Genomic DNA, 55,115 nt, shown 5'->3' with positions numbered 1-55,115 from the left:
GACGCCCGGCGAGTCGGGCTGCACCGCGAGGCCGTTCGACAGCGGATCGGCCTTGGAGGCCGCCAGCGGATCGACCCGCAGCGTCTTCACCGGGTGCGAGGTGCTGGCCACCGCACTGCCCAGCCCGGTCAGCGCCGGGATGGCGTCCGGCGGCTGCAGCTCGGCGGAGGGCTTGGCCAGCGGCGCACCGCTCTCCGCGGCCCAGCAGGGCGCCTGCGAGGAGAGCGTGCCCAGGACGAGCAGGGCACCGGCGGCGCAACCCGTGGTCAGCGCACGGAACATGGATGACTCCTTGGAGTGGCGACGGGGTGCGGTGCTGCCCCTCGGAAGCGTCCCGAGGGGCAGCACCGCGGCTGGACCGCCCGGATCAGCAGTCCGGGTTGTTGACGCAGTGGTTGCCGAACGCCGGGTTCAGCGCGCCGATCACGTCGATGCTGTTGCCGCAGAGGTTCACCGGGACGTGCACCGGGACCTGGACCAGGTTGCCGGACAGCACGCCGGGGGAGTTGTTGGCCGCGCCGGTCGCGGTGGCGTCGGCGGCGGCGGTGCCCGCACCGGCCAGCGCGACGCCGAGGACGGCTGCGGACACGGCAGCGGTCTTCAGGAGCGTCTGCATGGGTGGATCTCCTTCATCAGGGTGAAAAGCGGTGGGGGAGGGGTCAGCTGTTGCTGCAGTGGTTGCCGAAGGCCGGGTTGAGCAGCGAGACCACGCCGATGCTGTTGCCGCAGAGGTTCACCGGGATGTGGACCGGAACCTGGATCACATTGCCGGAGAGGAAGCCGGGCGAGTTGTTGGCTGCGCCGGTCGCGGTGGCGTCGGCGACGGCGCTGCCGGCGCCGGTCAGCGCCAGGCCGACCGCGATCGCGGTGAGGGCGATGCCGGTCTTCACGGACTTCACGGTGCGCATGGTTGGAATCTCCGTCTTCTGTCGATCCCCAGTGGACCGGACACCTGGCGAACGAGGGACGGTCGGCGACGGACACGCACGCGGTCCGAGGACCACTCGTGCAGCGGACAGCCGGGCCGCCCCGGGCCGGGGGACAGGTGAGGGCCGCGCCCCGCCGGACTGGTGAGTACGGGGGCGCGGCCCTTCGGTCAGCCGACAGGTCAGCCGTTGTTCTCGCAGTGGTTGCCGAAGGCCGGGTTGAGCAGGCCGATGACGTTCACGGTGTTGCCGCAGGCGTTGACCGGGACGTGCACCGGGACCTGGATCAGGTTGCCGGACAGCACGCCGGGGGAGTTGTTGGCCGCACCGGTGGCGGTGCTGGAGGCCATGGCCGCACCGGCGCCGCCCACGACGATTCCGGCGGTCACGGTGACCAGCAGGGCGCTGCGCTTGATGTTCTGCATGTCGATTCCTTATGAGGCTGGTGATGTACTGGGGCCTTCACCGCTGAAAACGAGTGCCGCCTTTGGAGGAAACGGCCGACGGTGAAAGAAGCTCGAATTTTCGGACTGCGAGCGGGTGGGTGACGCGTCCGGGTGAAGTCGGAGCGGGGCCGTATCCGCCGCGCTCCTGGAGCGTTGTGCTCAACGTCCATTCCTGCGGCACTTTGCCACGCAGACAAACCACGGAGTAGTCATCATGAACAACACCCTCAAGGGCGCCGTCGTCACGATCGCCGCGGCCGGTGCGCTCGCTGCCGGGGCGGGTGCGGCGTTCGCCAGCTCCACCGCGACCGGTGAGGCCAGCAACTCCCCCGGTGTCCTCTCCGGCAACAACATCGCCGTTCCGGTGCACGTCCCGGTCAACCTGTGCGGCAACAGCATCGACGTCGTCGGCCTGCTCAACCCGGCCTTCGGCAACCACTGCGCCAACAACGGCTGACCGTCGGCAACCGCTGACCAGCACCACGCCCTCCCCGGGCCGCGCCTGTTCGCAGGCCGCCCGGGGAGGGCGTCGCGCTGTCACGGCGACGGCCGGCCCCGCCCGGACGGGTGGGACCGGCCGGTTTCCGCAGGACCTGGAGGGGACCAGGTCAGCAGCAGTCCTCGCCGCGGGCGTTCAGGTGCAGGCTGTGGCGGTAGCCCTCGTGGTTCAGGCCGGCCGCCTCCGGGGTCATGGCGATGTGGTGCGCGGCCATCAGGTGGCCGGCGGCCGCCTGCGTCCCGTTGCCGTTGGAGCAGGAGTTGCCGAACGCTGGGTTCAGCACGCTGATCACGCCGATGCTGTTGCCGCAGACGTTGACCGGGATGTCGATCGGGATCTGGACGACGTTGCCGGACAGGACCCCGGGGAGTTGCTGGCCTCGCCGTAGGCGTTGGAGTCGGCGGAGGCAGCCCCGGCCCCGGCGAACACGAGCCCGCCGACCATGGCGGTCATCGCTACGGCCTTGCGCATTCTGCTCACTTTGTTCCTCTTTCGCTTGCGTCGGAACGGCTTCGGCCGGGGGCGCGGGGGACGAGCCCACGCAACCCCCGGCACTACAGCCACTCTTCGTCACGAAAGCGGTGGAGGGTGGGTGACACTTCGTCATATCACCCGCTTGGAGGAAATTCCGCCGATGGCGCCGGGTGGGGCGGCCGGAGTGCGTGGGATACGATCCGAAGGGGTTCTCCGACGGTATTTCCCGGTGCTCTCCGGCGGGCACCGGAATTGCGCCGGGAGGGGTGTTCCGCGGCGGCCGGATCGGGCGGACGGCGCTCGAGGGCAGCTGCGCGGCGACGGTCCGGGTCATCCGTTCGGGTGGTTCGGCGGGGCGTCCGGGTGACCTCGGCCGACGTCCCCGGCGGGGGCGCCACGGGGGGCACGGCGCGGGCCGGACGCGGGCCGGACGCGGGCTCGGCGGTGGCGGGCGGGGGCGCTGTCCGGGCTCTCACGTCGGCTCCGCATAATGCAGATATGCGATCCCCCGCCGGTCCCCGTCGAACCACCGTCCAGCGCGCCCTGCTCGCGGCCGCGCTCACAGCCTCCGTGGCGGGGCTGGCCAGCGGGTGCGGCAGCGGGACCGTCCAGCGGGTCGCCCCCGGGGTGGCCCAGTCGTCGGTGAGCACCGGCGCCGACGGCACCGACTGGAGCATGCGGGCCCGCAACGTGGACCTGGCCATCAAGGACGCGGTGGTCGAGCTGGGCCCGAGCGGGCAGGCTCGGCTGGACTTCACCGTGGACAACGAAGGGCCGGTGACCGAGCACCTCTCGGTGGTCTCGGTCCCCGGCCTCGGGCAGGCGACCCTGACGGGCAGCGCCGGTCCCATCAACGCGCTGTCCACCGCCGGGATCATGATCGACTCGGGGAGCAGCGCGACCTTCGGCGCGGGCGCGCCGTCGGTCGTGCTGCCCTCCGCGAGCGGACTGAAGGCGGGTGGCACCAGCCCGGTGCTGCTGGAGTTCGGCGTCGCCGGGCTGGTCCACCTCACCGTGCCGGTCAAGGCTGGCTGAACGCGGCGGCCGGAGCCGCTGTCACTGCCGCTGCCGTCAGCTCACGCTGAGGTCGTCGGCGTAGACGTTGCCCTGGCCGTACCAGCCGTGGACGTAGACGGTGACGGTGCCGCTGGAGCCGGTGGTGAAGGCCACCTTGAGCTGGTTCCAGGAGCTGTTGCTGGACCAGGTGCTGGCGGTGGCGCCGCCGCTGACGCCGAGGTAGGCGTAGCTGCCCTGGACCCAGCCGCTGAGTGTGTAGCTGTGGTTGGGCTGCAGGGTGAGGGTCTGGTCGCACTCCCCGGTGGTGGAGGAGCCGGCTGCCACCTGGAGGGCGTGGCTGCCGGAGTGGACCGGGGTGCTGACCACGGCGCTGCCGGTCTGGCAGGTCCACGGGCTGAGGCTGCCGGTCTCGAAACCGCCGTTCACCAGGCTGCTGGAGCCGCCACCGCCGCCGCTGGTGGAGGTGACCGTCAGCGAGAAGGTCGCGGTGTGGCTGCCCGAGGCGGCGGTGCCGGTGATGGTGATCGGGTAGGTCCCGGCCGCGGCGCTGCTGGAGGCGCTCAGGGTGAGCGTGGAGCTGCCGCCGGAGGTCACCGAGGCGGGGCTGAAGGCGGCCGTGACGCCGCTGGGCAGGCCGCTCGCCGCCAGGGAGACGCTCTCGGCGCTGCCGCTGGTGACGGCGGTGCTGACGGTCGAGGTGGTCGAGGCCCCGGCCGCGACCGACGCCGAGGCGGGCGCGTCGGACAGCGAGAAGTCGTTGCCGGGCGGCGGGGGCGGGGTCACCGTGCCGCCGCTGGTGAAGGGCTCCAGCGCGTGGCTGAAGTCCCAGGTGCCCTGGGCGATGCCGGAGCAGGTGTCCGAGCCGGCGGTGCCGACGCAGCCGCCGTTGTCGCGCTCCAGCGCCCAGAACGACAGCTCGGCCAGGCCCTTGCTGGTGGCCCAGGATTCCACGGTGGACGCGTCGGCCACGGTGGTGGTCTCGGCCGCGCCGTAGTCGTCGATACCGGGCATCAGGGTGATCCCGATCATGCCCCACAGCTGCGCGGGGGTCTTCGAGGGGTAGAGCGAGGCGAGCTGGCTGTACAGCCCGGTCGCCGCGTTCTCCGCGTCGGTGCCCATCTCGTGGGTGGCGCCGTCGTAGTAGTCGAAGGTCATGATGTTGACCACGGAGACCACGGCGTTGTTGGCGACCGCGTTCTTCAGCACCGCCAGCCCGCTGCTGGCGAGGCCGCTGGTGGTGGTCGGCAGGGTGTACTGGAACTGCACGGTGCGGCCGGTGCTGGCCGCCCACGCCTCGACCTGGGCGATGGCCTGGTTGCGGCGGGTGATGCCGGCGGTGTCGGTGAGCGAGTTGTCCTCGGTGTCGAGGTCGATCCGGGTCACGTTGTACGTGGTGATCACCGACTCGTACACCGCGGCGATCGAGGCGACGCTGGTGCAGCTGTCGGCGATCTCGGTGCCGGTGTCGTCGGCGGTGTAGCCGCCGAAGGAGGGGATGACGTCGCCGCCCTTGGCCTGGATGGCGCTGATGTCGCTGCCGAAGGTGGCCGAGGTCAGCGGCTGGCTGCTGTCCCCGTTCCAGTAGGCGGTGCACGAGCCCTTGCTGGCGGTCTGGATGAACGCCATGGTCTCGTAGTTGGCGCCGGACTGGGTGGAGATGGTGGCCGGGCTGTCACCGCTGTACGCCTCGAAGTACGGGGCGAACACGTGGGCGGGCAGTGGGGTGGCCGCCTGTGCGGTTCCGGCGCCGCTCACGACCAGGCCGGCCGAGGCCGCGGCGGTGGCGAGCAGGCCGGTGAACAACGTGCGTAGGGGTCGTGCGGTGGTGCGCCGTCTCATGCGGACTCCCGTGGGGGTGGGGTGCAATTGGTAGAGACCACTGGCTGAACACCGCCCATAGTTGGACTAGACCATTAAACTGTCAAGAGTCCTAACAGTTTCGGGTGCGCGATCCGGCTGCACCCGGCGGAACCGGGCTCGGCTATGCCAACTCCGTTGCCGCGCACGGCCTATCGGCACGCGGACCGATCCCCTGCCGACTTCGCCCGCATCGGGTGTCGGCGCCGCTGACCAGACAACGCCCTTACCTCGCCGTACATATGGCCGAAAGTCGCCCCGGGAATGCGGCGGGGCCCGCACGGCCGCAATGCTCCTGCCGCCACCGTGCGGGCCCCCGTGCGCTTACTGACGAAGCATCAGCCGATCGTGTAGGCGCGGTAGACCGTCTCCGTGCTGGTGTCGCCCTTGGTGTCGACGACCTCGGAGCGCAGGGAGACCGCGCCGGAGGCCGGGTCCGGGACGGCCACGGTGTAGGCGGAGCCGCTGCGCTTGACCGCCAGCGCGTGCCAGCTCTTGCCGCCGTCGGTGGAGTACCAGCTCAGGACCGACTTGACCGGGTCGTTGGGCAGCGGGGCGTCGGGGTTGCCCGTCGGCCCCCGGTCCAGGTCCAGGGTGATCGGCATGCTGCCCTTGGGCGTCGCGGCGTTGTACGCGTTGAGCCCGCCGGGCAGGAAGTGGGTCAGGTAGACCGGCGCGGCCTGGGTGACGGACGGGCTCGCGTAGAAGTGCAGGCCCAGCGTGACCTCGTTGGACAGCGTCCCCGAGGGCAGCGCGAAACCGGCCCCGTAGCGGTGCGCGTCCACCGAGAGGTTGTACCAACCGGCGTACCTGATCGGCTCGTTGAAGTCGGTCTGGTTGCCGTAGGAGTTCAGGTTCTGCTTCTTCAGGACCTTGCTGCCCTGGGTCAGCTCGAAGGTGGACCACACCGAGGAGCCGAACGTCATCGTCCCCGGCGTCGGGTCCTCGATCAGGCCGTCGGGCGACATGTCGATGGCCCGCTCCCAGACGGTCGGCACCGTGGAGACCGGCCCCCACGTCGCCTGGCCGAAGGTCTCCCAGTAGGTGTGCCCGCCGGCGAACGACGCCTGCGCGGCGAACTCGCCGCCGAGGTCACCGGGCCCGCCGAAGACGTCCGAGCGGGGCTCCCAGCGTCCCGGCGAGACGTAGACCGTCTGGTTGAACGGCCCGTCCTGCTCGTCGCCCGGACCGGCCAGATCGGTCTGGCAGTTGTCCGTCGGCCCCTCCGGCTGGAACTCGACGTCCGTCTGCGCGGCCTCCTCGTCCCCGCTGCGCGCCTGCACGTGCACCAGGGCCAGGGCGGCCTTGCGGAAGGCGCCGCCCGGGTTGCTCGGGATGCCCGTGGTCATCCCGCTCAGCATGTAGCCGGTGCTGCCCTGCAGATCGGCCAGATAGGCGAACTGCAGGTCCTTGGAGGCGTTGGGGACCACGTACAGCGACCCCTGGTTGTTGGAGACCTCCACGTCGCCGACGGGCATGCCGTCCGCGCACACCCGCGAGTCGATCGTCCACTGGTCGGCCGGGGCCGGGTTGGAGTCCAGCGAGACGTGCACCGCGCGGCCCTGCCGGGCGTCCAGCGTCACCGACTTGGCGCCGGACACGGTGACGATCTGCGAGCCGATGGTGTCCGAGACCGCGCCGCCGGCGCCGGTGGTCTGGATGTCGGCCAGGACGGCGTACGTCCCCTTGGGCAGCGCGTGCGCCTTGCCCGTGGCGAAGGAGTACATGCTCTCGTCGGCCAGATTCATCACCTCCGCCGTGGCGGCGACCCTGGCGCCGGTCCGGCTGATCGCGGTGACGGTGAGGGTGTTCCCGGTCGCGGCAGCGGCGGGCACGGCGGAGACGCCGGCCAGCGCCGGCATGAGCGCGGCGGTCATGGTCAAGATGCTGGGTATTCGCCTCACGGCGCACTCCTGGGTTCATCGGGTGGAGCGTCGAGAAACCTCCGGCCCGTCGGCCGTCCGCCCGGTCCCCGCGTCAGGTCCCGCTGCCGGTCCAGCCCCGGACCCGTACAGCCGGACCCGCACGCCCGGGCCTGCGCCGACCCGCCCGCGAGGCCCCCGGCGCGTCCGGGCGCGCGGTACCACCCGCGCTCGGTTCAGGACGACACTCCGTCGTGACGCAGAGCCTACGGACCCCGCACCCCCGGCCCCCGCCGGGTGCGTGGCCACCTGGGCTGAAGAGTCCCGTTTGGGCGATCATTCTGTTCCCATCCTGTGATCCGGGGGCGGGCGACGTGACCCCGGGCCGGGTCGGATAGTCCGGATGGAGACGTGGCGTCCGGGGGACCGCCGCCGCCGACCGGCTGATGCGGCGGGCGGGTCGGGGGACCGGCGGGCGTGGGCGTGGAACGCTTCGGGCATGACAGACGCGGCAGACGCCAGTCGGCGGGCGGCGCCCGCGAGAGCCGTCCCGGCGCCGGGGCCGACGCCCGGCCTCCCGGACCGCTGCGTCGCCTGCGCGGGCACGGAGGGACGGACCGCCGCATGAACGAACCGGTCCTGGGCGACACATTGCTGCGGCGGCGGCCCCCGGGCTGGGGCCGCGCCCTGGCCCGTACCGTCGTCGAATGCCTGGTCATCATGGGGCTGCTGCTGGCGGCGTACACGGTGCTGTCCATCGACCCCAGGCAGGCCGAGTCCTTCGGCCTGCGGCTGGCGCTGGTGATGGCGCTGGTCGGCGCCGTCCTGGTGTACGAGGTGCGCGCGGTCTCCCGCGCCGACCATCCGCTGCTGCGGGCGCTGCGGGCACTGACCACCACCGTCAGCCTGTTCCTGCTCTCCTTCGCCGTGGCCTACCTCTCGCTCGCGCGCTCGGACCCGGGGGCCTTCAATGCGCCGCTGGACCGGATCGACGCCGTCTACTTCACCGTGACCGTCTTCGCCACCGTGGGCTTCGGCGACATCGCCCCGGTCAGCCACCCGGCCAGGCTGGTGGTCACCGTCCAGATGCTGCTGAACCTGGTCCTCATCGGAGTCGGCATCCGCGTCCTGGTCGGCACCGCCCGGCTGCGCCTCTCCCGCCCGCCGGAGCCCCGGCCGCAGCCTGAGCCGCAACCCGAGGCACAACCTGAGGCACAACCCGAGGCGCAGCCCCGGCCCGAACACGGCCAGGCCGAGGACCCCGGACAGCCCTGAACCGCCCGCACGGCACCACGCTCGGCCCCGACCGAGGCGCTCGTCGTGGTAGGTCGTCCAGGCACACGTGGGCCGGTTCGCGTACCGCTGAAACCGGGTCAGGCGGACGCGGAGGGCTGGGGGGCGAGCTGGACCGCGCGCGCCTGCAGATCGCTCAAGGCCGCCGCGGCGTGGGCCGGGAACGGGTCGTCGTGGTCCGACCTCATCCAGCGCTCAAGGGCGACGGAGAAGGCGAGCATCCCCACCTCCGCGCCCAGCCGGGCCGTCAGCTCGTCTGCGCCCCGCTCGCGCAGGGCGGCACTGATCGACCGGGCGATGCGGGCGTGCTTGAGCAGCCCCCGCTCCTGTACCTCGCTGTTCGCCGCGACCACCAGCACGCGCTTTGCGGCCTTGGCCCGTTGCTGCGGGGTCATGGCGACCTCGGCGGCTGCGAACGCCGCGTGCAGGCACTCGGTGAGCGTGGCGTCCGGTGCGGCGGCGCGGATGCCGTCGGCGAACAACTCGGCCAGAGTGTCCTCGCCGCCGAACAGGACCTCCCGCTTGTCGGCGAAGTGACGGAAGAACGTGGCGCGGTTCAGACCGGCGCGGTCCGCGATCTGCGCGACCGTCGTCTCCTCGTACCCGTTCTCCACGAACAGGTCCAGCGCGGCGGTCTCCAGGCGCTCGCGTGCGTCCGGCGCCCATCTGCTCATCCTCACAGCATAGGCGAGGCGACCGGATCGCATCAGGGGCGTACAGCCATGCGACTGCGTCGCATAACGGTGCTAGAGTTGATGCGACCGGATCGCATCAGCACTCCGGCCGCGACATCCGAAGCACACCCGAGGAGATCTCCATGCGCATCTTCGTCACCGGCGCTTCCGGCTGGATCGGCTCGGCCGTCGTCCCCGAACTCATCAGCGCCGGCCACCAGGTCCTCGGACTGGCCCGCTCGGACGCCTCCGCCAAGACGGTCGCCGACATGGGCGCCGAGGTGCTGCGCGGCGACCTGGACGACACCGACGCGCTGCGCGCCGGCGCCCTCGACAGCGACGGCGTCATCCACCTGGCCTTCGTCGTGCCCAGCGTGACCGAGGCCGCGACGCGGACCGACGCCGCCGCGATCGGGACGTTCACCACCGCCCTCACCGACTCCGGCAAGCCCCTGGTCATCTCCGGCGCAACGCTCGTCACACCCGGCCGCCCCGCGACCGAACGCGACGAACTCGTCGCCGCCGGGCCCATCGCGGCCCGTATCGCCACCATGCAGGCCGGACTCGCGGCCAAGGACCGGGGCGTGCGCACCTGCCTGGTGATGCTGCCCCGCTCGGTCCACGGCCAGGGGGAGCGCCACGGGTTCATCCCCCAACTCATCACCGCCGCCCGGACCAAGGGCGTCAGCGGCTACATCGGCGACGGAGCCACCCGCTGGCCCGCCGTCCACGTGAAGGACGCCGCGCGTCTCTACCGGCTGGCCGTCGAGCAGGCTCCCGCCGGCGCGGTACTCAACGCCGTCGGCGACGAGGGCGTCGCCATCCGCGCGATCGCCGAGGCCATCGGCCGACAGCTGGACCTGCCCGCCCGCTCCCTGCCCGCCGAGGACTTCGGAGGAATGCTGGTGCGCCTCCTCAGCACCGACATGCCCGCCTCCAGCACCCTCACCCAGGACCTCCTGAGCTGGAAGCCCACCCACCCCGGCCTCATCGAAGACATCGAACAGGGCCACTACTTCACCTGACCGCCCGATCGCCCGAGCCGGACGCCGACGCCCCCTGGCCCTCGGAGATCCGGCTCCACGCCACCAGCGTGCGTCTGCTCCCATGTGCACGCGATGTGCACGCGCTGATTCGCCGCGATGAGGCGCTCCGCAGTAGACCGGCCCCAGATCGCACGAGAGCGATACCGTCGGCGAGGCGAGACTGCGAGGGGACAGAGGAGGTGACCGTATGAGTCTCACGGCTGATCATCGCCCCCAGATGAGCGTCGAGGAGTTCGAGCAGATGGCCGCCCACGCGCCCGAGACCGTCACCCTGGAGTTCATCGACGGGAAAATCGGCGTGAAGGCTCTGCCTGACGGTGACCACGGGGCGATCATCATGTGGCTGCTGCGGCGGTGCATGCAGAGTCGCCCGGAGCTGGACCTGCACAGCGAGCAGGGCCTGCGCGTGGACGCCTACCGCTCCGGTCATGCCCGCCCGGACGGTGTCCTGGCTCCCATCGCCCACTTCGCCGGGCAGGGTGAATGGGCTGATCCGCAGGGTGCTCTGATGGTGGTCGAGGTCACGTCCTACGATCCCGACACGGACCGGCGTGACCGCGTCGAGAAGCCGGCGGCCTATGCCGAGGCGGGCGTTCCGGTGTACCTGCTGAATGACCGGGACACCTGCGAGACGGTGGTGCACACCGAGCCCGAGGGTGGGAAGTAGCGCAGCATCCGGTCCGATGCGTTCGGGGCGAACGTTGTGATCCCCGGCTTGGGGATCGCTCTGGAGACCGAGACCCTCAAGCAGTACGTCCGCTGACCTGCACCCGGCTCAGAGCCGCATCAGGAGCCAAAGCCGGTAGTGGGCGTCGCGCAGGCGGGCGACGAAGTCCTGGCCTCGTGGAGCTATTCGCGCGGGTACCTTGCTGACCTGCGGCGATCTTCTCGCTCACGTGCCCTGAAAGCGCCTGGTGATCAGGTACCTCGTCGACGCTGCCGTGTGGGCTGCGGCCACTCCAGGTGGCGTATTACGGCGTGATACGATTGTGCCATGGCAAAGACGAGGATCTCCATCAGTCTGGATCCCGAGCAGGCCGAACGCATCAGGCTGGCCGCGGAGAAAAGAGGCCAGGACGTTTCCGCCTTCGTGGTCGCTGCCGCACTCACGGAGGCCGTCCGCCGGGAGCGGATCGCTGCGTCCTTCGCCGATATCGACGCGGCCATTGCCGCTGCCGAGGCCGAGGCGGAGTCCTTGGACTGGCCGCCCGCGAGCGATGCCCCGGCAGACTCCACGGAGGAGTCCGCTCAGGTCAAGGAGCAGGTTGCGGCGGCCCGCGCCCGGGCGGCAGCGATCCGTGCCCGTCGGAACGCGGCATGAACTGGGGCTGCCCAACATGCCCTGACGCCGATTCACTCGGCGACGTGGTGTACGACGCAGGGATGCTCATCGCGCTCGCCGCCCCAGGTGATCGACGAGCCCAAGCGCTTCACGCGGAGTACTGCCTGAATGGGCGTCCGGTCGTCCCTGCCCCGGTGGTCGCCCAGGCGTGGCGAGGAGGTGCCCGCGCTGCCTACCTGGCGCGGGCCCTCAAGGACTGCGCGGTGGTGTGCTGCTACACCGAGGTGGAGTGGCGCAGGGTGGGTGAACTGATCGGCAGGGCGAATCTCAACCCGAAGAAGAAGCCAGATCCTGTGGACGGCCTGGTCGCGCTCACAGCTGTGGAAATCGACGCGGCGATCGTCGCAACCTCGGATGGGGACGACATCCAGGCGTACCTGGATCAGATCCGCGGCAGTCAGGCAATCACGGTTCTCGGCGTCTGACCCAGCCCCGTCCTCAAGGGCGACCGGAAGGTAGTTGGAGGTCCGGCAGCGTGCCCTCACCGCGCCCTGGGGAAACCGGGCAGCCCCCTGGCCGACGCCGGCTCCAGCCCACCCATGACGGCTGACCCCCAGGTCAGGGCCACATCAGACAGTAGAGCTGGTGGCCGGCGTCGTGGAGGCGGGAGGCGAAGTCCTGCCACTCGTGGAGCAAATGATCACCCCAGGCCGCTGAGCTGGGGTGATCCGCTCAAACGGCCTCTGACCTGGGATTTTGGCGTTCAGCACCTTGCACTGCTCATGGTCGTTTTCCGTCCCCATGTGCACGCGATGTGCACGCAGTGCTCTCTCGCCAGTGGTGCTTCACGCAGGCTCGACTTCGGTGTCGTCTGGCGCTCATGTGCCTGAAAGCGCCCTGAACGCCCCGCGTGGAGTACGCGCGGGTGGCGCCACGGCAGTGTGCGCCAGGGGCGTTCAGGTGCGCTTCCGTGGGGCACCGGGAATCCCTGCCCGGTGTGCCTACATGTAGTACCCGAAGATGTCGGCTATCACGTGCGTCGTGCCGGTGACGTACAGATCGACCTTCCCGTCGGGGGCGACCGGGACCACGACCTGGTTGGCGATCGTCTGGCCCGGAGCCCAGTTGAGGTTCGAGGTGCTGGGTCGGGGGGTGCCGTCCGCCCATGCTTGGAGGACGCCGCCGCTGGTGTTGCCGGTGGCGGTGACATTGAGGACCACCGAGGTGATGCCTGCCGGAACACCGGCGCGGCCGGTGATCTGGAGGACTAGGTCGTGTCCTGCCGCGATCGGCGTCCTGGTGGGGATGCCGATGGCGGCACGGGTGTCCAGCAGTCGGTTCGGTGCCACCGCGGTGAATTGGCTGCCACCGGAACCTGCGGTGAAGTAGCCGAAGACGTCGGCGACCACCTGGCTGGTGCCCGCGACCTTGATGCTGACATGGCCGTCGGCTCCCAGCGGGACGACTGCCAGGCCGGCCACGGTTGTCTTGGCAGCGGTCCAGTTGACGTTGGAGACGCCAGGCGCCCGGGCACCTTCCGGGTACGCCTCCAGGAATCCGCCTCCGGTGGTTCCTGTGGCCGTCAGGTTGAGCACGACCGCGGTGGCGTCGGCCGGGACCCCGTCCTGTCCGGCCACGTTCAGACTGACCGTGCCGTTGGTGATCGCTCCGGCCGTGGAGATGCCGGTCGCCTGGCGGGTGTCCAGGAGGCGGGCGGGTGCCGTACTCGTGAAGGTGGACGCTGCTGATCCGGAGGCATCGGTCGTGTAGTAGCCCTGGACGTCTCCGATGATCGAGGCCGGACCGCTGGTGTACAGGTCCACCCTGCCGTCTCCGCCGACCGGGACGGTTACCAGGTTGGAGACCGCCTGGCCCTTGCCGCCCCAGTTCAGGTTGGACGTCGTGGGGCGCGCGGTACCGTCGGCCCAGGCAGTCAGGTAACCGCTGCCGGAGGTGTTGGTCACGGTGACGTTCATGACGACTGCCGTTACTCCGGTCTTCGGGATGCTCCCGTTGCCTTCGACTGCGACCGAGGCGCTACCGCCGGCGGGCACTACCGGGGAGCTGCCGGACCACCCGATGCCTGAGCGGGTGTCGAGGATGCGTGTCGGTCCGAACGGCACGTAGGGATCCGGTGTTGCGACCGCCACCCGGGCGGGTTGCGTGGAGCTCAGCGAGGTCCCGTTCGGCAGGGTGGCCGTCACCGTCACGGGGTAGCCGCCTCCGTTGCCGGCGTACGGTTGGGAGTACGTGTGCTGAGCAGTCGGCACATCGGTCACCACGGGGGCCGATCCGTCCCCGAAGTCGAAGGAGTAACTGACCGTCAGCGACTCCGGATTGGTGACGGGGGCTGAAGCCGTCACCGTCATCGGCGCGAAGCCTGACTGCCTGTCGACCGCCACTGAGCTGCCCAGTTGGTACACCTTGGTGTATTCGAACGCACCACGATCGAACGTGTCAGCGACAGGGTGTGCCGCCATCGGATCCGACACCCGGGCTGCCCCGAAAAAATCGGTACTCAACTCACCCGGCGCTGTGGGATCGGCCGAGTCGATCGCTGGAGAGCCTTCGAGAACAGTGGAGTAGAAGGGATCGGAGGAGTCGAACTGCGGGTTCGTCAGCAGGTCGTCCGTGCCCTGACCGGTAGCCGTCTGGAAGGCGGTCGGCGTGGCGTACTCGGTGCCGGCCCAGGTGTAGGGCTCGGAGTAGCTCGTGGGGGCGAAGATGTTGTGGCTCACCGTGGTGTCCGGCGCCGATCCGGCCGATACCATCAGGTCGGGATAGGTTGCCTCGGCGCTGCACGTCATGCCCGTGGTCCATCTGTCGGTATCGACGCTGATGTTGTTCTCAACGAACGATCCGCTGGAGGTACCGGTGAGGGAGATCGCCGATGCGCAGGGCCATGTGATGGTGTTGCTGGTCACCGCCGTGTCAGGGGCACTGATGACGGAGATCGCCGGTCCGGCGACTTCTTCCAGGTAGTTGGTCGTGATCACCGTGCCGGTCACGCCCGCGTCGACCTCGATGCCGCCTGCCTTGGCGAACTCGATCGCGGTACGACTGACGGTCACCGCGCTGCTCTTACCGGTGATCTTGATCGCAACCTGTGGCGGGTGACCGGCGAAAACCACGCCGCCAGTGAAACCGTCACGGTCGACCGTGATCCGGGACGAGTTGTCGATGATCATCCCGGTCTGCAGTGACGTATCGAAGCTCGACCCAGTCACGACGACGTCGTGGACCCCGCTTAGAGTCAACGAGTTCAGCCAGATACCGCTCAGGGTGATGGGCGATGCGGAGCTTCCCGAACGGGTCAGGGTGTCGTTCTCGGGATACTCGCTCGAGACTTCGCTCTGGATGGTCTGGCCCGGCTGGACCGCGTTGAGTGCAGCCTGCACCGTACAGTACGGAGTTGCCTGGCTCCCGTGCCCAGCGGCTGTGTCGGAACAGTTCGAACCTGTCGCATCATTGACGTACAGAGTGCTGCCAGTGGCGTAGGCCGGAGCGGTCATGACAGCGACGGGCGCGGCCAAGGCGACGACGAGCACAAGCGAGATTTTCGGTATGCGCAAGCGCACGGATTTCCCCTCGGATCAGGTTGCCAGTTCAAGGCGATGTTTGATGCGAGAGTGTCATGCGCTACCGACAACGGGCACCATGCGACGCAGGCAGGATCCTGTCAGAGCGCAGGCAAGCCCCTGTAGTCGCAGTGGGTTCCGGCGGACCAGGGAGGGCATCTCGCAGGGCTGTTCTCAGACCGCCACGAGGCGGACGTCCTGGGCGTTGAGCGCCGACAGATAGGCGCTGACGTCGTCCGGGTCGCTCGTGAAGACGACTGCGCTGCCGTGGCGGACTGCTGTGATGGCGACCAGGGCGTCCACCACATTCGGATGCTTCTTGGGCGGGAGATCGGCGATGCTCAGGGCTCCGCCGATGCGATGCCACTCGGCCAGGTCCAGGGGCGTGTTGCAGAGCAGGCATACGGGTTGTCCGGCGGCTGTCGGGCGCAGTGCGCCGGGTGAGCTGCGCGCGTGCGGGACGGTGCAGTCCCGCAGGGCAGTAGCCAAGGCGTGGACGGTACTTGGAGCGGGACGCCATACCTGTCCCAGGACTGGTCCCGGCACGATGGCGCGGTGCGGGGTCGCCTTCATGCCTTCGTGCAGGCGGACTGCTTTGGCCCTGCGGTCGGCGAGCGCGATCAGCATGCCGGTGTCGTAGACAGGGACACGGGCGTTCACGCCGTGTGGCCCGGGCGCTGCTGTCGCCCTCGCGACTGAGCTGGCCGGTCGGGGCCGTAAACGAGCTCCATAGCCTCCTCGACCTCACGTCGTTCCTGCTCGGTGAGGTCGTCTTCTGCAACCTGGGGCAGCTCCGGCAACTCCGATGCCTCGGCTTCCGCTGCGGCGATCACCGCATCGATGGAGGCGAACTGATCCTCCAGCGCATCGGTCTCCGCCATCTGCCGGGTCGCGGCATTGACGAGGTAGGCGGAGACATCCATCCCAGCGCGGTCGGCGTGCGCTCTGATCTGTTCGGCGTGCGCTGCGTCGAGGCTGATGCTGATCCTGGTCTTCGCCATGACGCCAGTGTATGACGCGTATTACAGGCAGCCAAGCTCTTTTGTCTGGGTCCTGAACAGGGCGGAAGCGGGAGGGGCGAAATCCCTTGCGGTGTGCACTCAAAGTGCCCTGGGGTACATGTGACGGGCCTCTGGCTGGCCCCGTACATCACTCCGAGGAGGCGACTAACCCGCAGGTCAGGGCCACATCAGGCAGTACAGCTGGTGCCCCGCGTCGTGGAGGCGGGAGGCGAAGTCCTGCCACTCGTGGAGCATCTGGTAGATGACGAAGGCGTCGCGGGGGCCGCGGCGGTCGGGGACGGTGGACCAGATGAAGGCGGCGGTGCCGAGTTCGGCTTCGTCGGCCTTGCGGAGGGGTTCCACGACGGAGTGGGGGAGCTGGAAGACGGCGTAGTCGGGGTGGAGGACGACGAGTTCCAGCGGGGGCACGGCGGACAGGGGGATGCCCTCGATGCCGGTGAGGACCATGGCGCTCATGGTCTCCGGCTTGATCTTGGTGGAGAGGCTGCCGCTGATCGACTCCTCCGAGCCGTCCTGGCCGAACAGTTCTCCGAGCCGGCCGAGGGTGCCGAGCTCGCCGGCGTCCAGGCCCAGGCCGTCGCGGCCGAGCGCCGTGGGGACGCGGGCGGCCGTCGCGCGATCGGGTGCACCGAAGTACTTGTAGGTCACCCCCATGCCACCACCCCTTGCTCCGGTACTGCCGTCACCGCTGCGGCTGCCATGGCGCCCGACTCTGCGCGCAGCCCTCGACGGACCGTCGGACCCATCGCGCGCGTCTGACACCGCTGACCATCCTTACTGGCAGTCACCCATTTGCCAACAGTGAGCGGGCGGGCGGCTGGGCACTGCGGCCCGATCATCGTCCCAGATGATCGGCCGGGACATGCCGAGTGACAGGCAGCGAATTTTGAAAGAAGCAGATTTGAGACTATGGGTGGCGTGACCTACCCGTACGAAGCACCCGAGTCCCAGAAGCTCTTCGCGCGCGCCTCCGTGGTGACCCCCGGTGGCGTGAACTCGCCTGTCCGCGCCTTCCGGGCGGTGGGCGGCACCCCCCGGTTCATGGTCTCCGGCCAGGGCCCCTACCTCACTGACGTGGACGGCCGCGACTACGTTGACCTGGTGTGTTCCTGGGGTCCGATGATCCTCGGCCACGCCCACCCGGCCGTCGTCGAGGCCGTCCAGGCGGCGGTCGTGCGCGGCACCTCCTTCGGTACGCCCGGTGCCGGGGAGGTGGAACTGGCCGAAGAAATTGTGACGAGAGTCACTCCCGTCGAGCAGGTGCGCCTGGTGTCCTCGGGCACCGAGGCGACCATGTCGGCGATCCGGCTGGCGCGCGGATTCACCGGCCGGGCCAAGGTCGTGAAGTTCGCGGGCTGTTACCACGGACATGTGGACGCCCTGCTGGCCGCCGCCGGTTCCGGGCTGGCCACCTTCGCGCTGCCGGACACGCCCGGCGTCACCGGCGCCACGGCCGCCGACACCATCGTCCTGCCCTACAACGACCTGGACGCCGTGCGCGCCGCCTTCGCGGCCCACCCCGGCGAGATCGCCTGCGTGATCACCGAGGCGTCGCCCGGCAACATGGGCGTCGTCCCGCCGCTGCCCGGCTTCAACGGCGGGCTGGCGCAGCTCTGCCGGGAGAACGGCGCGCTGTTCGTCTCCGACGAGGTGATGACCGGCTTCCGGGTCTCCCGGGCCGGCTGGTACGGCCTGGAGGCCGCGAACGAGGGCTGGGCGCCGGACCTGCTGACCTTCGGCAAGGTCATGGGCGGCGGCTTCCCGGCGGCGGCCTTCGGCGGCCGGGCGGACGTCATGGCCCACCTCGCCCCGGCCGGCCCGGTCTACCAGGCGGGCACGCTCTCCGGTAACCCGATCGCCACCGCGGCCGGCCTGGCCCAGCTGCGCGGCTGCACCGACGAGGTGTACGCGACCGTGGACCGGGTCTCGGCCGAGATCTCCGGCCTGGTCGGCGCGGCCCTGAGCAAGGAGGGGGTGGCGCACCGGGTGCAGCGGGCCGGGAACATGTTCTCGGTCTTCTTCACCGACGAGGCGGTGACCAACTACGACGAGGCGCGTCGGCAGGAGTCGTTCCGCTTCACCGGCTTCTTCCACTCGATGCTGGCGCAGGGCGTGTACCTGCCGCCGTCGGCGTTCGAGTCGTGGTTCGTGTCGGCCGCGCACGACGAGCGGGCGATCGAGCGGATCGCGGCGGCGCTGCCGGCCGCCGCCCGCGCCGCCGCCGAGGCGACGGCCGCCTGACGGCAGCGCGACGGCGGGGAGCCGTAGCGCCCGCAATGGGTGTCGTCCGGTTCCGGTATCCGGGGCCGGGCGGCGCCTGCGCGATACTGACGTCACCGTCGGCCGAGCAGCGTCCGTACGAACACCCTCCGCACGAGCAGCTTCCGCACGAGCAGCCTCCGCACCAGCAGCGTCCCCGAAGGAGCAGTCCAGGTGAGCAGCCGAACCGACTCAGCGAGCGACGTCACCGTCGTCCACCTCATGCGGCACGGCGAGGTGCACAACCCGGAGGGCGTCCTGTACGGGCGGCTGCCCGACTACCACCTCTCCGAGCTGGGCAAGGAGATGGCCGAGCGGGTCGCCGACCACCTCGCCGGGCGCGACATCACGCATGTGGTCGCCTCCCCGCTGGACCGGGCCCAGGAGACGGCCGCGCCGATCGCCGCCGCGCACGGGCTGACGACCGCCTCGGACGAGCGGCTGATCGAGGCCGACAACATCTTCCAGGGCAAGACCTTCGGCGTCGGCGACGGCTCGCTGCGCAATCCGCAGTACTGGAAGTACCTGGTCAACCCGCTCCGGCCGTCCTGGGGCGAGCCGTACATCGAGCAGGTCGTGCGGATGATGGGGGCGCTGGGCGCGGCTCGGGACGCCGCCCGCGGGCACGAGGCGGTCTGCGTCAGCCACCAGCTGCCGATCTGGGTCACCCGCAGCTTCGCCGAGCACCGGCGGCTGTGGCACGACCCGCGCAAGCGGCAGTGCTCGCTGGCGAGCCTGACCAGCTTCACCTACCACGGGGACAAGATCGTATCGATCGGCTACAGCGAGCCCGCCCGGGATCTGCTGCCCGCGCACCTGACCGGCAAGGGCCGCAAGGGCGATGCGCCGGTCGCCAAGAGCTTCGGCGCCTGACCGTCTGTTCGACCTGTTCGATGCAGTGTCGTGGCAGGTCAGGGCGGGTTCGCCGGTGTGACGGCGGGGGCAGTGAACGTGCTCGAAATACCCATGCGAAACTCTTCACATGCGCCCCCGCCTGACCTCCCGCCTGACCACCAGCATGATTGTCGCCGTCGCCGCAGCGTCGGCCATGGCTCTGTCCGGGTGCTCCTCGTCGAGCACGACGTCCAGCGACAGCGGCAACACCTCGTTCGTCAAGGGGACCGGCGAGATCACCACGGTGGCGGCGGCCCACCGGGGCGCGCCCATCGCGCTCTCCGGCAAGGCGCTGGACGGGAAGACCACCATCGACCTCGCCGCGTACCGGGGCAAAGTCGTGGTGATCAACGTCTGGGGCTCCTGGTGCGGCCCGTGCCGCGCGGAGGCGGGCGACTTCGAGAAGGTGTACCAGGCGGACCAGGCCAAGGGGGTGCAGTTCGTCGGCATCGACACCCGCGACCTGCAGACCGACGAGGCCCAGGCGTTCGTCAGCGACCACCAGCTGACCTACCCGAACCTGTACGACCCGGACGGCTCGCTGCTGCTCAAGTTCCCCGAGGGCAGCCTGGACCCGCAGGCCATCCCGTCCACGCTGGTCCTCGACCGTGAGGGACGCATCGCCGCCCGGGCGCTGGAGCCGCTGCTGGCGAGCCAGCTCCAGCAGATCCTCGCCCCGGTGATCGCGGAGAAGCCGTGACCGCCGCAGCACCCGTCCTACTGGCGTTCGGCGACAACCAGACGGTGGTCTCCGGGGCGCTGATACTGGCGATCCCGATCGCCATGCTGGCCGGCCTGGTCTCCTTCTTCTCGCCGTGCGTGCTGCCGCTGGTCCCCGGCTACCTCTCGTACGTCACCGGCTTCTCGGCCGTGGACCTGGCCGACGCCGAGGGCAGGCGGCGCGGCCGGATGCTGTTCGGGGCGCTGCTGTTCATCACCGGCTTCACCGCCGTCTTCGTCTCCGAGGGCGCGCTCTTCGGCTACTTCGGCCGCCAGCTGATCCACTACCAGCACACCATCGACATCGTCACCGGGGCGCTTACGATCCTCATGGGCCTGGCGTTCATGGGCTTCCTGCCCGGCTTCACCCAGCGCGAGCTGCGCAGCCACCGCAAGCCCGTGGTCGGCCTGATCGGGGCGCCGCTCCTCGGCATCGTCTTCGGCATCGGCTGGACGCCCTGCATCGGCCCGACCCTGTCCGCGGCGCTCAGCCTCTCCGCCGACCAGGCCAGCGCGGGGCGCGGCGCCCTGCTCACCTCGGTCTACTGCCTGGGGCTCGGGGTGCCGTTCATCCTCGCGGCCGTGGCCTTCCGGCGGGCGCTCGGCGCGTTCGGCTGGGTCAAGCAGCACTACCAGCTGGTCATGCGAATCGGGGGCGGCATGCTCGTCCTGGTCGGCCTGATGCTCGTCACGGGGTGGTGGAGCCAACTGGTCTACCAGCTGCAGCTCTGGTTCCCCATCTCCACGTTGGGAATCTGAATCATGAGTGACCGTCCGGGCACCGACGCGCGCGACGACCTGCGGGACGACGGCGTTGACACCGACGCCGCCGCAGCCGACAGCGCAGTCGCCGACACCGCCGCCGAGCAGAGCGAGCTGGCCGCCGCCGAGCGGCTCAGCAGCGCGCCCCGCGAGGACCCGGCCGACCTGCTGGAGGCGGAGGGCGGCGAGGTCGCCGCGCCCGGCGGGACGGTCGGCATCGGCGTCCTCGGCTGGCTGCGCTGGGGCTGGCGGCAGCTGACGTCCATGCGGATCGCGCTGATCCTGCTGTTCCTGCTGTCGCTGGCCGCCGTGCCCGGCTCGTTGGTGCCGCAGACCTCGGCGAGCCAGATCAACGTCGACAACTTCCACACCAACCACAAGATCCTCTCGCCGATCTTCGACAAGCTGCAGATGTTCGACGTCTACGGCTCGTTCTGGTTCTCGGCGATCTACATCCTGCTGTTCGTCTCGCTGCTGGGCTGCATCGTCCCGCGCACCTGGCAGTTCGTCGGCGTGCTGCGGGCCAAGCCGCCGGTCGCGCCGCGCCACCTGGTCCGGCTGCCGGTGTACGCGACCTGGCGCACCAGCGCCGACGCGGACGCCGTCCTGGCCGCCTCGGCCTCGCTGCTGCGTCGTCGGCGCTTCCGCACCGCGCGCGCGGCGGAGGGCTCGGTCAGCTCGGAGAAGGGCTACCTGCGCGAGGTCGGCAACCTGCTGTTCCACGTCTCGCTGATCGCGCTGCTGGTGGCCTTCGCCGCGACCAAGCTGTTCGGCGGCATGGGCACGGTGGTGGTGGTCGAGGGCCAGGGCTTCAGCAACAACGTCACGCAGTACGACGACTTCTTCCCGAGCGAGTTCTACACGGCGAACAGCCTCGACCCGTTCTCGTTCACCCTGAACAACTTCCAAGCGACCTACCAGACCAGTGGTGACCAGTTCGGCACGCCGAGGACGTACGCCGCGCACATCACCTACCGGATCGGCAGCGGCGGCGGTAAGCCGGTCAGCGGCACCATCAAGGTCAACGACCCGCTGAAGATCGGCAGCAGCAACGTCTACCTCACCGCGCACGGCTACGCGCCGGTGGTCAAGGTGACCAACGCCCGCGGCCAGGTCATCTTCGACGGCCCGACGCCCTGCCTGCCGCAGGACGCCAACGTCACCTCGCTGTGCGCGATCAAGATCGCCGACGACTACATCACCACCAGCGGCAAGTCCACGCAGCTGGGTTTCTCCGGCTTCTTCGCGCCGACGCAGTCGCCCAGCTCCACCTCCGGCCCGCAGTCGGTGTTCCCGGCGCTGGACAATCCCAAGCTGTTCCTGGCCATATACCACGGTGACCTCGGGGTGGACTCGGGCATTCCGCAGAGCGTCTACACACTCGACCTCAGCCACATGACCCAGTACAAGATCGCCGGAGATCCGCTCTCGGTGGCGCTGGTCCCCGGCGGCGGCCTGAAGCTGCCGGACGGCGGCACGCTCACCTTCGAGGGCACCAAGCAGTGGGTGAACTTCACCATCGCCCACAACCCGGGTACGACCGCCGCGCTGGTCAGCGCCGTGCTGGCGATCCTCGGCCTGATCGGCTCGCTGTTCATCCAGCGCCGCCGGATCTGGATCCGCGCGGTCGCCGGCGCGGACGGCGGCACCGTGGTGGAGGTGGCGGGCCTGGCCCGCAGCGAGTCGGCCCGGATCGCGGAGGAGATCGCCGACCTCGCCCTCGCCCTGCAGGACACCGCCCCGGCCGACCTCGCCCCCGACCCGGACGGCGCCTCCGACCCGGACGACGACGTCCGGGCCGCCGACGCACCTCTCGCCGACCTCACCTCCAGCAAGGACTGAACGAGCGTGAAACTCCTCGCAGACGCGGCGATCGACAACAACTTCGCCCACATCTCCAACGTCCTCATCTACTCCTCGATGGCGGTCTACCTGATCGCCTTCCTGGCGTACACCGCCGAGTGGACCTTCGGCGGCCGCAGCCGCATTGCCCGGCAGTCCGCCGAGCTGACGGCGGAGCCCGGGGTGACCATGGCCGCAGCCGTGGCCTCCGCGCAGGCCGCCGCCGAGAAGGTGACCGCCACCACGGCGCCCAAGGTCGCGGTCACCGTGACCGGCGCCGGCGGCCGGACCGCCACGCTGACCCGCACCGTCGCGGCCAAGGCCGGCTCGGTCGACGTTGTCACCCGCGGCGACTCGGAGCCGCCGGTGGAGGGCGTGGGCGCGGCCGGGGGCGACGACAAGGCCGACCGGGTCGGCCGCATCGCCGTCGCCATGACCACCCTCGGCGGGCTGCTGCAGCTCGGCGGCGTGGTCGCGCGCGGCATCTCCGCGCACCGCGCGCCGTGGGGCAACCTCTACGAGTTCACCTGCGCGCTGACGCTGGTCGCGGTGCTGGTCTTCCTGGGGCTGCTGTTCTCCGGCAAGGACGTCCGCTGGCTCGGCCTGCTGCTCACCACCGGCGTGCTGCTGGGGCTGGGCCTGGCCACCACCGTCCTGTACACCGCCTCCGAGCAGCTCGTCCCGGCCCTGCACTCGTACTGGCTGTGGATCCACGTGTCGGGCGCGATGATCTGCGGCGGCGCGCTGTACGCGGGGGCGATCGTCACGGTGATGTTCCTCTGCAAGGACTACCACGAGGCCGCGGTCGCCGAGGGCCGCGCCAAGAACGGACGCTGGGCCGACATCTGCGAGCGGATGCCCTCCTCGGCGACGCTGGACAAGCTGTCCTACCGGATCAACGCCTTCACCTTCCCGCTGTGGACGTTCACCATCATTGCGGGCGCGATCTGGGCCGAGTCGGCCTGGGGCCACTACTGGCAGTGGGACCCGACCGAGACCTGGGCGTTCATCACCTGGGTCGGCTACGCCTGCTATCTGCACGCCCGCGCCACCGCCGGCTGGAAGGGCCGCAAGGCCGCCTGGCTGGTGCTGATCGCCTTCGGCTGCTTCCTCTTCAACTCGTACGGCGTGAGCATCTTCATCAACGGCGTCCACTCGTACGCCGGGCTGTAGGGCTGGAGGGCTGTAGGGCCGCAGCCGCGACGCCGGGTGGCGCGGGTTGTCGGTGCGTACGTGGAGAATGTGACCGCGTACAACTCCGCCGGTTCGGCGGGGGCACTGACAGCGGGGAGACAACGGCCATGGATGCTCGGATCGTGGGGGACACGTCGGGTGGCTCGGGCGCGGCGGCTGCGGACCCGTTCGGCACGGCCGGGCTGCGGCGGCGGGTGCTGGACGCCTGGGCCGCCTCGCCCGCCCGGTTCCGCGAGGACGCCAACGCCGAGGAGGAGCTGGCTCTCGGCGGCTACCGGGACCGGCTGGTGGTCGAGTTGGCGCAGAACGCCGCCGACGCCGCCGCCCGCGCGGGCGTGCCCGGGCGGCTGCGGCTGACGCTGCGCGGGGGAGTGCTGGCCGCCGCCAACACCGGCGCCCCGCTGGACGCCGCGGGCGTCGAATCGCTCTCCACGCTGCGGGCCTCGTCCAAGCGGGAGGAGGCCGCCGACGGCGCGGTCGGCCGCTTCGGCGTCGGTTTCGCGGCGGTGCTGGCCGTCTCGGACGAGCCCGCCGTGCTCAGCCTGCCCGGCGGGGTGCGCTGGTCGCTGGCCGAGGCGCAGGCCCTGGCCGCCGAACAGGCCCCCCTGGCCGAGGAGTTGCGCCGCCGGGACGGCCATGTGCCGCTGCTGCGGCTGCCGCTGCCCGCCGAGGGCGCGCCGCCGTCCGGCTACGACACCGTCATCGTGCTGCCGCTGCGCGACGCCGCCGCCCAGGACCTCACCCGCCGGCTGCTCGGCGAGATCGACGACGTACTGCTGCTCACCCTCGGCGGGCTGACCGAGGTCGTCGTGGAGATCGACGACGCGCCGGCCCGCAGGCTCACCCGCCGCGCCGAGCCGCCCGCGCACGACCTGGACGGCCCGGCGGTGGTGGTCGTCGCCGACGCCTCCGGCGAGCGCCGCTGGCAGCTCGTCTCCGTCGGCGGCACGCTCGCCCCGGAGCTGCTGCAGGACCGCACGGTCGAGGAGCGCCACCGCCCGCGCTGGTCCGTGACCTGGGCCGTGCTGGAGAACGGCGCCGAGCCCGGCCCCGAGGAACTGCTCGGCGGCCCCTCGGCGCCGGACGGGCCGCGCGGCGCCACCCGGGGCGTCGCCCCGGTCGTCCACGCGCCCACGCCGACCGACGAGCCGCTGGGCGTGCCCGCGCTGCTCATCGCCTCCTTCCCGCTGGACTCGACCCGCCGCCACATCGCCCCCGGGCCGCTCACCGACTTCCTGGTCGAGCAGGCCGCCGAGGCGTACGCCGCGCTGCTGCGGCTGCGCGGCGCGGGCACCGGGAACCTGCGGCTGGTGCCCGGTCCGCTGGGCCAGGGCGAGTTGGACGGCCGGCTGCGCCGGGAGATCCTGCGGCTCCTGCCCGACGTGCCGTTCCTGCCCGCCGCCGAGGGCGAAGCCGCGCTGCGCCCGCGCGACGCGGTGCTGCTGGAGGGCGCGGACGCGGAGATCGTCCGGGCCATCAGCGAGGTCCTGCCCGGGCTGCTGCCCAGCGGGCTGGAGCGCCGCCAGGAGCTGCGCACCCTCGGCGTGCGGCGGCTCGCGCTGGCCGAGACCGTCGACCAGCTGGCCAACCTGGAGCGGGAGCCGGCCTGGTGGCGCAACCTCTACCAGGCGCTGCTCGGTGCGGACCGGGACGCCCTGGGCGCGCTGCCGGTCCCGCTGGCGGACGGCCGCAAGGTCACCGGCCCCCGCCGGGTGCTGGTCCCCAGCGGGGACGAGGTGTCGGCGGAGGATCTGGCCCTGCTCGGGCTGCGGCTGGTCCACCCGGAGGCCGCGCACCCGCTGCTGGAGAAGCTCGGCGCGGGGGTGGCGACGGCCGTCGGCGTGCTGGAGACGGCCGAGCTGCGCGCGGCCGTGGAGCGCTCGGTCGACGTCGACGACCAGGACGAGGCCGAGGAGATCGCCGAGGCGGTGCTGCGGATCGTCCGCGCGGCCGGGGTGGGCGGCGCGCCCGCCGCGTCCTCTGGCTCCGGCGCGTCCTCGGGTTCCGGTGCGGACGCCGGGGCCGGCTCGTACCCGTGGCTGGCCTGGCTCGCGCTGCCCGACGAGGACGGCGAACTGGTCGCCGCCGGCGAGCTGGTGCTGCCCGGCAGCCCGCTGGCGACCGTGGCCGACGAGGACGACGCCGTCTTCCTGGACGAGGAGTGGGCCGAGCGCTGGGGCACCGACGTGCTCCGCGCGGTCGGCGTGGGCTACAGCCTGGGGCTGGTCCGCGCCGAGGAGGTCGTCCTGGACCCGGACGACCTCGAACGGCTCGACCCCACCAGCGCCCCCGACCGGGCCGCGGGCGGCGAGCCCAGGGGCCTGCTGGACGAGGCCCCGGAGGGCTTCGCCGACTGGGCCGAGGAGGTCGCCGACCAGCTCAAGCCCGACGCCGACGGCCACGGCGGCCACGGTGGCGGCCACGGCGTGCCGGAGGTGCCGCCGGTCGCCGCCGAACTGCTGGCCGTCCGCGACCTGGACCTGGTCCACGACGACGCCTGGCCGCAGGCCCTGGCACTGCTCGCGGCCCCGCCGCTGCGCGACGCCGTGGTGCACCCGGTACGGCTGCTGCTCGCCGACGGCAGCACGGCCGAGGTCCCCTCGTACACGGCCTGGTGGCTGCGCGACCACCCGGTCCTGGACGGCCGCCGCCCGGCCGGGCTGCGCGCGGCCGGGGCCGATCCGCTGCTGCGCGGCCTGTACCCGGAGGCCCGCACCAGCCTGGACCCGGTCTTCCTGCACGCCCTGGGCGTGCGGACGACGCTGGCCGACCTGCTGGCCGAGGCCGAGGGCCCGGACGAGCTGCTGTACCGCATGGGCGATCCGGACTGCGAGTTGACCCATCGTCAACTGCACGGCCTGTACACCGCGCTGGCCGCGATCCCGCTGGAGCGGATCGCCCTGCCGGAGGAGGTGCGGGCGCTGCCGCCGATGGAGCCGGACAGCCACCGCCGCCCCGCGCACACGGTGGTGGTGGACGTCGCCGACGCGGTCGTCGCCGACGCGCCGGACCTGGTGCAACTGCTGGACGACTACCCGCTGATCACCGTAGCCCCGGCGCTGGCCGCCGCGCTCGCCGAGCGGCTGCACGTCTCGCTGGCCAGCGAGGTCGCGGGCGGCCGGGTGCTCAGCGAGGGCAGCGTGCACCGCGTCCCCGAGGCCGTGCGCGAACTGCTGCCCGGCTGCCCGGAGGTGTACGAGGAGCACGAGGAACTGCTGGTCGTCGGCCCGGACGGCGCGCAGGCCGCCGTCGACTGGCGCTGGGACACCGACAGCCCCGCGCCCGAGCCGGAGCCGGACGCCGAGGCCGAGGCGGACGCCGGGCCCGAGGAGTTCGCGCCCGTCGTCCCCTACGGCGCGCTGCACGCCGCCACGCCGGAGGGGCTGGCCGCCGGGCTGGCCTGGGCGGCCGGGCAGTGGCACCGGCGCTTCGAGGTGCTGGCGGTGCTCTCCGACCCGGACCGCGCCTACGAGCTCAGCGCGGCGCGGGACTTCGAGGGCTGACCGGCAAGCCCGCGTTGGGCAGCGGCGGCGCCGACGGCAGTGCCGACGGCAGGGGCGCGGCCGCTGCCTGGTGCGCGGCCGCGCGGTAGGTGGCGGGCTTGAACAGGTCCGTCACCGGCAGGTGCAGCGAGACGCACAGGGTCAGCGCCACCGCCGTGACCACCGGCACCGCCGACTGCGTCGCATAGCGGCGCAGCCAGCCGACCCGCCCGTACTCCTCGCACCGGTGCACCGCGTCCACCAGCGCCAGGAACAGCACCGGCATCAGCACCGCGCTGTAGTGCCCGGCGGTTCCCCAGTACGCCGGATCGGTGGCGAGGAACCGCCAGGCCAGGGTCGGGACGGCGACCAGCGCCAGCGGCGAGCGCAGCGCCAGGAACCCGGTGACGGCGAGCAGGTAGCCCAGCGTCGCCAGCTTGGTGCCGCCGCCGACGTCGGCCAGGTGGTGCAGCAGCTTCAGCGGCGAGAGCAGATCCAGGTAGCCGCCGGGCAGCTGCGACCAGTACGTGTAGCTGCCGCCGGCGCTGAAGTGCGGGATCACCCAGTCCACGGTGATCAGCAGGGCGGCGACGCCGAAGCCGATCAGCACGGCCCCGGCCGCCCAGCGCCGCCGCAGCACGACCACCACGCCGATCAGGGCCACGGTCAGCGCCAGGTCCTCCTGGACGAACACCAGCGGCAGCGCCCACAGGCCCGCCCGCTGCCACCGCTCCAGCAGCACGTTCCGCAGGGAGAGGGCGACCAGCGGCACCGCGAAGCAGGTCAGCCGCAGATCCGTGCCGACCGCGTTCTGCAGACCCCAGGACAGGCCGTAGGCCGCACCCAGGCACAGCGCCCGCCCGCGCGCCTGCGTCCGCCCGTGCCCGCCCCAGAGCCGCCCGGCGGTGGCGGCCACGATCGTCACCGACCCGGCAAACAGCAGGTCCTGCACCAGCAGCAGCGTCAGCGCGTTCGGAAACACCCAGTACAGCGGCACCAGCAGGGCCAGCACCGGGGAGAAGTGCAGGCCGAGGGCGTTCACCGGGACGCCGTGGACGCTGAAGTCGGGCGCGCTGAGCGAGGCGTAGCCGTGGATCTCCTGCATGATCAGCGCGGTGCCCGGCGGCAGCGACGCCTCCTGCCGGTAGCGGCTGACCGTCAGGACCGCGTAACCCGCCAGGAACAGCAGGCCGAGCAGCAGGTACGGCAGGGTGCTCCGGCGCACCGGGCGCCGCCGGTGCCGGGACTGTGCGGGGACACCGATGGGCGCCGAACCCTGCTCGGCGTCATAGCCGTCGACGGCGGTGGCGATGGTGGCCATGGTCTCCCCAGCTGAAGCAAGTGGCAGGGACGCGCGTGGATCTGCCGTGCAACGTAGCGGGGAGCAGCGGAGGAGTGGTGAGCAAGTGTTGAATGTTCGTGGAGAAGGCGTGAAGGAGCGTGCATGACCGACCGGCCGTGTCCGCTCAGCGGGGCAGCGGTCAGCCGGTCGGCCGGGGCGTCACCAGAATGCCGCTGATCAGCACGGTGAACCCCCAGAGCAGCCGGTCCTCGCCGGTGCCGCTCAGCAGGTCCAGGCCGAGCGCGGCGATGTTCGGGTAGGTCTCGGCGGTGGCCCCGGTGATCGCCTCGCCGAGGTCGTCCTCCTCCGCCTCGGCGTCGGCGGCCCGGCTGCGGGCCCCCTGCTCGGCGGCGGTCGAGGTGGCGAAGTGCAGCAGCAGGTCCACCGCCCACGCCGCCCGGTCGGCGGGCACCTGGCCGTCCAGCAGCGCCAGGACGCCGTCGAGCAGCCGCAGGTAGCCGGGGCCGGAGGGCCGGGTGACCAGGGCGGACTGGGCCAGGCCCGGGTGCTCCATCAGCACGGTGGTGTAGGAGAGCAGCACGGTGACCAGCCGGTCGCGCCAGTCGCCCGCCGCCGTGACCGGGGCCAGGTCCAGCCCGGCGAGCAGGTCGTCCAGCAGGTAAGCGTGCAGCTCGGCGGTGTTGCGCACGTAGACGTACAGCGAGGCCGGGCCGGTGTCGAGCACCTGGGCCAGGCGCCGCATGGTGACCCGTTCGAGCTGCTCGCCGCGCAGGATCTCCATCGCGGCCGTGACGATGGCCTCGCGGGACAGCGCGGGCTTGGCGGGCCGCTCGCGGCGGCTGACCGGCGTCGGCTTCGGGGGAGTCATGGGCCCACGGTAACGAACGCGTTCGCCCCCGCAAAAGTCGGGGCGAACATGTTCGTTACAAGGTTGATCGTAACGAACATGTTCGTTACGCTGAAGGCAGTCAACCAAGGAGGAACACCATGAGCAGCGCCCACCACCCCGTCACTGTCATCGGCGCCGGGCTCGGCGGCCTCACCCTCGCCCGCGTCCTGCACACGCACGGCATCGAGGCCGTCGTCTACGACCTGGACGCCGCCCCGGCCGCCCGCGCCCAGGGCGGCATGCTCGACATCCACGAGAGCTCCGGGCAGGTCGCGCTGCACGCCGCCGGCCTGTACGACACCTTTCGCGGGCTCACCCTCCCCGGAGCCGAGGCCATGCGCGTGCTGGACCGGCATGCCGTGGTCAGGCTGACCGAGGACGACGACGGTGACGGCAGCCGCCCCGAGGTCGAGCGCGGACAACTGCGCGATCTGCTGCTCGACTCCCTGCCCGAGGGCACTGTCCGCTGGGGCGCGAAGGCCGCCGGCGCCCGCGCGCTCGGCGACGGACGCCACGAGGTGGCCTTCGCCGACGGCTCCACCATCACCACCGACCTGCTGGTCGGCGCGGACGGCGCCTGGTCGCGCATCCGCCCGCTGGTCTCCGACGCCACGCCCGCCTACACCGGCGTCTCCTTCGTCGAGTTCGACCTTCAGGACGCCGACACCCGCCACCCGGCGGCAGCGGAGATCGTCGGCCCGGGCATGCTGTTCGCGCTCGGCGCGGGCAAGGGCTTCCTCGCCCACCGCGAGCCCGACCACAGCCTCCACATCTACGCTGCGCTGCTGGCCCCGGAGAGCTGGATCGGCGGCGTCGACTTCGCCGACACCGCCGCCGCGAAGGCAGCCCTGACGGCGGAGTTCGCCGGCTGGGACGACGCCTACCGCGCGCTGATCGCCGAAGCAGACAGCCCGCTGGTGCCCCGACTCATCCACGCGCTGCCGGTCGGGCACCGGTGGACGCGCACCCCCGGCATCACCCTGCTCGGCGACGCCGCCCACCTGATGTCACCGTTCGCCGGGGAGGGCGCCAACCTCGCCATGCTCGACGGCGCCGAACTCGGCCAGGCCATCGCCGCCCACCCCGGCGACACCGAAGCCGCCCTCGCCGCCTACGAGCAGGCGCTGTTCCCGCGCAGCGAGGCGGCAGCGGCCGAATCCGCCGCCAACCTCACCCTCATCTTCCGCGAGGACGCTCCGCAGGGCCTGCTCGACCAGTTCGCCTCCTACCAGCAGACCGCCCCGCACTGACCCGCGAACGCGGACTCCCACGCGAGGAGCCCGCGCCCGCCGACCCTCAGCCGCCCGGCAGCAGCTCGCCCGCGCGTATGGCTGCGACGAACGCCGCCCACGCGTCAGGCGCGAACATCAACGCCGGACCATGCGGATCCTTGCTGTCCCGGACGGGCACAGCCTGGGTGAGACCGTCCCCGACCTCAACGCAGTTCCCGCCGTTGCCGCTGTAGCTGGACGTGTGCCAGGTGGTACGCAACTCGCTTGCCCTGGGCGTCATACGGGCACCTCCGATTCAGGAATCAGACGTTCGGCAGTTCACCTGCGCGGATGGCCGCGACGAAGGCGGTCCAGGCGGCGGGTTCGAAGACCAGTGCCGGACCGAGGGGGTCCTTGCTGTCGCGGACGGGGACGGCGTGGGTGAGGCCGTCGCCGACCTCGACGCAGTTGCCGCCGTTGTTGGAGTGGCGCGACTTGCGCCAGGTGACGGCCAACTCGCTTGCGCTGATCATTGTTTGTTTCCTTCCAGGTATCCGGTGATCAAGTCGCCGGAGGCCGCTGGCGAAAGTGCCATCGCCTTGAGGAGATCGTAAGCGCGGGTGGCCTCGGAAATCTCTGCCGGATCGAGCCCAAGTCGCCCTTGTGCGAAGCCGTCTACGAACAGCACCTCTGGCGTGTCTGCCAGATTCAGCAGCGTGAACGGGCCTTGCAGTCCAGGGTGGGAAGTGGTCTGCTCCGGAATCACCTGAATGACGGTGCGAGGTTGCTGAGCCTCTTTCAGCAGCCTTATCAGTTGGGCGCGCCAGACATCCGGTCCGCCGATCTGTCGTCGCAACACCTGCTCATCGATGACGAACCAGGCTCGCGGGCGTTCATCCCCTTCCCCTTCGAGAAGGGATTGGCGACTCATGCGCGCCGCCACGGCATCGTCCATTGAGTCGGGACGCCCAGAGGCCATCAGGGCGCGAGCGTACTCCTCTGTCTGGAGCAAGCCGGGGATGATCTGGCTTTCGAAGACCCGCATGGAGAGCGCCTCGCGTTCCAACTCCACGTACGGCAGGAACCATGTCGGGTAGGCGTACCGCACAACCAGGGGTTGGAGGCGGATGAGCAGGCCGCCAGCCTCGAACGCCATGTCAAGCCCGTGCGCGAGCAGGTCACTTGGGACGCGCTTCGCTGTCTCCACGTAGGAGATGGCGGCCTGGGTGGCGTGGGCGCGTCTGGCGAGTTCCTCCTGGCTCCAGCCCTGCTGGGTGCGGAGTCGGATCACCTCCGAGGCGAAGAAGGCCAGCACGCTGGAGGTCGGGTCCGGTGGTTCGTTCGCTGTGGCCATGGCAGCCCCCTGATGTCGCACTGTGCGCATGGTTGCTCACTCACTGTCGACCATAGCCGTCCGTGCAGGGCGCCGTGTTATCGATCGTCAACATTCAGGGCTGATACGTGACGATCCTCACGGGCGTGCGCCTGGGTCGCCTCAGCGGGGGCGTTGCGCGGCGGCGGGTTGTCGGGGTGGAGCCGCAGGTAGCGCCAGACGACTTCCAGCAGCACGCAGCCGATCAGGGCCACGCCCACCGCCGTCCAGGGGTCGCGCCAGCCCTCCAGGCTGAGCTGGAAGAAGGTCTTGAGCCAGGGGATGATCAGCACCAGCGCGAAGCAGCCGGCCATGGAGAGCACCAGCAGCACGCGCCACCAGGTGTACGGGCGGGCGATGATCGCCAGGGCCCACAGGGCGACGATGAACAGCGTCAGGGTGGTGACGCTGGTGTCGGGGACCTGGGGGGTGGCGTGGTCGGCGCGGGCCAGCATGTACGTGGCGAAGCTGGCGCCGCCGGCGATCACCCCGGCCGGGACGGCGAACCGCAGCACCCGCCGGACGAAGCCGGTGCGGGCACGCTCGCTGTTGGGGGCCAGGGCCAGGAAGAAGGCGGGGATGCCGATGGTGAGCCCGCTGAGCACGGTGGAGTGGCGCGGCAGGAACGGGTACGGCACCCGCATGATGATCACCAGCAGCGCCAGCAGCACCGAGTAGACAGTCTTCACCAGGAACAGATTGGCGACGCGTTCGATGTTGCCGATCACCCGGCGGCCCTCGGCGACGACCAGCGGCAGCGTGGCGAAACGGTTGTCCAGCAGCACGATCTGGGCGACCGCCCGGGTCGCCTCGCTGCCCGCGCCCATGGCGACGCCGATGTCGGCGTCCTTCAGGGCGAGCACGTCGTTGACGCCGTCGCCGGTCATGGCGACGTGGTGGCCGCGCGACTGGAGGCCCTGGACGAGGTCCCGCTTCTGCTGCGGGGTCACCCGGCCGAACACCGAGTGCTGCTCGACCACCCCGGCCAGCTGCTCGCGGTCCTCGGGCAGGGTGCGGGCGTCCAGCGGGTCGTCCGCGCCGGGCAGGCCGAGCGAACCGGCGACCGCGCCGACGGAGACGGCGTTGTCGCCGGAGATGACCTTGGCGGCGACGCCCTGGTCCTCGAAGTAGCGCAGGGTGCGGGCGGCGTCCGGGCGGACCCGCTGCCGCAGCACCACCAGCGCCGCCGGCTCCAGCCCGGCGGCCGGGTCGGGGGCGTCCAGGGAGGTCGCGGTGCGGCCGAGCAGCAGTACCCGCAGGCCCTGCGCGCCCAGCTCGTCCACGGCGGTCAGGGCCGGATCGCCGGGCGGCAGCAGCACGTCCGGCGCGCCCATCAGCCAGGTGGCCTGGCCGCCGTCCGGGTCGCGCAGGGCGGCGCCGGACCACTTGCGGGCGGACGAGAACGGCGCGGCCTGGAGCTGTGACCAGCCCGGCTGCTCCGGGTAGCGGTCGATGATGGCCTTCAGGCTGGCATTGGGCCGGGCGTCGGCCGCGCCCAGGCTGCCCAGGACGTGCTCCACCATCGTCCGGTCCGCGTCGCCGTCCCCGGTCAGGACGCGCAGCTCGGAGACGTCCATGCCGCCCTCGGTGAGGGTGCCGGTCTTGTCCAGGCAGACGGTGTCCACCCGGGCCAGGCCCTCGATCGCGGGCAGCTCCTGCACCAGGCACTGGTGTCGGCCGAGCCGGATCACGCCGATGGCGAAGGCGACGGACGTCAGCAGCACCAGGCCCTCGGGGACCATGGGGACGATCCCGGCGACCATCCGCCGGACCGCCTCGGCGACGTCGTTCTGTTCCACGTACAGCTGGCTCAGGATCAGCCCGAGCGCGGTGGGGACCAGCATCCAGGTGATGTAGCGCAGGATCGTGTCGATGCCGCTGCGCAGCTCGGAGGCGACCAGGGTGAACCGGCTGGCCTCCTCGGCCAGCTGGGCCGCGTACGCCGCGCGGCCGACCCGGGTGGTGGTGAACGCGCCCGATCCGGCCACGACGAAGCTGCCGGACAGCACCGGATCGCCGGGGTGCTTGTGCACCGGATCGGCCTCGCCGGTCAGCAGCGACTCGTCGATCTCCAGGCTGTCGGCCTCGGCGACCTCGCCGTCCACGGTGACCTTGTCGCCGGAGCCCAGCTCGACCAGGTCGCCGAGGACGATCTCGCTGTTGGTCAGCTCGGTGCTGCGGCCCTCCCGGCGGACCCGGGGGCGGGCCTCGCCGACCACGGCCAGGCTGTCCAGGGTGCGCTTGGCGCGCAGCTCCTGGAAGATCCCGATGCCGGTGTTGGCGATGATGACGAAGCCGAAGAGGCCGTCCTGCAACGGCCCGACCACCACGATCACCACGAACAGGGTGCCGATGATGGCGTTGAACCGGGTCAGCACATTGGCGCGGACGACCTCGGCGGTCGTCCGGCTGGACCGCACCGGCACGTCGTTGACCTGGCCTCGCGCGACGCGTTCGGCCACCTCGGCGGAGGTGAGGCCCGGCAGCTGCGGTGCGGTCATGCTGCCGACCCTAGGCGCGCCCGGCGCGGCCCGCCCCCGGGCGTAGGCCGACCGGCCGCCGGTGCCGGGCCGGTGCCGGGCCCGGGGCGGACGGGCGCTCAGCCGGTGGGTTCGGTTCCCCCGCCGCCGTCGGCTGCGGCTGCCGCCTCCGCCTGCCGCTTGGAGCGGGCGATGGCGTCGCGGCGGGCGCGGCAGTACCAGATGCCGATCAGGCCGAGGCCGAACCCGGCCAGGCAGGTCCACAGCCAGTCGGTGTCGCCGTGGCGCGACAGCCAGCCGTGGAACGGCAGCAGGACGACGAAGGCGACCAGCCAGAGCACGGTGCCGCCGGTGACGATGGCGACGTCGTTGGCCTCCATGGGAGGTGCCGAGGGGAGTTTGGTCGTCTTCACGGGAACAGGGTACGGGTGAGGCGGGGCGTGCGGGGAGAGTCACCCGTTTGGAGGAACGCACAGTCTACGCGCGCAGATGGCTCGTGCCGTTTATACGATTCATACTGACGATTCCAGCCAGAACGGCGTGCCCCCTTGACTGTCCCTGTACGGACAAGTGCGCGCGCCCGTCCTCAGGGGCTCCTCTCTCCCCGGCCCCGCACCCGCTAAGGAACAGTGCGCAATGTCATCCGTGGCCGCCGCCAAGGCCGAGTCGCCCGATTCGGGGCCGAACCCGCCCCGCAACGCCGTCGACCGCTACTTCAAGATCTCCGAGCGCGGCTCGTCCGTCGTCCGTGAGATCCGGGGCGGTGCCGCCACCTTCTTCACGATGGCCTACATCATCGTGCTGAACCCGATCATCCTGTCCTCGGGCGTCGACAAGTACGGCCATCACCTGAACAGCGGACAGCTGGTCACCGCGACCGTGCTCACCGCCGCGCTGACCACGCTGCTCATGGGCGTCATCGGCAACGTCCCGATCGCGCTGGCCGCCGGGCTCGGCACCAACAGCATCGTCTCGCTCCAGCTCGCACCCAAGATGACCTGGCCGGACGCCATGGGCATGGTCGTCCTGGCCGGTTTCGCCATCATGCTGCTGGTCGCCACCGGGCTGCGCGAGCGGGTCATGAACGCGGTCCCGATCGGCCTGCGCAAGGCCATCGCCATCGGCATCGGCCTGTTCATCTGCCTGATCGGCTTCGTCGACGGCGGCTTCGTCACCCGCATCCCGGACGCCGCGCAGACCACCGTCCCGCTGCAGCTGGGCAACAACGGCCACCTGAACGGCTGGCCGGTGCTGATGTTCGTCATCTGCGCGCTGCTGACGCTGATCCTCATCGTCCGCAAGGTGCCCGGCGCGATCCTGATCAGCATCGTCGTCACCACGCTGGTCGCGGTCGTGGTCGACAAGGTCGCCACCATCCCGGCCGGCGAGTGGGGCCTGACCGTGCCGGTCTTCCCGCACAGCATCGTCTCCACGCCGAACTTCGGATTGATCGGCAAGGTCAGCCTGTTCGGCGGGTTCCATCAGGTCGGCGTGGTCACCGGCGTCCTGTTCGTGTTCACCGTGCTGCTCTCCTGCTTCTTCGACGCCATGGGCACCATCCTCGGCGTCAGCGACGAGGCGCACCTGCTGGACGCGGACGGCAACCTGCCGGGCATGAGCAAGGTGCTGATGGTCGACGGCTTCGCCACCGCCCTCGGCGGCGCGACCTCCAGCTCCGCCAACACCTGCTTCGTCGAGTCGACCTCCGGCGTCGGTGAGGGTGCGCGCACCGGCCTGGCCTCCATCGTGACCGGCCTGTTCTTCGCCCTGGCGCTGTTCCTGACCCCGCTGGCGACCATGGTCCCGACCCAGGCGGCCACCCCGGCGCTGGTCGTGGTCGGCTTCCTGATCCTCTCCAACGGCATCCGGTCCATCGACTGGTCGGACTTCACCATCGCCATCCCGGCGTTCCTGACCATGGTGCTGATGCCGTTCACGTACTCCATCACCAACGGCATCGGCATGGGCTTCCTGGTCTTCTGCATCCTGAAGATCGCCACCGGCCGGTGGCGCGAGGTGCCCCTGCCGCTCTACATCGTCGGCGCGGTCTTCGCCTTCTACTACCTGATGCCCGCCCTCGGCCTGGCCCAGTAGGCCCCGCGCCGGACGCACGACGGTCCCGCCCCCCGGCGAACGGGGGAGCGGGGCCGTCCTACGTCCGGGCCCGCTGCTCAGCCCTGCGGAGGCGCCGGGTCGGGGGGCGTCGCGGCCGGGGGTGTCGTCGCCGGGGCGTTGAAGGAGATGCCGGAGAAGTCCCGGCCCTGCAGCACCGTGCCCTGGAGGCTGACGCCGCTGAACGAGTTGACCACCGAACTCCCCTCGGTGGACACCTGCTTGGCCCGCTCGTGCCACTGCTGCAGCTCGTCGTGGACGCCCGGGTCGAGGGCGGCGCGCACGGCCAGCGCGGTGCTCAGTGCGTGCGCGCGCTCCGTATCGTCGGGCGCCTGCTGCAGCGCCACCAGCTCCGCCTCGCCCGAGGACACCGGCGGACTGCCGGCCGAGCGGTGGAACGGCCGGCGCACCAGCGCGGCCAGCCCGGCCCACGCCTGTTTGCCCGCCTCGCCACCCGCGCCACTGGCCAGCGCCGCCAGCAGCAGTACCGAGATCGGCTCCACTACGCACCATCCCCCTTCACGCGCCCGGTCCGAGATATCCACGGTACGAGCAACCCTGACGATCCGTGGGCAAACCGGGCAACTGCCCTGGCCGACGGCGCGGACGGTGCCGGGGGGATGGCCGCGCGGGGTCAGCGCTGGCGGGAGCTGCGGCGGAAGGCGACGGTGACGGCCGTGCCGAGCGAGAGCGTGACCATGGCGAGGCCGGTGAGCAGCCCGGCATTGTTGCTGTCGCCGGTCTCGGCGAGCGAGCTCGCCTCGGCGGAGGGAGCGGCCGCCGCCGCGACGGGCGCGGCCGGTGCGCTCGGCGTGTCCGCGTGCGCGGCGGCGGGCGCCAGCAGCATGGCCACGGATATCACCAGGGTCAGCACGCCCGCGATGAGGGAGCCGACGTGCTGGTTGGTGCGGGCCTGAGCAGCCATGGTGGTTCCCCCGGGGCGGTGTTCTCGATGCGGTGCTGCGGTGCGATGAGAGAAGCGTGTCAGCCGGAGATCATGAGCCTGTGCGGCTCCTGTCACCAATGTGCAACAGCGCGTCGGACGTCCGTGTGGTTTTGGACACGTGCGCGATAAAGACGTTTCCTTAGCCTAGGTAATGAGCTAGGCTAAGGACCATGCCAGACCTCTCCGAGGGCGACGCTGCTGCTGTCAGCACGCTTCGCTCCGCCGTGATGCGACTCTCCCGCCGCCTGCGCAACCAGCGCGTCGAGGAGTCGCTGACTCCTACCGAGATGCAGGTCATGGCGACGCTCAACCGCTGTGGCAGTGCCACCCCGGGGGAGCTGGCCCGCAAAGAGCACGTCCAGCCGCCGTCGATGACCCGGATCATCGCCATGCTGGAGGAGAAGGGCCTGGTGCGGCGCGAGCCGCACCCCGACGACCGCAGACAGGTCGTCGTCAGCAGCACCGAGCAGGCCGAAGCCATCATCGAGCAGAGCCGGGCCATGCGTGACGCCTGGCTGGCCGAGCTGGCCACTGGCCTCACACCCGAGGAATGGGCGGTGCTGCGCGCCGCCGCGCCCGTGCTGGAGCGCCTCGCACAACTGTGATCCACCGCTATGACCAGGGGAAACCAAGCTATTGCCATCGCTGACCGGAGCCACCACACAGCCCACACGTCCCACTGACACCATCAGCCTCACCGGCACCGCAGGCCCCGCCACGGAAGCCGACACCGCTGACGCGCCGCTCGCTTCGCCCCTCGTCACCCCCGTGGACGACGACCCCGACGAACGAACCGCGTCGGCCGCAGCCCCGCTGCCGTCGACGCCCCGGCAGGACCCCGCCGACAGCCGTACCGATGCCGGGCCCGCCCGGCGCGGCCGGATGTTCTCGGCCCTGCGACACCGCAACTACCGCTACTTCTTCATCGGCCAGGTCGTCTCCAACTCCGGCACCTGGATCCAGCGCGTGGCCCAGGACTGGCTGGTCCTGAGCATCACCGGCAGCGCCTTCGCGGTCGGCATCACCACCGCCATGCAGTTCCTGCCGATGCTGCTGTTCGGCCTCTACGGCGGAGTCCTCTCCGACCGCTTCCCCAAGCGGAAGCTGCTCATCGCCACCCAGGGCGCCATGGGCGTGCTGGCCGCCGTGCTGGCCGGGCTGACGCTGGGCGGTGTCGTCCAGGTCTGGCACGTCTACCTGCTGGCCTTCCTGCTCGGCATGGTCACCGTGGTCGACAACCCGACCCGGCAGACCTTCGTCGGCGAGATGGTCGGCAAGAAGGACCTCGGCAACGCGGTCAGCCTGAACGCCGCCAACTTCCAGACGGCCCGGCTGATCGGCCCGGCCATCGCCGGCGGGCTGATGGCCGCCTTCGGCACCGGCTGGGCCTTCGGCATCAACGCGCTGTCGTTCGCCGCAGTGATCCTCGGCCTGCTCGCCATGCGCCGCTCCGAACTGCACCCCTACCCGAAGCAGCCCCGCGAGAAGGGCCAGCTGCGGGCCGGTCTGCACTACGTGGCCGGACGCCCGGACCTGATCTGGCCGATCGTCCTGATCGGCTTCATCGGTACCTTCGGCTTCAACTTCGCCATCATCCTCTCCGCCTTCGCGTACCACGTCTTCCATGTGGGGCCCGGCCTGTACGGGCTGCTCAACACCTCCATGGCGGTCGGCTCGCTGGCGGGCGCGCTGCTCGCGGCGCGGCGCTCCCGGCCCCGGCTGCGGCTGCTGGTCGGCGCGGCGCTGGCCTTCGGCGTGCTGGAGACCGTCGCCGGGTTCGCGCCGTCGTACTGGGTGTTCGCCGCGCTGCTCACCCTGGTCGGGGTGTCCGGTCTGACGCTGAACACGGCCGCGAACTCGCTGATCCAGCTGCGCACCGAACCGGCGATGCGCGGCCGGGTGATGAGCCTGTTCATGATGGTGTTCACCGGCGGGACGCCGCTGGGCGCGCCGCTCGTCGGCTGGATCACCGAGCAGTACGGCCCCCGGGCGGGGCTGGTGGTCTGCGGCGCGGTCTCGGCGGTCGCGGCGGCGGTGATCGGCGCGGTGATCGCGCGGATCGGCAACCTGCGGCTGACGGTCGACTGGCGACGCGGCCCCGAGCACCGGCTGGTGGCCTTCGTCCCGCGCCAGGCCGCATGACCGGTCAGGTGATCCCGTCCACGTACTGCGGCGGACGGGATCACCTGACCGGTTCCGGCCCGGGTGGCGGCTGCGGTGACCGCGCAATGTCCGCCGTTGGCACGGCCCTTGTGGTGGTTCCGGCCGCCCGGTGGACCGTCGGGCTCCGGCGTCCGCGAGAATGCCGACGATGAAACTCTTTGTCGCGCTCGTGCCCCCGTCGGAAGCCGTCGAGGAGCTGGCGGCCGTCGTCCGCCCGCTGCACTCCCTGCCGCAGGCCGCCCCGCTGCGCTGGACCGGACTGCCCAGCTGGCACCTCACCCTCGCCTTCCTCGGCCAGGTCGACGCCGAGCAGCTGCCGCCGCTGGAGGCCGGTCTGGCCGCTGTCGCCGCAGCTCAGCCCGCGTTTGCGCTGCGGCTCGGCGGAGCCGGTCACTTCGGCGACCGCGCCCTGTGGGCCGGCGTCCACGGCGACACCGCCGCCATCGGACGCCTGGCCGGGGCCAGCGCCGACGCCGCCCGGCAGGCCGGTCTCGGCGTGGACGACGGCCACGGCTTCACCGCCCACCTGACCCTCGCCCGCAGCTCCACCCCGCGCAGCGCCGGGCGCCACGCCGGCCGCCCCGGCGGCCCGGACCTGCGCCTGCTCGCCGCGGCGCTCACCGGGTTCCGGGGCCTGCCCTGGCCGGCGGACACCCTGCGGCTGATGCGCAGCCACCAGGGCGCGGGCCCGTCGCCCTACGAGACCGTCGCCGCCTGGCCGCTGGCGCAGTCCTGACGCCCCTGCCCGCCGGGCCGGGGCAGGTGCGCTGTGCTCAGGGGGCGGCCAGGGTGGTGAAGCCGCCGCGGTAGAACAGCAGCGGGCCGGTGACGTCGCGTCCGGCGTCGAGCGCGCCCACGCGGCCCAGCACGATCAGGTGGTCGCCGCCGGTGTGCACGGCGTGGATGGTGCAGTCGATCCAGGCCAGCGCCCCGGCCAGGCGCGGCGCGCCGGTGGCGGGCGCGGGCGTCCAGTCCAGCCCGGCGAACTTGTCCGCGCCGGTGGCGGCGGAGACCGCGAAGGTGCGGCAGAGAGCGTCCTGGTCGGCGGCCAGGACGCTGGCGCAGAACGCCCCGGCGCGGGCGATCCGGGGCCAGGAGGACGACGTCCGGGCGACGTTGAAGCTGACCAGCGGCGGCTCCAGCGAGAGCGAGGAGAACGACTGGCAGGCGAAGCCGACCGGCGCGCCGTCGTCGTCCAGGGCGCTGATCACGGTCACGCCGGTGCAGAAGTGCCCCAGCACGGCGCGCAGTCGGCGGGTGTCGGCAGCGGCGGCCTCCGACGCCTTCGTGTCCGGCCGCCGCTCGTCCGGCCGGACCGCGCGCAGCGCCGGGCGGTGCGGCGGTTCGTCCGCTTCGGGGGAGTAACTCCCGTTTCGGTACGGCTCCGGCGGGCCGACCGTCCGCAGATAGCGGACGGCTGCCACCGCCATTCCCTCGTGGCCCATCGGGTCGCCTCGCAGCCTGGTCGCAGCCCTGTCGTCGGTCCTGGACCCCATTGAACCTGACGGTGCGTCAGTTGGGAAGTGGGTGGGATTGTCCCTTGACGCGCCCGAACACCTGTTGCGTAGGGTGTGCGAACCGATCGGCAGGAGGACCCCATGGCAACGCAGGCCAGGCGCTGGACGCGGGCTGCCGGAGCGGTCGGGGCCGCGGCGCTGGTGATGAACGCCGTCTCCCTGTTCGAGGTGTGGCAGGTGGTGAGCATGCCCGGGAACAGCATCACCATCACCGGCGTCTTCGACAGCGGCCTCCTCCGGCGGCAGCTGGCGCAGCTCGTCGGCGAGACCCTGGTCATCCTGCTGCTGCTGGCACTCGCCCGGCTGGTGAGCCGCCGACTGCTGCACGGCCGGTTCGCCATAGCCGTCGGCGCGGTGCTGCTGGTGGCCGCCGCGCTCACGGACGACTGGTTCACCTTCCACGGCGGCATGGAGGGCGTCACCGCCATCGTCTACGGCACCAACGGCCTGCTCGCCCAGGCCGCGCTGCCGATGGCGGCCGGGGCCTGGACGCTGCGCTCCCGCACGCCGGAGCTGGTGCCGGTCGCCGACACCACCCCGTTCGAAGGCGTCTGGGAGGGCCCGGCGGGCGTGCTCAGCCTGGAGCCCGAGGGCCTGTTCACCCTGCACCGGGGCGGCGGCGAGGCCGTCGAGGGCAGCTGGGAGCCGGAGACCGGCCTGCCGCCGCAGCTGCTGCTGCGGGTGGACGCGCCGACCGCGCTCGGCCACGGCTGGCAGACGACCGTGCTGGACATCGAGCACCGGCCGGACGGCGCCGAGGTGCTGCGCCTCGCCGACGGCATCGCCTTCGCCCGCCGCCCGGCCGAGCTGGTGGTGGAGCAGGCGGGCGGCTACCAGGGCGGCCTGGAGCTGCTGGAGAGCTGACCGCCGTCGGCGGGGCGTTGCTCAGCGGCCGGTGAAGCGCGGGGTGCGGCGCTCGACGAACGCGCGCACCCCCTCCTGGGCGTCCGCGCTGGTCAGGTTGATCTCCTGGGCGTTCGCCTCGGCGGCGAAGGCGCCCGCCCGGTCGGACTCCAGGGCGGCGTTCACCAGCTGCTTCGTCAACGCCATCGACCTGGTCGGCCCGGACGCCAGCCGCGCGGCCCAGGACTGGGCGGTCTTCTCCAGCTCGGCCGCCGGGACCACCCGGTTGGCTAGCCCCAGCCGCTCCGCCTCGGCAGCCGGGAGCGGATCGCCGAACAGCAGCAGCTCCTTCGCCCGCTGCGGCCCGACCAGGCGCGGCAGCAGGTACGCCGCGCCGCCGTCCGGCACCAGCCCCCGGCGTACGAACGCGGCCACCAGCGTCGCCGTGTCCGCCATCAGCACCAGGTCGCAGGCCAGGGCCAGCGGTACGCCCACGCCCGCCGCCGTGCCGTTGACCGCCGCCAGCACCGGCTTCTCGCAGTCCAGCACCGCCCCGACCATCCGCTGCACCCCCCGCCGCAACACCCGCGCCACATCCCCCGCCACCCGCCCATCCGCCGCCGCGCCCGGGGCGGGGTTGCGGAGGTCGGCGCCGGAGCAGAAGCCTCGGCCTGCGCCGGTGAGCACCACGGCTCGTACGGCGGGGTCGGCGGAGGCCTGCTCCAGCAGCGCGATCAGCTGTTCGCGCATCTCGGCGGTGACGGCGTTCAGCGTCCGGGGCCGGTTGAGGGTGATCCAGCTGACGCCGTCGTCCATCCGGCGCAGCACCGGCGGGCCCGCCGCGTCGGCATCGGCTGCACCGGCCGTTGGTGCACCGCCCGCCGCCGCGTCGCCCGCTGCCGCAGCGGCCGGGCTGTTCACCGGCATACCGCCAGCGCGTCCAGCGCGACCACGCCCTTGCCGCGTTCGAGCACCATCAGCGGGTTGATGTCCAGCTCGGCGAGGTCGTCGCCCAGTTCCAGGGCCATCCGCTGGACCCGCATCACCACCTCCACCAGCGCGTCGACGTCCATCGGCGGCCCGCCGCGCACCCCGTCCAGCAGCGGCCTGCCGCGCAGCTCGGCCAGCATCGTCCGGACGTCCGCGCAGGCGAACGGCGGGACGCGGACCGCGGTGTCCCGCAGCACCTCCACGAAGACCCCGCCGAGCCCGACCGTGACCGTGGGCCCGAAGGTGGGGTCCTGGCTGATGCCGAGCGCCATCTCCACCCCGGCCTCGACCATCTGGCACACCAGCACGCCCTCCAGCCGCCCGATCCCGGCCGCCCGGGCGTTGTCGGTGAGCTCCCTGAAGGCGTCCCTGACCTGACTGGCCGAGGTCAATCCGACTTTCACCAGGCCGAGTTCGGTCTTGTGGGCGACCTCGGGAGCGGAGCCCTTCAGCACCACCGGGTAGCCCACCACGCCGGCCGCCCGCACCGCCCCGGCCGCGCTCGCCACCAGCTGTTCGCGGGGCACACGAATGCCGTAGGCGCGCAGGAGTTGCTTGGCCGCGACCTCGCTGAGCTGCTGCCCGGCGTGCAGCACCCGCTGCGCCTTGGCCTTGCCGGCGCAGGGCGTGCGCGGCGCGGTGTCGAACGGGCTGCGGTAGCCGGCGGTGAAGCGGTGGTGCTCCAGGTAGGCGGCGACGGCCCGGACGCAGTTGCCGAAGGTGCGGAAGACGGCGACCCGGGAGGAGCCGAGCAGGGTCTCCCGGTACGCGGCCTCGGTGCCCACCGGCGAACCCCACACCACGCAGACCAGTTTGTCGGTGGTCTCCGCGACCTCGACCAGATCCTGTGCGAGCCTGTCGCTCATGGGCGGGAAGGGGCCGGTGACGGGACAGATCAGCACGCCCACGGACGGGTCGGCCAGGATCGCGTCCAGGATCTTCCGGCCGCGCCAATCGCCCACCGGGTGACCGCCGTTGTCGATCGGGTTGGCCACACTCAGGTAGCCGGGTATCCACTGGTGCAGTTCGTCCTGCTTGGCCTGGCCCAGCCGGGGCAGGGTCAGGCCGCGTGCGGCCGCCAGGTCGGCGAGGTGCGCGCCGGTGCCGCCGGAGATGGAGTAGACCGCGACGCCGTCGGCGGTCGGCGGCTTGGCCCGGGCCAACAGGGCTGCGGTGTCCTGGAGTTCGTCCAGTCCGTCGACGCGGATCACACCGAACTGGCGGAACGCGGCGTCCACCACGTCGTCCGCGCCGGTGAGTTTGCCTGTGTGCGAGGCGGCCATGCGCGCGCCCTCGCTGGTCCGGCCGACCTTGACGGCGACGACCGGCACGCCCCGGCGCGCGGCGTGGTCGGCGGCCAGCAGGAAGGCACGGCCGTCCTTCAACCCCTCGATGTACGCGGCGATGGCGCCGACCTCGGGCTGGTCGGCGAACCAGCGGACGAAGTCGGAGACCTCCAGGTCGGCCTCGTTGCCGGTGGGCGCCCAGTGGCTGAGCCGGATGCCGAGCTCCTGGAGCGCGAACACCGGACGGCCCTGGTGGCCGCTCTGGGTGATCAGCGCGATCGCCGGGCCGGTGAGGTCGTCGCGGAACCGTTCGAACGCGTTGAGGTTGGTGTTGGGGCCGAGCAACCGCAGGCCGGTCGGGGCGTCCGCGATCAGCTGCGCCAACTGCTCCTGCGCGGCCGCGCCCGCGCTGCCGGTCTCGGCGAAGCCCGAGGCGAAGGCCACGGCGAAGCGCACCTTGGCCTCGATCAACTGCGGGACCACCGAGGCCGGATCGCCGAGCAGGATCACCGCCAGGTCGATCGGCTCCCCGCCGGGAGCCGGCACCGACGCCAGATCGGGGTAGCAGGTCAGCCCGTCGACCTCGGACCGGCCGGGGTTGACCGGGAACATGCGCGCGCCGACCCGCTCTGCCCAGGCCCGCAACTGCCGGGTGATGCCGGTGTTGGGCCGGCCGGGGGCGTCGGACGCGCCGATGACCGCGACAGCGGCGGGGCGGAAGAAGGACTCAAGATCGACCGGACGGGGGTGGAGCGGCCGTCCGCTGACATCGATGCCATCCTCCGCGTCCAGCATGGCGCAGCCTCCACTCCCACGTTATCTGACGTACCATCAGATTACTTGCCGGAAGCTTGTGGTGGAAGAGGGCGGACGAACCGTCCCGACCCCTTGCGCGGGCGATCCCCGTTGCGGTCAACTGACGATGCGTCAAGAATGGTGATGGTGGCGCACATCGGGCCGTGCGGCCGGAGGCGAGGCGGGCAGATGCAGGTCGTCCACAGCTACGGACTGAGCGCCGCCCACTGGCTCGCGGTGCTGCGCATCGGCCTCGGCCTATGGTGGCTGGAGAGTTGGCGGCACAAGGACAAGCGCGGCTGGCTGCAGCGCGGCACCGGCATCGACTGGGCCAAGGGCGTCGCCGCCAAGCACCGCTGGTCCGCCGTGCGCGGCTCCTTCGACCGGATCGTCGCCCCCCGGCCCCGGGCCATGGCGTACGTGGTGGTGTCCGCCGAGCTGGCCCTCGGCCTCGGCCTCACCGTCGGCCTGCTCAGCGCAGTCGCCCTGGCCGCCGGACTGCTGCTGAACCTGCTGTACTTCGTGCTGATGATCCACGACTGGGCCGAGCAGGGGCAGAACCTGATGATGGCGCTGATCTCCCTGGTCGCGCTGCTCGCCATGAGCTGGCAGACCTGGTCGCTGGACTCCCTCTTCTTCTCGGGCGCCTGGTACTAGCGTCCGGGGGCCGGTGGCGGCTCAGGCACCGGCCGCCGCGTAGCGCCAGAAGTCCCGCATCAGCGCGGGCGGGGTCGGGCCGCCCAGCTGCACCTGGGTGAACAGGACGGAGACGGTGCCCGTGGCCGGTGTGATGTGGGCCGTCGTCCCGGTGCCCCCGACCCAGCCGTAGCGACCGGCCACGTTCCACGGGTTCACCGGCTCGACGTCGACCGAGCCGCCGAAGCCCCAGCTCTGGCCCTCCAGGAACAGCCCGGTCGGCTCCCGCTGGACGCTCGTCAACTGGTCGGTGGTCATCTGCCGAACCGCCTCCGCCGAGAGCAGTCGGCGGCCGTGGGCGGCCCCGGCGGCCCGCCCGTCCACCACGCCCCCGGCGAGCAGCATCCGGCCGAACGCGTACCAGTCGTCCACCGTCGAGACCAGCCCGCCTGCGGCGGAGGGGAACGCGGGCGGTGCGGCCCACTGCCCGTCCGGCGGGTCCAGCAGGGCCAGGCCGCCCGCCGGATCCTCGCGGTAGTAGCCGGTGAAGCGGTCCAACCGGGCTGCGGGGACCGCGAAGCCGGTGTCCACCATGCCGAGCGGGTCGAACAGCCGCTCGGCCAGGAACTCCTCCAGCGGCTGCCCGGCCACCCTGGCGATCAGCACGCCCAGGATGTCCGCGCAGGTGTTGTAGAGCCACGCCTCGCCCGGCTGGTGCAGCAGCGGGATCCCGGCCAGCGCCGCCATCCAGGCGTCCGGCTCCGGCACCGCCTGCGGCTGCGGCGGTCCCTGCAGCAGCACACTGAACAGCGGTGCGACGGCGGGCAGCGAGAAGTCCGAGGGAAAGCCGTACCCGGCGCGGAAGGTCAGCAGGTCGAGCACGGTGATCGGCCGCACTGCCGGGACCACGTCGTCCAGTTCGCTGCCGGGGGTGCGCACCACCACCGGCGAGGCCAGCTCCGGCAGCCAGCGCCGGACCGGATCGTCCAGCGCCATGCGCCCCTCGTCGACCAGGACCATCGCCGCCGCGGCGGTGACCGGCTTGGTGATCGACGCGATCCGGGCGATCGACTCGCGCGCCATCGGCGCACTGCCCTGGACGTCCACGGAGCCCACGGCCGCCACCTCGACCCGTCCGCCCCGCGCCACCAGCCCCACTGCCCCCGGCACCGCGCCCGCGCCGACGCCGACACGCGCCCCCAGAAGGTCACCCAGCCCGGCCATCGCCTGCCTCCTCCACTGCGTTGCTGCCCCCACGCCATTCTCGTTCCACCCCCGAACCCCCGCGACCGGAAGCGGCGTGGCGGCGCGGAGTGGGGGTTGCCGGGGAGCGGCTGGGGGCGCATTCTGACGGGCAGTCAGAAAACTGAGCAGAGTGGAGAATGCGCATGACAGCCTTTGTTCCGGCCGCTGTTGCCGCGCCGGGCCAACCCGAGCCGGACGGATTCACCCGGGTCTACTGGGAGGCGGCCGCGCGCGGGCGGTTGCTGGTGCGGCGGTGCGGGGGGTGCGGTCGGGCGCACCACTATCCGCGGGAGTTCTGCCCGTACTGCTGGAGCGAGGACGTGGCCTGGGAGGAGGCGTCCGGGCGGGCGACGCTCTACACCTGGTCGGAGGTGCACGCCAATGACCTGCCGCCGTTCCGCGACCGGCTGCCCTATGTGGCCGCGGTGGTGGACCTGGAGGAGGGCCCGAGGATGATGACGGAGATCGTCGACTGCCCGGTCGCGGAGCTGCGGATCGGGATGCCCTTGTTTGTGACCTTTACCACAGCAGAAACAGCGGACCCTCAGATCACGCACATGGCGGCCGTGGCCGTGTTCCGTCCGTCTGACCGCTGATGATGCCTCAGCGGCACTGCCGCGCTGGGACGTACACCCACCGACCGGCTGCCCCGGACGCCGAGAAAGGAAACCTTCCCTTCCTGGGCGGTGGCAGTTCGTGGGGGTAGCGTGAGACGAGTGACGGTCGCGCAGAGGGGTGCGGCCGGTTGACCGGGAGGCGCCAAGGGCATCCGTCTCGTCCGTTGTGACGATCCGGCCATTCACGCGCACCCACACCCCCGAGGACCCTGCACATGCCCAGTCACCCGCCTTCCAGCACTCCCCGCGGCTCCGGTCGTCGCCGACGCCCGGGCGGCGACGGCGACGCACGCGGCCTGCGCGGCGACGGCGGGTACGGCGGCTTCGACGCCCACGACGCCGGTGCGGACGGGACCGCCGCGGCCGGACCGTCCGGGGGCGTCGGCTCTGCGGGATTCCCCACCAGCCGACTGCAGGCCCGGGCCGCCTCCCGGGCGCAGTCGCGGCGCAAACGGCGGGTGCGCAACGGCGTCCTCGGCGTCGGCTCGATCGCCGCCCTGTCGGTGCTCGCCGTGGCCGGGCTGCTGCCCGGCCCCACCTCCGCCGGTCGGACCAGCGCGGACGGCATCCCGCCGGTCGGCGCCAAGCCGGCTGCCGCGTCCCGGCCCGCGTCCGCGCCCAGCAGGCCCGCCGCGCCCAAGCCCGCTCCGGGCCTGGCGCAGTTGCCGGGGCTGGGCGCGTCGTTCCGGGCGAAGATCCCGGCCGGCGCCGGGCAGGTGCTGCTGGCCCGGGGCGGATCGGCGACCACCAACACCGTCACGGTCGTGCTGTACACCCGCACCGCCGCCGGGCGGTGGCTGCCGGGCGCAGTCTGGGCCGGGCACAATGCCCTGGACGGCTGGACCACCGACCACCACGAGGGCGACCTGCACAGCCCGATCGGCGTCTACACCCTCACCGACGCCGGCGGCCTCTACGCCAATCCGGGGACCAAGCTGCCGTACCTCCAGTCCTCGGAGTTCAAGGACCTCAGCACCGGTTTCGAGGGCGAGTCGCTCGCCGACGCCTTCAACTACGTCGTCGCCATCAACTACAACCACGTGCCGGGCACCTCCCCGCTGTCGGCGGCGCGGCCCATGGGCGCGTCCAAGGGCGGCGGGATCTGGGTGCACGTCGACCACGGCGGCCCCACGCACGGCTGCATCAGCATTCCGCAGGCGGACATGGTGGCGCTGCTCAAGGAACTCGACCCGGCCGAGCACCCGGTCATAGTGATGGGCGACGCCGCCGCGCTCGCGGCCTGAGCCTCCGGACGCGGTCGGCGGATCGGGCTGCGGGCGGGCTCCGATGGCCGCACGATGCCCGAACGGGCGTCCGAGGTGAGAGTTGGCTGAGGGGAAGCGGTCAGGCCCCAGCCGCCCGTTGGCGGTTGTCAGGCCCCTACAGCATCGCCCGTCGGAAACTGTCCCTGGTCATGCCTATGGACCGGCCGGTAACCGGCTTGAGTGGGGGCATGACCGGTTCTCGTATCGTCGCGCTCGGGCACTACCAGCCGCCCAAGGTCCTCACCAATGCCGACCTGGCGCAGCTGGTCGACACCGACGACGAGTGGATCCGCAGCCGGGTGGGCATCCGCACGCGGCACATCGCCGAATCCGAGACCGTCTCCGACCTGGCGTTCCTCGCCGCTGAGAAGGCGCTGGCCGCGAGCGGCCTGGACGCGTCCACGATCGACCTGGTCGCCGTGGCCACCTGCACCGCGATCGACCGCAGCCCGAACACCGCCGCGCAGGTCGCGGCCCGGCTCGGGATCGCCGCGCCGGCGGCGTACGACATCAATACGGTCTGCTCGGGCTTCTCCTACGCGCTGGCCACCGCCGACCACGCGATCCGCGCGGGCGCGGCCACCCGGGCGCTGGTGATCGGCGCGGAGCGGATGTCCGACGTCCTGGACTGGACCGACCGCAGCACCTGTGTGATCTTCGGCGACGGCGCGGGCGCGGCCGTGGTCGAGGCGGTCGGCGGCGCCGAGCAGCCGGGCATCGGGCCGGTGGTCTGGGGCTCCGACCCGTCCAAGGGCGACGCCGTGCGCATCGACGGCTGGGATCCGACCATCACCCAGCAGGGGCAGGCGGTGTTCCGCTGGGCCACCACGCAGATCGCCCCGCTGGCCCGGCTGGCCTGCGAGAAGGCCGGGATCACCCCGGCCGAGCTGGCCGGTTTCGTCCCGCACCAGGCCAATCTGCGGATCATCGACGCCATCGCGGCCAAGATCGGCGCGCCGAACGCTGTCATCGCCCGCGACGTCGTCGACTCGGGCAACACCTCGGCGGCGTCCATCCCGCTGGCCCTCTCCAAGCTGGTCGAACGCGGCGAGCTGGCCTCCGGCGCCCCCGTCCTCCTGCTCGGCTTCGGCGGCGGCCTGGCCTACGCCGGCCAGGTCGTCCGCTGCCCCTAGCCCCCGGCTCCTGGCCCCCTGCCCCTGGCCTCCTGCCCCGGTCGCGTTCAGCGGCCGAGGACGAGGGTGGCGGAGGAGCAGAACCAGCCGCCGACACCGCTGACCAGGGCGAGGCCGGGCGGGCCGGGGGTGCGGTCGCGGCGCGGGACTTGCCGGGCCGGGGCGGTGGACGCGTAGTCGCCGCGGAGCTGGCGGACGGCCTCGGTGATCAGGAACAGGCCGCGCATGCCCGGGTGGCAGGCGGACAGGCCCCCGCCGTCGGTGTTCACCGGCAGCGCGCCCTCCCGCAGCAGCCGGCCGTGCTCGGCGTCGACGAAGGGGCCGCCCTCGCCCTTGGCGCAGAAGCCCAGGTCCTCCAGGGCGACCAGCGGCATGTAGCTGAAGGCGTCGTACAGCTGCGCCAGCTCGATGTCGGCCGGGCCGACGCCCGCGCGCCGGTAGGCGAGGGCGCCGGAGACGGCGGCGGGGGAGACGGTGAAGTCCTCCCACTGCGACATCAGGCTGTGGCTGAGGTGCTCGCCGGCCCCCAGGATCCAGACCGGGGCGTGCCGGGTGTCCGGGACGTAGTCCTCGGCCGCGAGCAGGACGGCGCAGCCGCCGTCCGAGCGGATGCAGCAGTGCAGCTTGGTGAAGGGGGAGGCGACGGGCGGCCCGGCGAGCACCTCGTCCACGGTGAGCGGGGCGCGGTACATGGCCTCCGGGTTGGCGGCGGCGTTGGCCCGGGCCTGCACGGCGACGCCCGCGAGCTGCTCCAGTGTCGTCCCGTACGCGTGCATGTGGCGGCGGGCCGCCATCGCGTACTTGGAGATGAGCGTGTGCCCGTACGGGGCCTCGAACTGCTGGGGCCCGTGTGCGCCCAGTGCGAGCCCGGCGGTGCGGCGCCGGGCCTTGAGGTCGGCGCGGGCCGTCGAGCCGTAGACCAGCAGGACGGCCTCGGCGTGGCCGGCCGCTATCGCGTCGGCCGCGTGGGCGGCCATGACCTCCCAGGTCGAGCCGCCGACCGAGGTGGAGTCGGTCCAGCGCGGGCGCAGGCCCAGGTATTCGCAGACCTCGACGGGGGCGAGCAGGCCGAGCCCGGCCGAGGCCACGCCGTCGATCACCGAGCGCGGCAGTCCGGAGTCGGCCAGGGCCCGCCGGGCGGCCTGGGCGTGCAGCTGGAACGCGGTCGCGTCGTCCACCCGGCCGCAGTCGGAGTGGGCCACGCCGACGACCGCGACCCGGCGGCGCGGCTGCTCCGGCGGCACCGGGTTGTGCAGGGAGGGCACGGGCACGGGTCAACTCCTCCGAGAGGTAACGGTGTTGCGGCCGAACCGGATAGCTGACGGTACATCAGATTTATGGCCCGTGCCCCTGTGCTCCCGTGACCGCTGCTCCTAGGATGACGGACCGTCAGCACACGAGAGCTGGAGGCGGTATGGACCCCGCGCCCACCCCCGAACAAGAGGCCGTCCGCCGTACCCTGCGCGAGGCCCTGGCCAAGCGCTGCACCCCGGAGCAGGTCCGCGCGGCGGCGGCGAGCCCGTCCGGGCACGATCCGGAGCTGTGGCGGCGGCTCGCGGAACAGCCCGGACTGCCCGGCCTGGCCCTGCCCGCGGAGTACGGCGGCGCCGGGCTCGGGCCGATCGAGCTGGCCCTGGCCTGCGAGGAGACCGGACGGGTGCTGCTGCCCTCGCCGCTGCTCGGCTCCTGCGTCCTGGCGGCGGGCGCCGTCCTCGCGCTGGGCACACCGGAGCAGCGGGCCCGGCTGCTGCCGGCCCTGGCGAGCGGCGAGCGGACCGCCGCGCTGGTCCTGCCGAGACCGCTGCCCGACGGGACGGCTGCGGGCGGCGGCCGCGCCGGCGGCATCCAGGCCCGCCCCCGGCCCTCCCAGGACCGGACGCCGCCCGACGCGACGCCGGACCGTACGCCGGGGTGGCTGCTGTACGGGGAGGCCGCGCCGGTCGTCGACGGCGCCCGGGCCGACCTGCTGGTCGTCGCCGCGCACACCGGGGGCTTCCCGCGCAGCCGGACCGTCCTCTACCTGGTCGCGGGCGACGCCCCCGGGCTCACCCGCAGCCGCTGCGCCTCGCTGGACGAGACCCGCGCGCTGGGGCGGGTGGAGCTGCGCGACACCGTCGGCGTCCCGCTCGGCGATCCGGCGCTGGACGCGGGGCCGGGCCTGGACGGCGTCGGGCTGTCGGCGGCGCTGGCCACCGCCGCCGAGGCGGTGGGCGCGGCCGAGCACTGCCTGGCCCGGGCAGTGGAGTACGCGCAGACCCGGGAGCAGTTCGGCCGGCCGATCGGCTCCTTCCAGGCCATCAAGCACAAGCTCGCGGACGTGTATGTCGCGGTGGAGTCGGCGCGCTCGGCGGTCCACTACGCAGCCTGGTCGCTCGACGCCGCCACGGGCGCCGGCGCCGACGGCGGTGCGTCGGCGTCGGCGGCGGCCACCGCGGTGCTGCTGGCGCTGGCCCAGGCGCTGGAGTGCCTGCACACCGCCGCCGCCGAGGCGATCCAGGTGCACGGCGGGATCGCCATCACCTGGGAGCACGACATCCACCTCTACTTCAAGCGGGCCGTCGCCGACGAGCTGCTGTTCGGGGCGCCGCACCGGCTGCGCGCCCGTGCCGCGGCCCGCGCCGGGCTGTTCCCGCCCGGGCCGCACGCCGGGCGCGGCCGAGCGGCGGCGGTGTGACATGGCGCCGGAAGCCCACGGTCAGCCGCCCCGACCGTCCAGCTCACCCCGCTCGCCCCGCTCACCCCGTTCGCGCGGGGCGGCGGTGATCCAGCGGGTCTCCACCTCGCGGGCCTTCGCCCGGATCGCCCCGCGCGTCCTGCCCCGGCTGGACCGGGCGGTGCACCGGCTCAGCGGCGGCCGGGTGATGATCAGCCAGTACCTGCTGCCGTCGCTGTTCCTGACGACGGTCGGTCGCCGCAGCGGCGAGCCCCGGGTGACCCCGCTGGCCTGCCTGCCCGAGCCGGGCGGCGGCTTCCTGGTCATCGGCAGCAACTTCGGCCAGGCCCGGCACCCGGCCTGGACCGGCAACCTGCTCGCCGCCCCGGACGTCACGGTCGAGCACCGGGGCCGGACGCTGCCGGTCACCGCCCGGCTGCTGGAGGGCGGGGAGCGCGAGGCGGCCTGGGCGGCGCTGCTGCAGATGTGGCCGCCGTACGCCGCCTACCAGGCGCGGGTGGAGCGGCAGCTGCGGATCTTCCGGCTGGAGCCGCTCCGCCAACGGCGGACGGAGCGGACGCGGACCCGCGCGGCGGGCGTATCCGAGGGCGTCGCGGGGAATGAATGATGGGCGGCCCTTCCCCGGCGAAGGGGAGGGCCGCCCAGGGCGGATCCGGCGTCGCAGACGACTCGCAGACGACTCCGAGAGGGGTACTGCGGGCATGCGGGTGTGAGTGCGGGCGCGGCGTTTCGGACCGGTGTACCTCCCCCGAGGCGCAGCCGGTCCCTCGCCCGGTCGGACAGGCGACCGGGTTTTCGCAGCCCAGGAGCGCTCACCGAGCACTCACCCCGGGCGTCCTGGCACCATCCGGACGTCCGGGATCGTCCCGGGGCGTCCTGCGGGCCGCCCGTGGCCGCCGGAGCGGCCGGTGCGAGCCCGCGCATGCCCGGGAGACACCCGGGACTGGTCGGGGCCAGGGCTAACCGGCCGGGACCGGTGCCGTGGTCACCCGCTATTTCGGCGGCTTCTTACCGGTCATGCCGAGGTAGACCAGCAGCGCCAGGCTGGGCTTGAGCTCCTTGGCCTTGACGCCCCAGGAGTCGAACCCCTTCTGGTGCTCCGCGACGGCGGCCAGCATGGCCACCAGCGATCCGGCGATGGCCGGGGCGCTGACCGACGCGTCCGCCTTCCCCGAGGCCTGGAGGGCCTTGAGGGAGTCGGTGAGCGAGTTGGTCACCGCGTTGAGGATCTTCATGCGGATCTTGAAGAACCGCTTGTCCCCTTCCGCTGAGCCCAACGTGACCACGCGCAGGATGGCCTCGTTGTCGCGCCAGAACGTGAGGAAGCCGTCAACCAGCTCCTCGGCCGTCTGGTAGCCGGTCTTTCCGGCCCACGACTTCTCGGCGACCAGGTCCTTGAGACCGGCGCCTTCCCTGGCCATCCCGTCCGCGATCTCGAGGACAGCGCCCTCGACGTCGGGGAAGTACTGGTAGAACGTTGCGGGGGAGGTACCCGCCATCCGGGCTACGTCGATGACCTTGACGTCCCGGTAGGGCGATGTGCTGAGCATCTCGCTAAGGCATTCGAGCAGCTTCTGCCGCGTCGCCTGCCCGCGTCGCCCGGCGACACGCCCGTCGACGGTGCGAACTTGTCCTGTCATGCCGTCAGTTTACCGTGGCAAGATCCGCGCGCTATCCGGCAGTGTGCCGAATGCTCCGTCAGGCTGACGGGCCGCCGGACGGCGGGCGCGGCGCAGCACCGGCCCGAGGGCCGGATTTCGGGGCCGACGGCGGTTTCCGGCCCGAATCCGATGCGAGAAATCAGGCGGGCTCCGAACTCAGTTCCGAATCCAGAGCCGAGCCCGGTCCGGGGCCCTGGGCCGGCTGCTGCCCTCCGGCGGCGGTCAGCCAGGCCGCCCGGGTGCCGGGCAGTCCGCTGCCGCCGTCGGCGGTGGTGCGCACCGCCAGCACCTGGTTGACGCCGATCCGGTTCTCCTCGAAGGCCAGCGCGGACGCCGCCATGTAGAGCCGCCAGACCCGGGCCCGCCCGGTGCTGGTCAGCGCGGTGGCCCGGTCCCAGTCGGACTCCAGGTTGGAGACCCAGGCCCGCAGCGTCAGCGCATAGTGCTCGCGCAGCGACTCGACGTCCCTGACCTCGAATCCGGCCTGCTCCAGCAGGCTGACGGTCTCGCCGACCGGCGAGAGGTCGCCGTCGGGGAAGACGTACGCGGTGATGAAGGGGCTGGTGCGGTAGCGCTCGCCGGGGGCGCTGGGCCGCCGGGCGATCTGATGGTTCAGCAGCCGCCCGCCGGGGGCGAGCAGCCCGTACAGCAGCCCGGCGTAGCGTCGGTACTGCTCCGTACCGACGTGCTCGGCCATGCCGACGCTGGAGATCGCGTCGAACGGGCCGTCGACGACCTCGCGGTAGTCCTGCAACCGGGTCGTCAGCTGCTCGGCCAGCCCGGCCTCGGCGATGCGCTCCCGGGCGCCGCGCGCCTGCTCCTCGGAGAGGGTGATCCCGACGCCGGTC

At 72.0% G+C, this 55,115-nt stretch carries 52 protein-coding genes and 2 pseudogenes (2 of these 54 cut by a window edge); 26 read left to right on the top strand and 28 right to left on the bottom strand.

Annotated features, from left to right (window positions below; all coding sequences use genetic code 11):
* The 4 genes from GXW83_RS31275 to GXW83_RS31260 all read right to left on the bottom strand — a co-directional run.
* Nucleotides 1–282, bottom strand: the 5' portion of a protein-coding gene (locus tag GXW83_RS31275; RefSeq protein ID WP_182446368.1) for a hypothetical protein. Its footprint begins 102 nt before the window's first position; the window shows 282 of its 384 coding nt (coding positions 1–282); the start codon lies at nt 280–282; the stop codon falls past the left edge of the window.
* An 85-nt stretch (nt 283–367) separates the two neighbouring features.
* Nucleotides 368–616, bottom strand: a complete 249-nt coding sequence (locus GXW83_RS31270) for a chaplin (RefSeq protein ID WP_182446367.1) — start codon at nt 614–616, stop codon at nt 368–370.
* A gap of 43 nt (nt 617–659) precedes the next feature.
* The gene (locus tag GXW83_RS31265; RefSeq protein ID WP_225447586.1) at nt 660–890 is read right to left on the bottom strand and encodes a chaplin; all 231 of its coding nucleotides are present in this window, start codon (nt 888–890) and stop codon (nt 660–662) included.
* Nucleotides 891–1,108: 218 nt separating this feature from the next.
* Nucleotides 1,109–1,351, bottom strand: a complete 243-nt coding sequence (locus GXW83_RS31260; RefSeq protein ID WP_182446365.1) for a chaplin — start codon at nt 1,349–1,351, stop codon at nt 1,109–1,111.
* A 235-nt stretch (nt 1,352–1,586) separates the two neighbouring features.
* On the opposite strand from GXW83_RS31260, the gene GXW83_RS31255 reads away from it, so the two are divergent.
* Nucleotides 1,587–1,829 carry a chaplin gene (locus tag GXW83_RS31255; RefSeq protein WP_182446364.1) on the top strand — a complete coding sequence of 81 codons (243 nt, stop codon included), beginning with the start codon at nt 1,587–1,589 and terminating at the stop codon, nt 1,827–1,829.
* Nucleotides 1,830–2,118: 289 nt separating this feature from the next.
* Here the strand turns inward: GXW83_RS31255 and GXW83_RS34625 are convergent.
* Nucleotides 2,119–2,342, bottom strand: a pseudogene (locus GXW83_RS34625) (chaplin); the annotation flags it as partial.
* Between the two features lie 501 nt (nt 2,343–2,843).
* Between GXW83_RS34625 and GXW83_RS31245 the strand changes: the two are divergent.
* Complete coding sequence (locus GXW83_RS31245) at nt 2,844–3,380, top strand: hypothetical protein (RefSeq protein WP_182446363.1); 537 nt, start codon at nt 2,844–2,846, stop codon at nt 3,378–3,380.
* Nucleotides 3,381–3,416: 36 nt separating this feature from the next.
* Here the strand turns inward: GXW83_RS31245 and GXW83_RS31240 are convergent, their stop codons facing one another.
* Both GXW83_RS31240 and GXW83_RS31235 read right to left on the bottom strand, forming a co-directional pair.
* The gene (locus tag GXW83_RS31240; protein WP_182446362.1) at nt 3,417–5,201 is read right to left on the bottom strand and encodes a carbohydrate binding domain-containing protein; all 1,785 of its coding nucleotides are present in this window, start codon (nt 5,199–5,201) and stop codon (nt 3,417–3,419) included.
* 356 nt (nt 5,202–5,557) lie between these two features.
* Entirely contained in the window at nt 5,558–7,096 is a 1,539-nt protein-coding gene (locus GXW83_RS31235; RefSeq protein WP_182446361.1) for a hypothetical protein, read from the bottom strand.
* Between the two features lie 609 nt (nt 7,097–7,705).
* Between GXW83_RS31235 and GXW83_RS31230 the strand changes: the two genes are divergently transcribed.
* Nucleotides 7,706–8,356 carry a potassium channel family protein gene (locus GXW83_RS31230; RefSeq protein ID WP_182446360.1) on the top strand — a complete coding sequence of 217 codons (651 nt, stop codon included), beginning with the start codon at nt 7,706–7,708 and terminating at the stop codon, nt 8,354–8,356.
* Nucleotides 8,357–8,454: 98 nt separating this feature from the next.
* On the opposite strand, the gene GXW83_RS31225 is transcribed toward GXW83_RS31230, so the two are convergent.
* Nucleotides 8,455–9,048 carry a TetR/AcrR family transcriptional regulator gene (locus GXW83_RS31225; protein ID WP_182446359.1) on the bottom strand — a complete coding sequence of 198 codons (594 nt, stop codon included), beginning with the start codon at nt 9,046–9,048 and terminating at the stop codon, nt 8,455–8,457.
* Nucleotides 9,049–9,191: 143 nt separating this feature from the next.
* On the opposite strand from GXW83_RS31225, the gene GXW83_RS31220 reads away from it, so the two are divergent.
* From GXW83_RS31220 to GXW83_RS31205, 4 genes and pseudogenes are all read left to right on the top strand, one after another.
* Complete coding sequence (locus GXW83_RS31220) at nt 9,192–10,073, top strand: SDR family oxidoreductase (protein WP_182446358.1); 882 nt, start codon at nt 9,192–9,194, stop codon at nt 10,071–10,073.
* A 208-nt stretch (nt 10,074–10,281) separates the two neighbouring features.
* Nucleotides 10,282–10,857: pseudogene (locus GXW83_RS31215) on the top strand (Uma2 family endonuclease).
* A 231-nt stretch (nt 10,858–11,088) separates the two neighbouring features.
* The gene (locus GXW83_RS31210; protein WP_182446357.1) at nt 11,089–11,415 is read left to right on the top strand and encodes a ribbon-helix-helix protein, CopG family; all 327 of its coding nucleotides are present in this window, start codon (nt 11,089–11,091) and stop codon (nt 11,413–11,415) included.
* Between the two features lie 44 nt (nt 11,416–11,459).
* On the top strand, nt 11,460–11,861 hold the full coding sequence (locus GXW83_RS31205) for a hypothetical protein (protein WP_182446356.1): 402 nt from the start codon (nt 11,460–11,462) through the stop codon (nt 11,859–11,861).
* 516 nt (nt 11,862–12,377) lie between these two features.
* Here the strand turns inward: GXW83_RS31205 and GXW83_RS31200 are convergent.
* The 4 genes from GXW83_RS31200 to GXW83_RS31185 form a co-directional block, all read right to left on the bottom strand.
* Nucleotides 12,378–14,924 (bottom strand): right-handed parallel beta-helix repeat-containing protein, encoded by a 2,547-nt coding sequence (locus GXW83_RS31200; RefSeq protein WP_182446355.1) that lies wholly within the window; start codon nt 14,922–14,924, stop codon nt 12,378–12,380.
* 204 nt (nt 14,925–15,128) lie between these two features.
* Nucleotides 15,129–15,443: a hypothetical protein gene (locus GXW83_RS34620; protein WP_225447363.1), complete on the bottom strand. Its 315-nt coding sequence runs from the start codon at nt 15,441–15,443 to the stop codon at nt 15,129–15,131.
* Nucleotides 15,444–15,610: 167 nt separating this feature from the next.
* A complete protein-coding gene (locus GXW83_RS31190) occupies nt 15,611–15,955 on the bottom strand; it encodes a hypothetical protein (protein WP_182446353.1) in 345 nt (114 codons plus the stop codon).
* Nucleotides 15,956–16,132: 177 nt separating this feature from the next.
* A complete protein-coding gene (locus tag GXW83_RS31185) occupies nt 16,133–16,630 on the bottom strand; it encodes a hypothetical protein (protein ID WP_182446352.1) in 498 nt (165 codons plus the stop codon).
* Nucleotides 16,631–16,885: 255 nt separating this feature from the next.
* On the opposite strand from GXW83_RS31185, the gene hemL reads away from it, so the two are divergent.
* From hemL to GXW83_RS31150, 7 genes are all read left to right on the top strand, one after another.
* Nucleotides 16,886–18,217 carry a glutamate-1-semialdehyde 2,1-aminomutase gene (gene hemL / locus GXW83_RS31180; RefSeq protein WP_182446351.1) on the top strand — a complete coding sequence of 444 codons (1,332 nt, stop codon included), beginning with the start codon at nt 16,886–16,888 and terminating at the stop codon, nt 18,215–18,217.
* Between the two features lie 240 nt (nt 18,218–18,457).
* On the top strand, nt 18,458–19,108 hold the full coding sequence (locus tag GXW83_RS31175; RefSeq protein WP_182447684.1) for a histidine phosphatase family protein: 651 nt from the start codon (nt 18,458–18,460) through the stop codon (nt 19,106–19,108).
* 109 nt (nt 19,109–19,217) lie between these two features.
* Nucleotides 19,218–19,829 (top strand): TlpA disulfide reductase family protein, encoded by a 612-nt coding sequence (locus tag GXW83_RS31170; protein ID WP_182446350.1) that lies wholly within the window; start codon nt 19,218–19,220, stop codon nt 19,827–19,829.
* Nucleotides 19,826–20,608 carry a cytochrome c biogenesis CcdA family protein gene (locus GXW83_RS31165; RefSeq protein ID WP_225447362.1) on the top strand — a complete coding sequence of 261 codons (783 nt, stop codon included), beginning with the start codon at nt 19,826–19,828 and terminating at the stop codon, nt 20,606–20,608. The genes GXW83_RS31170 and GXW83_RS31165 overlap by 4 nt, the downstream gene beginning before the upstream one ends.
* A 3-nt stretch (nt 20,609–20,611) precedes the next feature.
* The gene (locus GXW83_RS31160) at nt 20,612–22,453 is read left to right on the top strand and encodes a cytochrome c biogenesis protein ResB (RefSeq protein WP_182446349.1); all 1,842 of its coding nucleotides are present in this window, start codon (nt 20,612–20,614) and stop codon (nt 22,451–22,453) included.
* Nucleotides 22,454–22,459: 6 nt separating this feature from the next.
* Nucleotides 22,460–23,626, top strand: coding sequence for a c-type cytochrome biogenesis protein CcsB (ccsB, locus tag GXW83_RS31155; protein ID WP_225447361.1), 1,167 nt, complete (start codon nt 22,460–22,462; stop codon nt 23,624–23,626).
* A 128-nt stretch (nt 23,627–23,754) separates the two neighbouring features.
* Nucleotides 23,755–27,150, top strand: coding sequence for a sacsin N-terminal ATP-binding-like domain-containing protein (locus GXW83_RS31150; protein ID WP_182446348.1), 3,396 nt, complete (start codon nt 23,755–23,757; stop codon nt 27,148–27,150).
* On the opposite strand, the gene GXW83_RS31145 is transcribed toward GXW83_RS31150, so the two are convergent.
* Nucleotides 27,122–28,450 (bottom strand): DUF2079 domain-containing protein, encoded by a 1,329-nt coding sequence (locus GXW83_RS31145; protein WP_182446347.1) that lies wholly within the window; start codon nt 28,448–28,450, stop codon nt 27,122–27,124. The two genes, GXW83_RS31150 and GXW83_RS31145, sit on opposite strands and share 29 nt — an antisense overlap.
* A 160-nt stretch (nt 28,451–28,610) precedes the next feature.
* Complete coding sequence (locus tag GXW83_RS31140; protein ID WP_182446346.1) at nt 28,611–29,300, bottom strand: TetR/AcrR family transcriptional regulator; 690 nt, start codon at nt 29,298–29,300, stop codon at nt 28,611–28,613.
* 119 nt (nt 29,301–29,419) lie between these two features.
* Between GXW83_RS31140 and GXW83_RS31135 the strand changes: the two genes are divergently transcribed.
* The gene (locus tag GXW83_RS31135) at nt 29,420–30,571 is read left to right on the top strand and encodes an NAD(P)/FAD-dependent oxidoreductase (RefSeq protein WP_182446345.1); all 1,152 of its coding nucleotides are present in this window, start codon (nt 29,420–29,422) and stop codon (nt 30,569–30,571) included.
* A 46-nt stretch (nt 30,572–30,617) separates the two neighbouring features.
* Here GXW83_RS31135 and GXW83_RS31130 read toward each other — a convergent pair whose 3' ends face one another.
* From GXW83_RS31130 to GXW83_RS31110, 5 genes are all read right to left on the bottom strand, one after another.
* A complete protein-coding gene (locus GXW83_RS31130) occupies nt 30,618–30,833 on the bottom strand; it encodes a DUF397 domain-containing protein (RefSeq protein ID WP_182446344.1) in 216 nt (71 codons plus the stop codon).
* Nucleotides 30,834–30,855: 22 nt separating this feature from the next.
* The gene (locus GXW83_RS31125; protein WP_182446343.1) at nt 30,856–31,065 is read right to left on the bottom strand and encodes a DUF397 domain-containing protein; all 210 of its coding nucleotides are present in this window, start codon (nt 31,063–31,065) and stop codon (nt 30,856–30,858) included.
* Nucleotides 31,062–31,886 carry a helix-turn-helix transcriptional regulator gene (locus GXW83_RS31120; protein ID WP_182446342.1) on the bottom strand — a complete coding sequence of 275 codons (825 nt, stop codon included), beginning with the start codon at nt 31,884–31,886 and terminating at the stop codon, nt 31,062–31,064. Before GXW83_RS31120 ends, GXW83_RS31125 begins: the two co-directional genes overlap by 4 nt.
* Before the next feature lie 77 nt (nt 31,887–31,963).
* A complete protein-coding gene (locus tag GXW83_RS31115; protein ID WP_182446341.1) occupies nt 31,964–34,405 on the bottom strand; it encodes an HAD-IC family P-type ATPase in 2,442 nt (813 codons plus the stop codon).
* Nucleotides 34,406–34,503: 98 nt separating this feature from the next.
* The gene (locus tag GXW83_RS31110) at nt 34,504–34,797 is read right to left on the bottom strand and encodes a DUF2530 domain-containing protein (RefSeq protein WP_225447360.1); all 294 of its coding nucleotides are present in this window, start codon (nt 34,795–34,797) and stop codon (nt 34,504–34,506) included.
* 223 nt (nt 34,798–35,020) lie between these two features.
* Between GXW83_RS31110 and GXW83_RS31105 the strand changes: the two genes are divergently transcribed.
* Nucleotides 35,021–36,478 carry an NCS2 family permease gene (locus GXW83_RS31105; RefSeq protein WP_182446340.1) on the top strand — a complete coding sequence of 486 codons (1,458 nt, stop codon included), beginning with the start codon at nt 35,021–35,023 and terminating at the stop codon, nt 36,476–36,478.
* Nucleotides 36,479–36,555: 77 nt separating this feature from the next.
* On the opposite strand, the gene GXW83_RS31100 is transcribed toward GXW83_RS31105, so the two are convergent.
* Together GXW83_RS31100 and GXW83_RS31095 are read right to left on the bottom strand one after the other, a co-directional pair.
* The gene (locus tag GXW83_RS31100; RefSeq protein WP_182446339.1) at nt 36,556–36,999 is read right to left on the bottom strand and encodes a hypothetical protein; all 444 of its coding nucleotides are present in this window, start codon (nt 36,997–36,999) and stop codon (nt 36,556–36,558) included.
* Nucleotides 37,000–37,130: 131 nt separating this feature from the next.
* Nucleotides 37,131–37,421, bottom strand: a complete 291-nt coding sequence (locus tag GXW83_RS31095) for an LPXTG cell wall anchor domain-containing protein (protein WP_182446338.1) — start codon at nt 37,419–37,421, stop codon at nt 37,131–37,133.
* A gap of 191 nt (nt 37,422–37,612) precedes the next feature.
* On the opposite strand from GXW83_RS31095, the gene GXW83_RS31090 reads away from it, so the two are divergent.
* From GXW83_RS31090 to thpR, 3 genes are all read left to right on the top strand, one after another.
* Nucleotides 37,613–38,047 (top strand): MarR family winged helix-turn-helix transcriptional regulator, encoded by a 435-nt coding sequence (locus GXW83_RS31090; protein ID WP_182446337.1) that lies wholly within the window; start codon nt 37,613–37,615, stop codon nt 38,045–38,047.
* Between the two features lie 277 nt (nt 38,048–38,324).
* On the top strand, nt 38,325–39,584 hold the full coding sequence (locus GXW83_RS31085; protein ID WP_182447680.1) for an MFS transporter: 1,260 nt from the start codon (nt 38,325–38,327) through the stop codon (nt 39,582–39,584).
* Between the two features lie 169 nt (nt 39,585–39,753).
* Entirely contained in the window at nt 39,754–40,341 is a 588-nt protein-coding gene (gene thpR / locus GXW83_RS31080) for an RNA 2',3'-cyclic phosphodiesterase (RefSeq protein ID WP_182446336.1), read from the top strand.
* Nucleotides 40,342–40,378: 37 nt separating this feature from the next.
* Here the strand turns inward: thpR and GXW83_RS31075 are convergent, their stop codons facing one another.
* Nucleotides 40,379–41,050 (bottom strand): flavin reductase family protein, encoded by a 672-nt coding sequence (locus GXW83_RS31075; RefSeq protein ID WP_225447358.1) that lies wholly within the window; start codon nt 41,048–41,050, stop codon nt 40,379–40,381.
* Nucleotides 41,051–41,203: 153 nt separating this feature from the next.
* On the opposite strand from GXW83_RS31075, the gene GXW83_RS31070 reads away from it, so the two are divergent.
* Complete coding sequence (locus GXW83_RS31070; protein WP_182446335.1) at nt 41,204–41,986, top strand: hypothetical protein; 783 nt, start codon at nt 41,204–41,206, stop codon at nt 41,984–41,986.
* A gap of 21 nt (nt 41,987–42,007) precedes the next feature.
* Here GXW83_RS31070 and GXW83_RS31065 read toward each other — a convergent pair whose 3' ends face one another.
* A complete protein-coding gene (locus GXW83_RS31065) occupies nt 42,008–42,892 on the bottom strand; it encodes an enoyl-CoA hydratase/isomerase family protein (RefSeq protein ID WP_182446334.1) in 885 nt (294 codons plus the stop codon).
* Nucleotides 42,883–45,036, bottom strand: coding sequence for an acetate--CoA ligase family protein (locus GXW83_RS31060; protein WP_182446333.1), 2,154 nt, complete (start codon nt 45,034–45,036; stop codon nt 42,883–42,885). The genes GXW83_RS31065 and GXW83_RS31060 overlap by 10 nt, the downstream gene beginning before the upstream one ends.
* A 189-nt stretch (nt 45,037–45,225) precedes the next feature.
* Here GXW83_RS31060 and GXW83_RS31055 point away from each other — a divergent pair, with 189 nt between their 5' ends.
* Nucleotides 45,226–45,693 carry a DoxX family membrane protein gene (locus GXW83_RS31055; protein WP_182446332.1) on the top strand — a complete coding sequence of 156 codons (468 nt, stop codon included), beginning with the start codon at nt 45,226–45,228 and terminating at the stop codon, nt 45,691–45,693.
* 21 nt (nt 45,694–45,714) lie between these two features.
* On the opposite strand, the gene GXW83_RS31050 is transcribed toward GXW83_RS31055, so the two are convergent.
* The gene (locus GXW83_RS31050; RefSeq protein WP_182446331.1) at nt 45,715–46,896 is read right to left on the bottom strand and encodes a serine hydrolase; all 1,182 of its coding nucleotides are present in this window, start codon (nt 46,894–46,896) and stop codon (nt 45,715–45,717) included.
* Nucleotides 46,897–47,060: 164 nt separating this feature from the next.
* On the opposite strand from GXW83_RS31050, the gene GXW83_RS31045 reads away from it, so the two are divergent.
* The 3 genes from GXW83_RS31045 to GXW83_RS31035 all read left to right on the top strand — a co-directional run bounded on the left by GXW83_RS31045 (nt 47,061) and on the right by GXW83_RS31035 (nt 49,932).
* Nucleotides 47,061–47,513 carry a Zn-ribbon domain-containing OB-fold protein gene (locus GXW83_RS31045; protein ID WP_182446330.1) on the top strand — a complete coding sequence of 151 codons (453 nt, stop codon included), beginning with the start codon at nt 47,061–47,063 and terminating at the stop codon, nt 47,511–47,513.
* A gap of 236 nt (nt 47,514–47,749) precedes the next feature.
* Entirely contained in the window at nt 47,750–48,778 is a 1,029-nt protein-coding gene (locus GXW83_RS31040; protein WP_182446329.1) for a L,D-transpeptidase family protein, read from the top strand.
* A 209-nt stretch (nt 48,779–48,987) separates the two neighbouring features.
* Nucleotides 48,988–49,932 carry a beta-ketoacyl-ACP synthase III gene (locus GXW83_RS31035; protein ID WP_182446328.1) on the top strand — a complete coding sequence of 315 codons (945 nt, stop codon included), beginning with the start codon at nt 48,988–48,990 and terminating at the stop codon, nt 49,930–49,932.
* Between the two features lie 47 nt (nt 49,933–49,979).
* Here the strand turns inward: GXW83_RS31035 and GXW83_RS31030 are convergent, their stop codons facing one another.
* Complete coding sequence (locus tag GXW83_RS31030; protein ID WP_225447583.1) at nt 49,980–51,197, bottom strand: acetyl-CoA acetyltransferase; 1,218 nt, start codon at nt 51,195–51,197, stop codon at nt 49,980–49,982.
* Between the two features lie 149 nt (nt 51,198–51,346).
* Here GXW83_RS31030 and GXW83_RS31025 point away from each other — a divergent pair, with 149 nt between their 5' ends.
* Together GXW83_RS31025 and GXW83_RS31020 are read left to right on the top strand one after the other, a co-directional pair.
* Nucleotides 51,347–52,606, top strand: a complete 1,260-nt coding sequence (locus GXW83_RS31025; protein WP_182446327.1) for an acyl-CoA dehydrogenase family protein — start codon at nt 51,347–51,349, stop codon at nt 52,604–52,606.
* An 85-nt stretch (nt 52,607–52,691) separates the two neighbouring features.
* Nucleotides 52,692–53,213 carry a nitroreductase family deazaflavin-dependent oxidoreductase gene (locus tag GXW83_RS31020; protein ID WP_225447357.1) on the top strand — a complete coding sequence of 174 codons (522 nt, stop codon included), beginning with the start codon at nt 52,692–52,694 and terminating at the stop codon, nt 53,211–53,213.
* Nucleotides 53,214–53,598: 385 nt separating this feature from the next.
* Here GXW83_RS31020 and GXW83_RS31015 read toward each other — a convergent pair whose 3' ends face one another.
* Together GXW83_RS31015 and GXW83_RS31010 are read right to left on the bottom strand one after the other, a co-directional pair.
* Nucleotides 53,599–54,246, bottom strand: coding sequence for a TetR family transcriptional regulator (locus GXW83_RS31015; protein WP_182446325.1), 648 nt, complete (start codon nt 54,244–54,246; stop codon nt 53,599–53,601).
* A gap of 160 nt (nt 54,247–54,406) precedes the next feature.
* Nucleotides 54,407–55,115: the 3' portion of a cyclopropane-fatty-acyl-phospholipid synthase family protein gene (locus GXW83_RS31010; RefSeq protein WP_182446324.1), read on the bottom strand. The gene runs 674 nt beyond the window's last position; 709 of the gene's 1,383 nt are visible here — the last part of the coding sequence; its start codon lies beyond the right edge, outside the window; it ends in the stop codon at nt 54,407–54,409.

It is taken from the genome of Streptacidiphilus sp. PB12-B1b (genome assembly GCF_014084125.1).
Taxonomy (GTDB): domain Bacteria; phylum Actinomycetota; class Actinomycetes; order Streptomycetales; family Streptomycetaceae; genus Streptacidiphilus.
Note: the sequence above shows the minus strand (reverse complement) of the source record. Positions and strands in the feature narration are given on the sequence as shown.

Bases quoted from the DNA above. Each gene is read 5' to 3' on its own strand.
- GXW83_RS31270 (WP_182446367.1), bottom strand. From the start codon at position 616: ATGCAGACGCTCCTGAAGACCGCTGCCGTGTCCGCAGCCGTCCTCGGC.
- GXW83_RS31260 (WP_182446365.1), bottom strand. From the start codon at position 1,351: ATGCAGAACATCAAGCGCAGCGCCCTGCTGGTCACCGTGACCGCCGGA.
- GXW83_RS31255 (WP_182446364.1), top strand. From the start codon at position 1,587: ATGAACAACACCCTCAAGGGCGCCGTCGTCACGATCGCCGCGGCCGGT.
- GXW83_RS31245 (WP_182446363.1), top strand. From the start codon at position 2,844: ATGCGATCCCCCGCCGGTCCCCGTCGAACCACCGTCCAGCGCGCCCTG.
- GXW83_RS31240 (WP_182446362.1), bottom strand. From the start codon at position 5,201: ATGAGACGGCGCACCACCGCACGACCCCTACGCACGTTGTTCACCGGC.
- GXW83_RS31235 (WP_182446361.1), bottom strand. From the start codon at position 7,096: ATGACCGCCGCGCTCATGCCGGCGCTGGCCGGCGTCTCCGCCGTGCCC.
- GXW83_RS31230 (WP_182446360.1), top strand. From the start codon at position 7,706: ATGAACGAACCGGTCCTGGGCGACACATTGCTGCGGCGGCGGCCCCCG.
- GXW83_RS31225 (WP_182446359.1), bottom strand. From the start codon at position 9,048: ATGAGCAGATGGGCGCCGGACGCACGCGAGCGCCTGGAGACCGCCGCG.
- GXW83_RS31220 (WP_182446358.1), top strand. From the start codon at position 9,192: ATGCGCATCTTCGTCACCGGCGCTTCCGGCTGGATCGGCTCGGCCGTC.
- GXW83_RS31210 (WP_182446357.1), top strand. From the start codon at position 11,089: ATGGCAAAGACGAGGATCTCCATCAGTCTGGATCCCGAGCAGGCCGAA.
- GXW83_RS31190 (WP_182446353.1), bottom strand. From the start codon at position 15,955: ATGGCGAAGACCAGGATCAGCATCAGCCTCGACGCAGCGCACGCCGAA.
- GXW83_RS31185 (WP_182446352.1), bottom strand. From the start codon at position 16,630: ATGGGGGTGACCTACAAGTACTTCGGTGCACCCGATCGCGCGACGGCC.
- hemL (WP_182446351.1), top strand. From the start codon at position 16,886: ATGGGTGGCGTGACCTACCCGTACGAAGCACCCGAGTCCCAGAAGCTC.
- GXW83_RS31175 (WP_182447684.1), top strand. From the start codon at position 18,458: ATGCGGCACGGCGAGGTGCACAACCCGGAGGGCGTCCTGTACGGGCGG.
- GXW83_RS31170 (WP_182446350.1), top strand. From the start codon at position 19,218: ATGCGCCCCCGCCTGACCTCCCGCCTGACCACCAGCATGATTGTCGCC.
- GXW83_RS31160 (WP_182446349.1), top strand. From the start codon at position 20,612: ATGAGTGACCGTCCGGGCACCGACGCGCGCGACGACCTGCGGGACGAC.
- GXW83_RS31150 (WP_182446348.1), top strand. From the start codon at position 23,755: ATGGATGCTCGGATCGTGGGGGACACGTCGGGTGGCTCGGGCGCGGCG.
- GXW83_RS31145 (WP_182446347.1), bottom strand. From the start codon at position 28,450: ATGGCCACCATCGCCACCGCCGTCGACGGCTATGACGCCGAGCAGGGT.
- GXW83_RS31140 (WP_182446346.1), bottom strand. From the start codon at position 29,300: ATGACTCCCCCGAAGCCGACGCCGGTCAGCCGCCGCGAGCGGCCCGCC.
- GXW83_RS31135 (WP_182446345.1), top strand. From the start codon at position 29,420: ATGAGCAGCGCCCACCACCCCGTCACTGTCATCGGCGCCGGGCTCGGC.
- GXW83_RS31130 (WP_182446344.1), bottom strand. From the start codon at position 30,833: ATGACGCCCAGGGCAAGCGAGTTGCGTACCACCTGGCACACGTCCAGC.
- GXW83_RS31125 (WP_182446343.1), bottom strand. From the start codon at position 31,065: ATGATCAGCGCAAGCGAGTTGGCCGTCACCTGGCGCAAGTCGCGCCAC.
- GXW83_RS31120 (WP_182446342.1), bottom strand. From the start codon at position 31,886: ATGGCCACAGCGAACGAACCACCGGACCCGACCTCCAGCGTGCTGGCC.
- GXW83_RS31115 (WP_182446341.1), bottom strand. From the start codon at position 34,405: ATGACCGCACCGCAGCTGCCGGGCCTCACCTCCGCCGAGGTGGCCGAA.
- GXW83_RS31105 (WP_182446340.1), top strand. From the start codon at position 35,021: ATGTCATCCGTGGCCGCCGCCAAGGCCGAGTCGCCCGATTCGGGGCCG.
- GXW83_RS31095 (WP_182446338.1), bottom strand. From the start codon at position 37,421: ATGGCTGCTCAGGCCCGCACCAACCAGCACGTCGGCTCCCTCATCGCG.
- GXW83_RS31090 (WP_182446337.1), top strand. From the start codon at position 37,613: ATGCCAGACCTCTCCGAGGGCGACGCTGCTGCTGTCAGCACGCTTCGC.
- GXW83_RS31085 (WP_182447680.1), top strand. From the start codon at position 38,325: ATGTTCTCGGCCCTGCGACACCGCAACTACCGCTACTTCTTCATCGGC.
- thpR (WP_182446336.1), top strand. From the start codon at position 39,754: ATGAAACTCTTTGTCGCGCTCGTGCCCCCGTCGGAAGCCGTCGAGGAG.
- GXW83_RS31075 (WP_225447358.1), bottom strand. From the start codon at position 41,050: ATGGGCCACGAGGGAATGGCGGTGGCAGCCGTCCGCTATCTGCGGACG.
- GXW83_RS31070 (WP_182446335.1), top strand. From the start codon at position 41,204: ATGGCAACGCAGGCCAGGCGCTGGACGCGGGCTGCCGGAGCGGTCGGG.
- GXW83_RS31065 (WP_182446334.1), bottom strand. From the start codon at position 42,892: ATGCCGGTGAACAGCCCGGCCGCTGCGGCAGCGGGCGACGCGGCGGCG.
- GXW83_RS31060 (WP_182446333.1), bottom strand. From the start codon at position 45,036: ATGCTGGACGCGGAGGATGGCATCGATGTCAGCGGACGGCCGCTCCAC.
- GXW83_RS31055 (WP_182446332.1), top strand. From the start codon at position 45,226: ATGCAGGTCGTCCACAGCTACGGACTGAGCGCCGCCCACTGGCTCGCG.
- GXW83_RS31050 (WP_182446331.1), bottom strand. From the start codon at position 46,896: ATGGCCGGGCTGGGTGACCTTCTGGGGGCGCGTGTCGGCGTCGGCGCG.
- GXW83_RS31045 (WP_182446330.1), top strand. From the start codon at position 47,061: ATGACAGCCTTTGTTCCGGCCGCTGTTGCCGCGCCGGGCCAACCCGAG.
- GXW83_RS31040 (WP_182446329.1), top strand. From the start codon at position 47,750: ATGCCCAGTCACCCGCCTTCCAGCACTCCCCGCGGCTCCGGTCGTCGC.
- GXW83_RS31035 (WP_182446328.1), top strand. From the start codon at position 48,988: ATGACCGGTTCTCGTATCGTCGCGCTCGGGCACTACCAGCCGCCCAAG.
- GXW83_RS31025 (WP_182446327.1), top strand. From the start codon at position 51,347: ATGGACCCCGCGCCCACCCCCGAACAAGAGGCCGTCCGCCGTACCCTG.
- GXW83_RS31015 (WP_182446325.1), bottom strand. From the start codon at position 54,246: ATGACAGGACAAGTTCGCACCGTCGACGGGCGTGTCGCCGGGCGACGC.